This is a genomic window from Roseibium sp., from assembly GCF_965232425.1.
Lineage (GTDB): Bacteria > Pseudomonadota > Alphaproteobacteria > Rhizobiales > Stappiaceae > Roseibium.
Window position 1 is genome coordinate 5,796,462 of sequence record NZ_OZ246971.1, and the last position, 57,671, is coordinate 5,854,132.

Here is a 57,671-nt window from a genome sequence, read left to right on the forward strand (position 1 = left end):
CATCCACATGGTTGCCGTTGAGGTAAAACCCGCCGATCGCATTGAAAGAGAACGTGTGCCCGGCTTCAACGGACTGCAGCAGCTTTTCCAGACCTGCCTTTTCGTTCTGCTCGGTGCCCTCGCCCTTGATCTGCGCCATGCCCAACGAATGGAGCGCATAGGCGTCCCCGCGTTCGGCAGCCTTGCTGTAGAGCTCGACCGCCCTCTCGCGATTGCGGTCCCGGCCGGCGCCGAGATAGTACATGCGGCCGAGAACCTGGCCCGCGCGGACATGGCCCATCTGGTAGGCCTGCTGGAAGTAGTCGGCAGCCTTGGCAAGGTCGCCCGCGGCAAAGGCACCGCGGCCGCGCTGGAACACGAAACGCCCGATCTCCGGATACGCCGTCATGGCCTCGGCACACGCCTTGTCCACCGCCGCCGAGTCGATATCGTTGGCCAGGCGCCCCTCAGTGACCGCCTGAAGATCGAATGGCTGCGTCGCCAATTGATCGCACTGGGTCACGCGTGGCTGCACGATTTGGGTCAACGTTTCGCCGGCACTTCCGGCTTCGGCCGGCAATTCGAGCGTGAACCGTCGTGCCTGTGTTTCCGAACCGATTTGCGGACGCACGGTCAAGGTGGACAGACCGGACATTGGAAACCGGTCTCCGGGGCGCAAAAGCCGCCCGTCGGAAGACAGCTGCAGGTCACTGTCGAGCGAAACCACTTTCAGCCAATCATCCGTCGCCGGCAAACCTTCGTCCGGCGCATCGGCATAGACCTGCACCGGGCCGACACCGATGTCGGCCTCGACCGCAGAGCCCTTGGATGTCTGCGAAAGCCAGGCAACCAGTTGTTCAAGGCGTTCCTTGCGCTCGCGTTCCCTTGCTCCATCGTCCGGAGCCGGCGCCGATTGAACAACCGTGATGGAGGCAATCGCCGAGGCCGAGCCCCCCCAATCATCCTTGACCTGGTAACCGATAAGTTCGACATCGCCGGCTCCCGACCCGTCGGGCAGGAACTCGAGACTCGCCAGTTCCGTTGCATCCAGTGTATCACCCTCGCCCACGGTCCTGCCGTCCGGCAGCCGAAGCGTGCCCTTTTCCGGAGACAGGGTCAGCGTCGCAACGATCGCGCCGCCTTCCGGCTGCACGGGTTCGGGTATGGAGAGCGGGCTCGCGTCGCTGGTGAGTGGAACACTGACCCGGTGATGCGCGGTGACGATGGGCTCCGGCTTCGGCGGCACGAAGTAGAAATTCGTCACAAGTGTCGAATCTTCGTACGGAATTTGCTGGCCGCCGGTCTTGCGCACGACTTCATCGCGGACCTTGGTCATCAGGTCCTTGATCTCAAGAGACGGATCCAGCGCATTTGTGACGACGGAAGACGTGAACGGGCTCATGGGCCCCTCTCCGTCATAGGCAACCTGTCCGGGCCGCGTCGCATAGGAAATGAAACTGCCGAGCTTGTTCGGGATTCTGCGCAGACCGCGGGTCTTGCCAAGGGCGTATTCCTCTTCGCCCCAGAACAGACTTCCGATTTCGAACGGATTGTCGCGGCACGCGTCGAGCATGACGATCTGCAGGCTGGACGCTGCCTTCATGTAGTCCAGAAGGTGCGAGACCTTGAGGCTTTCGAACTCCAGATCGTACTGGGACGCCAGCTTGGCATCGACCGGCAGCAGGAAATTCGAGTCGCCGACCTGAAGCGCGTGACCGGAATAATAGAAAAGCGCGGTGTCGCCGTCGTTGAGTTCGCGCAGGAACCTCCGGACGACCTTTTCCAGTTCCTTCTTGCTGAGGTTGGTACCGACGGTCACGTCAAAATCCGCTTCGCGCAGAACCCGCGTAATTTCCTTCGTGTCGTTCAGCGGATTCACGAGCGGTTCGACGAACTCGTAGTCCTGGTTTCCAATCACCAGCGCAACCCGTCGCCCGGGATCGTCAGCCGTCGATGCCAATGCCGGCGTAACAACCGCCAGCACGCCGAAGGTGAGGCCGATTGCGCCGCCCCGCATGGCACGGCGAAAGCTTGTGACCGGGCCCGTCACACTCTCCTTTGCAGACCGCTTCAAAGCCGGCAGGTTTTTCCGTTTAAGCATATCGTCCTCAGCGCTATGTCAGGCAGCGTAACATCGCAGATATTTTGAAATCAGGCTGTGACGAAGCTCACAGCTTTGCCGATCCGCCCCAAGGATCAGACTAGTCGTAAATTACCTTGAGTAAAGTGATGCACACTTGCACAGGCTAGGCAAGCGCGCGATCGGTTTAAACACCCGACTTTTTGATTTTCAACGCTCAATATCCGTTGATAAATGCGAGGGCAATTGCTGTATTTGCGGCATGCGATCCTGCCGATTCATGACCCGACGGGCACAAATTACATGACCACAGACCTCAAAATCCGGCACCTGAGCGAAGCCGAAATCCGAATTCCACTCGATTGGGCGATGCAGGAGGGCTGGAACCCGGGAATCGAGGACGGTCCGGCTTTTTATGCAGCGGACCCGCAGGGATTTCTGGGTGGAGAGATCGGCGGAGAACTGATCACGGTCATCTCGGCAGTGCGCTATGGCGACGCCTTCGGTTTCATCGGCTTTTATATCTGCAGGCGCGAACACAGAACGCGGGGCTACGGACACCAGATCTGGGCAGAGGCGATGTCCCATCTCGGATCAAGGCTCATGGGGCTCGATGCGGTGAACGAACAGACCGCCAGTTACGCCGAGCATGGCTTCAAATCCGTTTACCGGAACATCCGTCACACAGGGATTTCCCTTTGCGATGTCCCCATGGACCCGCGCATTGCACCGCTCGGACACGGCGTTTTTCCGGCGGTCAACCTGTATGACCAGCGCTTCTTCCCGGCAGAACGCGAAACCTTTCTGAAACAGTGGGCCGCGCCCATGCTCGAAACGCGAAAGGGGTTCGCGTTCATTGAAGACGGCGACGTCAAGGGATACGGCGTTCTGCGGGCATGTCATGAAGGGTTCAAGATCGGGCCCCTATTCGCCGACACGCCGGAGATTGCCGATACGCTTTTCCGGACGCTTGCCGGACAGGTCAAAGGGCAATTCGTCGTCCTGGACACACCGGAGCCGAATACCGCCGCCCTTCTGCTGGCCGAAAGATATGAGCTGTCACCGGAATTCGAGACCTACCGCATGTATCGCGGCCCCGTGCCTGACCTTCCGCTTGACCAGACCTACGGCATCACCAGCTTCGAACTCGGCTGATTTCCTGCGCGTGCCGCTCAGTGCTCGGTGCTTTGATACGCGAGCATGGCGCCTGCCAGGTCTTCGAGCGCAGCGCCCACGGACTTGAACATGGTGATTTCGTCGTCCGATTGCCGGCCGGCGTGATTTCCGCGGCACAGATCGTAAAGGTCCGCGCGGATATCGCCTTTCGAAATCAGCCCGGACTGGAGCGGCTGGACGATATCCCCGCCTTCGACCAGACACCCGTCACGCGTATCCACGAAGATTTCCGCGCGCTTTATGAGGTCGTCATCGCTCTCCCGCATGGTGGGCTTGAAAGCCCCGACAAGATCGACATGGGCTCCGGGCTTCAGAAGATCCCCTTTGATCAGCGGCTCGCTGGACAGGGTTGCGGCGCTGATGATGTCGGCCGAGCCGAGCACATCACGCAGACTGGCCGCTGCCTCTATCGCGATCGGAAACTGCGCCTGCATTTCACCGGCAAACTGCGCTGTCTTTTCCCTTGACCGTCCCCAGATCGTGACATGTTCGATAGACCGGATGGCCATGTGCGCGGCAATCAGGTTCGGTGCGAGACGGCCGGTCCCGAGTACGAGCAGATGCCGCGCGTCAGACCGTGCCAGATAGCGTGCGGCCAGTGCAGAGGCCGCCGCAGTCCGGCGCGCAGTCAGTTCACCGCCATCGATCATTGCCAGCATCTCGCCGGTTCTGGCGTCGGACAGCAAATACTGTCCATGCACCGCAGGCAGGTTCCGCTCCGCGTTCCCCGGAACGACATTCACGACCTTTACGCCGGCATACCCGCCCGGCACCCAGGCAGGCATTAGGAGCATCGTTCCGGCCGGTTCGCCCGGAATTTCAAAGTCATGATGATGCCGCGTCGGCATAACGCAACCCGAGCGGAACATTTCTGCCAGGGCATCTATCAGGTCGGGAAACGGCAGGGCATCACGGGTCTGGTCTTCGGAAAGCAGCAGCATGCAGGTTCATTCACATTACGGTAATCAGGGCTAGGGTCAGGACCCATTCATCCATGCCAATTCATTCACATGAATGGATCCTGAACCGAGACCAAATCACAGAAGACGTTCGGGACCAAGCTATCTCCCGAAAAGAATTACGATTTTGCCTGCAAATTCATGACAAATCGAAGATCATCATCACATAGGCGGCAAAAAGCGTCAGATGCACCGCTCCTTGCAGGTAACTGGTCGTGCGGGTTCCAAACGTGATCAGACTGACGACCAGGGTCAGCGCGAGGAGAACAATCTCCGCATAGTCCAGTCCGAGTTCGATCCTGTGCCCGGTCACCCAGCTTACGACCAGAACTGCGGGAACCGTCAGACCGATGGTCGATACAGCGGCGCCAAGGCAGATGTTGACGGCGCGCTGCAACTTGTTTTCAAGAGCCGCGCGGAAGCCGCTCATTCCTTCCGGCATCAGGACGAGCGCTGCAACGATGAAGCCGCTCAGCGCCAGCGGCGCGCCAATGCCGGCGATGCCGAATTCGACGTAAAGAGCGAGCTTCTTGGAAAGAAGGATGATCGGCACGAGGGCCCCGAGGAGCCCGGCCACGTGAAACGGTATCGACCTGACGACCGCGCCGTGTTGCGCACCGCCCTCCTCGCCTGCGTCCGGCTGCCGGAAAATATCACTGTGGGTCACGGTCTGCATGGCCAGAAAGACGCCATAGAGCAAGACGGACATCACGACTTCGAAGCTCGCCTGCAAGGGAGAGAGTTCTCCACCCGGCGCGGAATGGGTGACGCGCGGCAAGACGAGCGCAAAAACCGCAAGGGGAACAAGAACGGCGAGAAACGCATTCGCGCCCTGAAGGTTGTAAGTCTGGTTCTTGTGTTTCAACCCGCCGGCCAGCAGGCACAGACCGATCAGGCCGTTCAGAACGATCATGATCACGGAGAACATCGTGTCGCGTGCCATGGTCGGCGCGGCCTCGCCCGAAACCATGATCGCGACGATGAGCGCGACCTCGATCCCGACGACGGCAAGCGTCAGGATCAGCGTTCCGAACGGCTCTCCGAGAATGGTCGCAAGGCATTCTGCGTGTCTGACGACCGAGAAGGCGCACCACATCACGGTCAGAAAGATGACCGCAAGCAAGGCGAGAGACGGCCCGACACCGATGGCTGACGGGTTCAGAAGATCTCCGGCAGCGACAAAAGCCGCAAAAACGAGAAAACCGGCCAGACTGGGGAATTCGGATCTGAAAATGGACACTGAAACCACCGTTCCGTTTCAGGAAACTGCGTGATTCCTATTTAGCCGTTCCAGGGTTCAAATGACCACATCGAAAAACATCGGGCACAAAAAAAGGCCGGCGCAGCGCGCCGGCCAGGCATTTTCAAAGCATTGTTCCGTCAGATCGCGAGATACTCCTGACGCAGTTCTTCGTTGTCGAGAACTTCCTGAGCCGTGCCATCGAACACGACCTCGCCCATATCGAGAATGACGGCGCGGTCGGCCAGATGCAGCGCGGCGATTGCGTTCTGTTCCACGATGATCGTGGTGATGCCGAGTTCCTTGACGCCTTCAAGGATGCGCTCGATTTCCTGAACGATCACCGGAGCGAGGCCTTCATAGGGTTCGTCCAATAGCAGAAGCTTGATGTCGCGGGCCAGGATGCGCGCCACGGCGAGCATCTGCTGTTCGCCGCCTGACATCGTCACCGCCTCCTGGGCGCGGCGCTCTGCCAGCCGCGGGAAGTGGTCGTAAATCCGCTCGATCGACCAGCCTTTGGGCTCGGCGATCTGTGAGAGCTCCAGGTTTTCCTGAACCGTCAGGCCTTGAATGATTCGGCGGTCTTCCGGCACGAGGCCGACGCCGACACGGGCGGCCTGATAGCTCTGCATGTCATGAAGCGGTTGGTGATCGAGCCAGATTTCTCCATGGGTCAGGTTGGGATCATCCATGCGCGCGATCGTGCGAAGCGTCGATGTCTTGCCGGCGCCGTTCCGCCCGAGCAACGCCAGGATTTCACCCTCGCGCACATCGAAACTGATCCCCTGAACGATGTAACTCTCGCCGTAGTAGGAATGCAGGTCCCAGGCCGAGAAATAGGCCGGTGCCGTTCCGCGTGCCTTCTGAGGCTTGACCGCAGGTGCCGTTTTGCCTGCGAACTGATCTTCGAGAATGCTCACAGGTGTGCTCCTCCGAGATAGGCTTCCTGAACGCGCGGGTCGCCCTTGATGTCTTCCGGCTTGCCCTCGGCAATAATCGCGCCCTGGGCAAGGACGGTTACCTTGTCGGCAAGCGAGAACACGACATGCATGTCGTGCTCGATGACCACCTTGGTGATGCCGCGATCGCCGATCCGCTTCAAGAGATCGATCGTGTTGTTGGTGTCGGCCCTGGACATGCCGGCTGTCGGCTCGTCCAGGAGCAGCAGCTTCGGGTCCTGCGACAGGCACATGGCCAGTTCCAGGCGACGTTTGTCACCGCGTGACAGGCTGTCGGCAACCATGTCCTTCTTCTCGACAAGACCAACGTCTTCCAGCATGTGGAGCGCCTTGTCGCGGATTTCGGCGTCCTTGCCGACATCTGCAAATGCATGCAACTTGAATTCACCGTCGCGTTTTGCCAGCGCAGGGATCATGATGTTTTCCATGAGCGTGAGATCTCCGAAGATCTCAGGTGTCTGGAAGACGCGTGAAATGCCGACCTGATTGATCTCGAAGGGCTTCATTCCGGTCAGCGAGATATCGCCGAACATGACGCTTCCCGTATCCGGTACGAGCCGTCCGATCAGACAGTTGAGGAAGGTCGACTTCCCGGCTCCGTTCGGGCCGATGATCGCCTGAACGGTGCCTTCCTCGACGGAGAAGTTGACGTTATTCAGGGCTCTCAGTCCGCCGAACGATTTGTTCACGCCCTCGACACGCAAGATTTCCATGTCATTTCACCTTATTCAGCTGGTGCGGCCTTGGGACGCGCAGTGGAATTCTCGTCCTTGGACGATTTGCGTTTGAAGAGCCTTCCGATCCTCTCCACGCCTTCCATGATGCCGCCCGGCAGGAAGATCACGATCAGCATGAACATGATACCGAGCGTCAGGTGCCAGCCCTTGCCGATGAAGGGATGAATGACGAAGACGAGGAAATCGGCCAGACCCTGCGGAAGCGCGGCGAACCAGTCGTAGAGGATGTTGTCGTTGATCTTGGAGAAGATATTCTCGCAGTACTTGATGAAACCGGCACCGAGCACCGGACCGATCAGGGTCCCTGCCCCGCCGAGGATCGTCATGAGGACAACCTCGCCGGACGCTGTCCACTGCATGCGTTCAGCACCTGCCAGCGGATCCATCGCGACCATCAGTCCACCGGCCAGGCCGGCATACATTCCGGAGATGACGAACGCTGCGAGCGTGTAGGGCCTGCTGTTCAGACCGGTGAAGTTCATGCGCTGCTGGTTGGATTTGACCGCACGAAGCATCATGCCGAAGGGTGACCTGAAGATCCGGATTGCAACATAGAATGCGATCATCATCACCACCGCGCACAGGTAGTACCCGGCGTTGAAGGTGAACAGCCATCCTCCCATGCTCAGCTCGAAACTCTCGCGCATCGGAATGCCGAAGAAGTTCGCAGCCGGTATGGCACCGTTTTCGGAGCTGACGCCGAGAATGCGCGGATCGTCCAGCGCCAGCTGCAGGCCCGTTTCGCCGTTGGTGATCGGTGTCAGCACCGAATAGGCAAGCGAAAACGACATCTGCGCAAAGGCCAGGGTCAGGATCGAGAAGTAGATCCCGGACCGGCGCAGTGAGATGTAGCCGACGAGCAGGGAAAACAGTCCGGCGAACACGACAGACATGAAGATCGCCGGAATGACGTTCATTGTCAGCAGCTTCATCATCCAGACACCGGCATAGGAACCGACACCCAGGAAGGCGGCGTGGCCGAAACTCAGATAGCCGGTCAGGCCGAACAGGATGTTGAAGCCGATCGCGAAGATTCCGAAAATCAGGAACCGTTGCATCAGGTCGGGATAGCCGGCGTTGAACTGTGCCAGCTCTGAACCTTCCGGAAACGGGTTGAGCAGGAACGGTGCAAACGCCACGAGCAGCAAGACCAGGAAGAAGAGCGATGTATCTTTTTTGTTGAGTCCAAACATGACTTAGCTCTCCATAACGCCCTTGCGGCCCATCAGACCCCGCGGACGGGTCAGGAGGATCACGATTGCAACGAGATAGATGATGATCTGGTTGATGCCGGGCAGCAACGCGACGACCTGCGCCATGGAGGCGAAACTCTCAAGAACACCAAGCAGGAACCCGGCCAGAACGGCGCCTGGAAGCGAGCCCATCCCACCGACAACGACCACGACGAAGCTCAGGACGAGGAAGTCCATTCCCATGTGGTAGTTCGGTGAATTGATCGGTGCGTACATGACACCGGCCAGCCCGGCGACCACGGCGGCAAGCGCGAACATCACGGTGAAGCGCTTGTCGATGTTGATCCCGAGCAACCCGACCGTCTGCCGGTCTGCCATCCCCGCTCGAACCACCATTCCGAAGGTCGTGAACTGCAAGAAGGCAAAGACTGCGCCGATGATGACCGCGGCAAACAGGAAGTAGACGATACGCCAGTAGGGATAGATGATGACATTCGGGTCCATGCCGAGCATCGCACCGAAATCGAGGCTGCCTGCGAACACGTCGGGCGCCGGGGTCGGGATCGGGTTGGCACCGAAGAAATACTTGATGATCTCCTGGAGCACGATGGCCAGTCCGAAGGTCACCAGGATCTGGTCCGCATGCGGACGCTTGTAGAAATACTTGATCAGGCCGCGCTCCATGAAGAGCCCGACAAGTGCCATGATCGGTATCGAAAACAGGATCGCGAGCGGCACCGACCAGTCAATAATCGCCGCCCCGGTCTCCGGTCCGAACCACGCCTCCACGTAGGGCGTTTCGACCTTCAGGGGATTGCCGAGAAAGTCTTTCTGGGTTTCATCGATCGTCACGAACGACAAGGAGAGCAGACGGCTCAGCGTGACCGCGCAGAACGCCCCGATCATGAACAGTGCGCCGTGGGCGAAGTTCACCACGCCGAGCGTTCCGAAAATGAGGGTAAGGCCCAAAGCAATCAGCGCGTAGGCTGACCCCTTGTCGAGACCGTTCAGAATTTGAAGAAGTATCGCGTCCATCGCTATCAACTCGGATCATCAGCGCGAGTCAAAATCCCCAACCACGCACTATTTCTAATAAAAGGGACAGGGCGACGCGCGCCCCGTCCCTCCGTTTTCATGGGTTTTATGCGCCCGGGTTACAGGTTCCCAGCGCACCACCCGCGAACTGCGGATGATCCGGCGGATAGGTAACCTGAGCAGCCGGCGTCACTTCGACGATTTCGAGAAGGTCGAATGCGGAGCTCGGGTTTTCCTTACCCTTCACGACAAGGACGTCCTTGAAGCACTGATGGTCTTCAGCCCTGTAGAGCGTCTTGCCGTTGCCCAGACCGTCGAACTCGAAGCCTTCGAGGGCTTCAACGACACCGCATGGGTTGAAGGTACCTGCACGCTCACATGCATCTGCATAGAGGAGAGCCTGGACGTAGGTCGTGTGGGCCGCCTGGCTCGGCGGGAAGCCGTATTTCTGGCCGAAGGACTGAACGAATGCCTTGGAGCCTTCGTCCTGCAGCGACCAGTGCCAGTTTGTGGACCCGAAGATGCCCTTAACGTTTTCACCGGCACCCTTTGCCATCAGACGCGAGTACAGCGGAACGATGATCTCGAAGTTCTTGCCGTTCACCTGCTTGTCGCGCAGGCCGAACTGAACGGCGTTGGTGAGCGAGTTCACCATGTTGCCGCCGTAGTGGTTCAGGACGAGCACGTCCGCATCGGACTGCAGAACCGGCGTGATGTAAGCCGAGAAGTCCGTTGCAGCCAGAGGCGTCTTGACGGTTTCGACCGTTTCCCAACCCAGAGCTTCCGTGGATTCACGAACAGCCTGTTCGGTGGTGTAACCCCAGTTGTAGTCCGCGGTCAGGTGATAGGCCTTGCGGTCATCGCCATAGGCGTTCTTCAGAACCGGAGCCAGTGCGGCACCGGACATGTAGGAGTTGAAGAAGTGACGGAAGCCGTTGGCTTTCTTGTCTTTACCGGTGGTGTCGTTGGAGTGGGTCAGACCGGCCATGAAGATGACGCCTGCTTCCTGGCAGAGCGCCTGCACGGCAACAGCCACACCGGAGGACGAACCGCCGGTGATCATGATGGCGCCGTCTTTTTCGATCATGGATTTCGCCGACGCGCGCGCCGCATCCGATTTGGTCTGCGTGTCACCCGTGACGTACTCGACCTTCTTGCCAAGGATACCATTGCCCTTGAGCGCCTTGGACGAGAACGTGTTGAGCATGCCGCCGTCGCCTTCGCCGTTCAGGTGCTCGACCGCGAGCTGATATGCACGCAGTTCGTCAGCACCCTCATCGGCGTACGGGCCGGTTTGCGGCACGTTGAAACCCAGTGTCACCGTCGCGCCGGTCGGCTCATTCAGGTAGCCGGCAGACCATGCGCGGCTCGTGAAGATCGTTGGCATCGCCAAGGCACTGCCGCCGAGGGCACCAGCGCGCAAGATAGAACGACGATTTAGGGGTTTACGTATTAAACTCATACTTTCCTCCCAGAAAGGATCGGCGCGTCCCCTTCGGACGCACCTGCAGTAGCTGTACAGCCGCCAGCAGTTCTGGAGTGTTCCCCGACCGGAAAACCGGTTCCTCAACGTCAAAACCGCAAGCTGGAGCGACTGTAGAAAAAGTCATTACAAATCAGCAATACGACTATCGGATCGTGCCCGCTCAACACTTTATTAGACTTTCGAAGTATTCACGCAGACAACAGGAGAAAAACGTCTTCGTTTTTCGCAATGCGAAGGCCTTTTTTCTCATTATTTCAAGCGAGTTAATCAATTTTATGCTGCAATGCAAAAATACTGCTGGGTACTGCCCATTTTTTAACCTCCGATCAAGCACTTAGACCAAAGTTGCACGCAGACACCTCCAATAGGTTGTGGCCAACAAAATTGACGCGCTCACCGGCCCCGCAGTAATGTCCCGAACACACGCCTGCCGCCCAAATTTTCATCAGGATTTCGCTCCATGCCATTTATCGAGTCGCTCGAGGAACTGCACGCCCACTACGGTGTTGCGGGTGAGGCCTCGACCATAAAGGAGATCGGTTTTCTCAGCGGCCACTACCGCAGCATCGTGGAAGCATCGTCCTTCTGTGCACTGACGACCTGCGGACCGGAAGGCCTGGACTGTTCGCCGCGCGGAGATGCCGGGAACGTCGTCCGCGTCGCAGACGAGAAAACGCTGCTGATGCCCGATCGCCGCGGCAACAACCGCATCGATTCGCTTCGCAACATCGTCCGGGATCCGCGTGTTTCGCTGATGTTCATGATCCCCGGCTGGAACAATGTTCTCAGGATCAACGGCAAGGCCAGGATTTCGGTTGATCCGGATCTGCTGGCAACCTTCGAGATGGAAGGTCATCAGCCGCGATCGGTGATCGAAATCACCATCGAGGCGGTCTATTTTCAATGCGCACGCGCCATCATGCGCGCCGGTCTCTGGAAGGCCGCAGACCACAGAGATCCCTCCTCCTTGCCTTCGCCGGGCATGATCATGCAGGAGATCAAGCAAGGCTTCGACGGTGAAGCCTATGATGCGGAATGGCCGGGCCGCGCAGCCAAAAGCATGTGGTGATGCATGACAGGAGGTCTCGCGCGGCTGGATCTTACAATTGCCACGACCTTCGCCCGGACCGCGCGCTTTAACCCACAGGCGCTCTTTTCCGAATGCCCCTTGGCTGAGATGCCCTTCCTCTCCATATGACCGGCTAAAGCCACTTCTTCACACAGAGGACCGTCATGACCACCAATCCGGTGCTTACCGAATGGACCACCCCTTTCGAACTCCCCCCCTTCGACAAGATCGAGCCCGGTCACTTCGAAGAAGCCTTCGACACTGCCATGGCGGAAGCGCGCCGGGAAAGCGACGCGATTGCCGGTCAGGACGCCACGCCGAGTTTCGAAAATACGATTGCTGCGCTGGAAAAATCGGGCGAACAGCTGACAAGGGTCGCGCGCACGTTTTACAATCTCACCAGCGCGCATACCAATGAAACGCTTCAGAAAGTGGAGCGGGATGTTGCACCGAAGCTTGCCAAACACTCCTCGGACATGCTGCTCAACGAGCAACTCTACGATCGCGTTGCCGCGCTTTGGGAGACACGCGACTCGCTCGGTCTGTCGGAAGAAAACGCAAAGGTGCTCGAGCGGTATCACAAGATGTTCCAACGCGCCGGTGCCGGGCTGGACGGCCCGGGCAAGGTTCGTATGGCAGAGATATCCCAGAGGCTCGCAACCCTCGGAACCCGGTTTTCCCAGAATATCCTGAAAGACGAATCGGACTATCAACTCGTCCTGGAAACAGCCGAGGACCGCGCAGGCCTGCCCGATTTCCTGCTGACCGCCGCTGCTGAAGCGGCGCGCGAGCGCGGCCTGGAAGGCAAACACGTGATCACGCTCTCAAGATCGAGCATCGAGCCGTTTCTTCAGTTCTCGACCAACCGCCGCCTGCGGGAGGAGGCATTCGGCGCCTGGAGCTCACGCGGTGAACTGGCAGGCGACACGAACAATGAGGACATCATCGCCGAGACCCTTGCGCTGCGCGCCGAGAAGGCACGGCTGCTCGGCTTCGACAACTTCGCCCAGTACAAGCTCGATGACACGATGGCGAAAACGCCGGCAAATGTGCGCGAGCTTTTGACCAAGGTCTGGGAACCGGCGGTTGCGCAAGCGCGCGAAGAGCAGGAAAAGCTGGCGGCAATGGCGGCGAACGTGGGCGAGAACCATGCGATCGAAGCCTGGGACTGGCGTTTTTATGCGGAGAAGGTCCGCAAGGCGGAACATGATCTCGACGAGGCCGAACTCAAGCCTTACCTGCAGCTGGAAAACATGATCGAGGCGGCGTTCGATACCGCCACCCGCCTGTTCGGCGTGACTTTCAGGGAGCTGGACGGGATGCCCGTCTATCACCCGGATGTGCGCGTTTACGAGGTTCTCGGGCAGGACGGCAAACATGTCGGGCTCTTCCTCGGCGACTATTTCGCGCGGTCGTCCAAACGATCCGGTGCCTGGATGACCGCCTTCCGCTCGCAGCACAAGCTGGACGGCGACGTCACGCCGATCATTGTCAACGTGATGAATTTCTCGAAAGGGGCGCCGGGCGAGGCAACCCTGCTCACCTTTGATGATGCACGCACCCTCTTTCACGAATTCGGGCACGGTCTGCACGGACTGCTTTCCAACGTGACGTATCCGATGATCTCGGGAACCAGCGTGGCCCGGGACTTCGTCGAATTGCCTTCACAGCTCTATGAACACTGGCTGTCCGAGCCGGACGTGCTGTCGAGATTTGCGACGCACTACAAGACCGGCGAGACGATGCCGCCGGCGCTGCTGGAAAAACTCCTTGCCGCCGCCAACTTCAATCAGGGTTTTGCGACCGTGGAATACACGGCGTCCGCGCTGATGGATCTGGAACTGCACTTGCTGGAAGAGCCCGGCGATCTCGACATCAGGTCCTTTGAACAAACGGAACTCGCCAAGATCGGAATGCCCGACGCCATCACGATGCGCCACCGCATTCCCCACTTCCAGCATGTCTTCTCCGGAGACGGCTACTCTGCGGGCTACTACAGCTACATGTGGTCCGAGGTCATGGACGCGGACGCCTTCGGTGCGTTCGAGGAAGCAGGCGACATCTTCCACCCGGAAACGGCCGAACGGCTGCGCGCCCACATCTACTCCGCCGGCGGCCTGCCAGACCCCGAGGAAACCTATCGGGCATTCCGCGGACGTCCTCCCAAAATCGACGCCCTCTTGAAAAAACGCGGATTTGCAGCCTGAATGTCGTCCGGTCGGAGCACCACCGGCCTGGTTGAACATTTCAGGGATCTCACATGATTAAACCGATGGCGCCGCCACCAGAACCGACTGCAGGCCTGTTGAAGGTCTGCCTCGCATTCAGCGGTCTCGCGGGCGCCCTCGGCGTTGTCACACTTGCAATGGCTGCGCACGCGGACAATCCGGGCTCGCTCGGTACCGCGGCGCGAATGCTGCTGTTCCACGCTCCGGTCTTTCTCGGGATCGGCCTGCTCGCGCAATCGCGCAAGGTGCTGCTGTTGCCGGTCACGGCGATCTTTCTGTTTTGCGGACTTTGCCTGTTCTGCGGCGACCTGTTCAGCCGCTCATTCCTGGGCAGCAGCCTGTTTCCGATGGCGGCACCGATCGGCGGCATGTTCCTGATCGTCGGATGGCTCTCCCTTGCGCTCGGCGCGCTCAGGGTCGTTCCGCGTCAATCCTGACGCCGCGGGTCAGCCTTTCAGTCTCTCCGCATGCCAGGCCACGTGATCGCGCGCAAAACTCGCAACGAAGTAGTACGAGTGATCGTAGCCCTTCTGGAGCCGGTAGCAGTGCGCGGTTCCGGTCTCGATGAGCGCGTTCGCCAGCGCTGCCGGCTTCAGCAGTTCCAGAAACTGATCGTCGGCGCCCTGGTCGACAAGCACATCACCGACCCAGCCCTTGTTCACGAGCAGCCGTGACGCGTCATGACCGCTCCAGAGGCTTTCATCCTCTCCCAGATATGCGCCGAGCTGTTTGCGTCCCCAATCGGACGCAGACGGATTGGAGATCGGGGCAAAGGCGGAGAGAGACTGGTATTGCCCCGGGTATTTCATCGCCAGGGTCAGCGCGCCGTGCCCGCCCATGGAATGTCCGGTGATGCCCTGGTGAACGGTTACCGGGAAATTCTCGGTGACGAGATCCCGCAACTCACCGGCGATATAGGTCTCCATCTGGAAATGGGGCGACCAGGGGTCCTGGGTGGCGTTGACGTAAAATCCGGCTCCCTGGCCGAGATCGTAGGCTTCGTCGTTGGCAACCCCCTCGCCCCGCGGACTGGTATCGGGAAAGATGATCGCAATGCCGAACTCGGCTGCATGCGCCTGAAGTCCGGCCTTGGTCATCGCGTTTTCATGGGTGCAGGTGAGCCCCGACAGGTACCAGAGGCACGGGACAGGGCCTTCCTGGGCCTGCGGCGGCAGGTAAACCGCAAACGTCATTTCACATCCGCAGGCCTCCGAATCGTGGGAGTAGACCCCCTGTACGCCGGCGAAAGCCTTGTTTTCCGAAATGGTTTTCATGATTTCCTGCCTGTTGGAAGACAGAGAGCCGCTTCGAAACCGAAACAGCTCTCTCGCCTGAACACTTTGTGACTGCGGCGGTCCGTTGTCCTGCACTTGTCATCGACAGGCCGACGCGGGACCGAAAACCGGAATGCGCCCGGTCCGTTTCCTAGTAAAGAACGACGGAGCGGATGGATTCGCCCGCATGCATGAGATCGAAGCCCTTGTTGATGTCCTCGAGCGGCATGGTGTGGGTGATCATCGGATCGATCTCGATCTTGCCGTCCATGTACCAGTCGACGATCTTCGGCACGTCCGTGCGCCCGCGCGCGCCGCCGAAGGCCGTGCCGCGCCAGGACCGGCCCGTCACCAGCTGGAACGGACGCGTGGCAATCTCGGCCCCGGCCGGGGCCACGCCGATGATGATGCTCTCGCCCCAGCCCTTGTGCGCCGATTCAAGCGCTGCCCGCATGACACTCACATTGCCCGTCGCATCGAAGGTGTAGTCCGCACCGCCCTTGGTCAGATCGACCAGATACGGAACGAGATCTCCCTCCACTTCGCTCGGGTTGACGAAATCCGTCATGCCGAAACGCGTTGCCATCTCCACCTTGGCCGGGTTCAGGTCCACACCGACAATCTGGTCCGCGCCGGCAAGGCGCAGACCCTGGATCACGTTCAGGCCGATGCCGCCGAGGCCGAAGACGATGGCGCGCGAGCCTTCCTCCACCTTGGCCGTGTTGATCACCGCACCGATGCCGGTGGTCACGCCGCAGCCGATGTAGCAAACCTTGTCAAAGGGCGCGTCGGGCCGGATCTTGGCCAGCGCGATCTCCGGCACAACCGTGTAGTTGGCGAAGGTCGAGGTGCCCATGTAGTGCAGGATCGGATCGCCATCGAGCGTGGTGAAGCGGGACGAGCCGTCCGGCATCAGCCCCTGCCCCTGGGTGGAGCGGATCGCCTGGCACAAATTGGTCTTCGGGTTGAGGCAGTATTCGCAGTTGCGGCACTCGGGCGTATAGAGCGGAATGACATGGTCGCCCGGTTTCAGCGTGGTGACCCCCGGCCCCACTTCCACAACGACACCGGCGCCTTCGTGACCCAGGATCGCCGGAAACAGACCTTCCGGATCAGCGCCGGACAGCGTGAACTCGTCGGTGTGGCAAATGCCCGTGGCCTTCACCTCCACAAGCACCTCGAAGGCACGCGGACCCTCCAGATTGACCGTGGTCACCTCAAGCGGTTTTCCGGCCCCCACGGCCACAGCTGCACGAACTTCCATCGAAAGACCTCCCTGAAATAGCTTGGCAACGAGAGTTACCGCCCCCGGTCTGAAATGCAAGAACCGAAACGACGTCAGGTGTCCGGAAAGCGAAAAACAGAACGGAATCAACACAGAAAACGAACTTGTTCCGACCCTGTAAGTTGTTCCGTTCCAAGGGGTTTCGTCTGCACTGCTTCCAATGGACGCGGGCAATGCGACACCTATGTCGTATTCTGACAAGCAGGCGACTGAAACCTTATACGCACATGAGGGTTCAATCGTAATTATGCGCGGCAATGGACGGCTCTCGACCGCATCGGTATGGTCGCCGCCTGAAAATTCAATCAAGCCGCGCCGGCGTCACGACATTCGATCCGTGAAACCGGCGCGTAAACGTGCGGAGCCGCTGCTTCATGAAGCGATATTCCTTCCTGGAACTGGCTAAAAACGCCTTTTCCGCGCACCAGAACTGGGGACGCCAGTGGCGTTCCCCCGAGCCGAAGTCCGAATACGACGTCGTGATTGTCGGCGCGGGCGGACATGGTCTCGCAACGGCCTTTTACCTCGCCAAGGAACACGGCGTGCGCAACGTGGCCGTTGTCGAAAAGGGCTGGCTGGGCGGCGGCAACACGGGCCGCAACACCACCATCGTCAGGTCCAACTATCTCTGGGAAGAAAGCGCGGCGCTCTACAATCACGCAATCGGCCTGTGGCAAGGCCTGTCGCAGGAACTCAATTACAACGTCATGTATTCCGCACGCGGCGTGATGATGCTCGCGCATACGGTCCACGATGTTCAGGTCGCGCAGCGCCACATTCACGCCAACAGGCTCGCGGGCGTCCAGAACGAGTGGCTGTCGCCCGAGCAGGCCAAAGAATACTGCCCGCCCCTCAATATCTCGAAGGACATCCGCTACCCCGTCATGGGCGCGGCTCTTCAGCGCGTCGGCGGGACGGCGAGACACGACGCGGTTGCCTGGGGCTATGCGCGCGGCGCGGACGACATGGGTGTCGATATCATCCAGAACTGCGCCGTCTCCGGCATTCGCCGCGGTGCCGACGGGTCCGTTGAAGGCGTTGAAACCTCGAAAGGCTTCATCAAGGCAAAGAAGGTCGGCGTTGTCGCGGCCGGGCACACATCGACCATCATGGACATGGCCGGCGTTCGCATGCCGCTGGAGTCCTACCCTCTTCAGGCGCTCGTCTCCGAACCGGTCAAGCCGGCCTTCCCGTGTGTCGTGATGTCCAACACGATCCACGCCTACATTTCGCAATCCGACAAGGGCGAACTGGTCATTGGCGCGGGCACCGACCAGTTCATCTCCTACTCGCAAACCGGCGGCATTCACATCTCCAATCATACGATCGACGCGATCTGCGAACTTTTCCCGCATTTCCGGCGCATGCGGATGCTGCGGAACTGGGGCGGCATCGTCGACGTGACACCCGACCGGTCGCCGATCCTTTCCAAGACACCCGTACAGGGCCTTTACGTCAATTGCGGCTGGGGCACCGGCGGCTTCAAGGCAACACCGGGGTCCGGGCACGTCTTTGCGCACACGATTGCCAGGGACGAGCCGCACCGGATCAACGCACCATTCACGATCGACCGGTTCCGCACCGGTCGTCTCATCGACGAAGCGGCCGCGGCCGCCGTGGCTCACTGAGGGGAGATTTCATCAGATGTTGCTGGTTTATTGCCCCTATTGCGGTGTCGAGCGTCCGGAAACGGAATTTTCCTGCCGCGGCGAGGCCCATATCGCGCGTCCTGCCGATCCATCGGAAACGAGCGACGAAGATTGGGTGAACTTCCTCTATATGAGAAGCAACACCAAAGGCGTCTACGCTGAGCGTTGGCGCCATATCCACGGGTGCGGGCGTTTCTTCAACGCGGTTCGCCACACGGTCTCAGACGAATTTCTCAGTTTCTACAAGGCGGGCGAACCGATGCCGGACCTTGAAGAACTTGCCAAGGAGGCCGGCAAATGAGCCAGCCATTCCGTACCGAAAAAGGCGGCCGGATCGACCGGGCCGAACAGATCAGTTTCACCTTCGACGGGGAACAGATGCAGGGCCACAAGGGCGACACGCTTGCCTCCGCCCTGCTTGCAAACGGCGTCCACCTTGTCGGCCGGTCCTTCAAGTATCACCGTCCGCGCGGGATCGTGACCGCAGGTTCGGAAGAACCGAATGCCCTGGTCGGTATCTTCCGGCACGGTGACCAGACACCGAACCTGCGCGCGACGCAGGTCGAGCTTTACCAGGGCCTCGAAGCCATCTCGCAGAACCGGTTTCCCTCGCTCGGTTTCGACGTCGGCGCGATCAACGACCGTCTGTCGATGTTCTTTCCGGCGGGTTTCTACTACAAGACCTTCATGTGGCCGAAGTCCTTCTGGGACCGAGTGTACGAACCCGTCATCCGGGCTGCAGCCGGTCTCGGCAAACCGCCGAAGAACCCGGATCAGGACTTCTATGGAAACCAGTATGCCCACTGCGATGTGCTGATTGCCGGCGCAGGGCCCGCCGGGCTTGCAGCCGCGCTGGCCGCGGCAGAAACCGGTTCCAGCGTCATTCTGTGCGATGAACAGGCGGAATTCGGCGGTTCCCTGCTGACGGAAACAAACGCCACCATCGACGGCCAGGCACCGGCCGACTGGGTTGGCGAGACGATCGGCAAACTCGCTTCGATGGACAATGTCAGACTGCTGTCGAGAACCACAGCATTCGGCTATTTCGCGCACAACTATGTCGCGCTTGCCGAACGGGTAACGGAGCACGTCGCAAACCCGGATCCGAAATTGCCGCGGGAGCGGCTGTGGCAGGTCCGGGCCAAGGAAGTCGTCATCGCTTCCGGCGCAATTGAACGGCCGATGGTGTTTCCCGAGAACGACCGCCCCGGCATTCTGCTGGCCGAAGCCGGCCGCACCTATCTGAACCGGTACGGCGTCAAGGTCGGCCACAAGGTTGTGATCGCGACGGCATGTGACACCGCCTGGCAGGTGGCCTTCGATCTTGCGGACCACGGCGTTGAAATCGCCGCGATCGCCGATCTGCGCGAGACCCCGCCCGAAAGCCTGATTTCGATCGCGAAGGCGCGGAACATCCGTGTCGAAGCAGGATGCGTGATCACCGGCACACTCGGCCGCAAACGCGTCAAGTCGGTGCTTCTCGGCAAACTGATGACATCCGGTCAGGTCGCCTCGGGCGGCCAGGTCGAGTGCGACGCGCTGCTCATGTCGGGCGGCTGGACGCCCACGGTCAGTCTCTATTCCCAGTCCCGCGGCAAGGTGGTCTGGGATGCCGACAAGGGGGCCTATGTTCCCGGACAATCCGTCCAGAAAGAGCGTTCCATCGGCGGCGCGAAAGGCCTTTACGGCCTGCAGGCAACGCTCGAGGACGGCTATGCAGCCGGTGAAGAAGCCGCCAAGGCTGCGACCGGCAAATCGGCCAAGGTGTCCCATGCCACCGCCAGCGGCGGAGAGCCGGGTGAAGGCGGAACGCTCGGCGCCCTGCCCCACGATCGCAACGCGTCCAAGGTCAAGGCATTCGTTGATTACCAGAACGACGTCACCGCCAAGGACGTCAAGCTGGCGGTGCGCGAGGGCATGCATTCCATCGAGCACATCAAGCGCTACACAACGACCGGCATGGCAACCGACCAGGGCCGTCTTTCCAACATGAACGCCCTGCAGATCGCGTCCGGCGCGCTGGAGCGTCCGATGACGGATGTGGGACTGACCACGTTCCGCCTGCCCTACACGCCGACTACTTTCGGCCTCTTCGCGGGCGTTGCCCGTGGCGACTTTTTCGACCCGGTTCGCAAGACCCCGTCGCATGACTGGGTTGTCGACAATGGCGGTGTCTTTGAAGATGTCGGACAATGGAAGCGAACCTGGTACTTCCCGAAGCCGGGCGAGGACATGCATGCCGCCGTCGCACGTGAGTGCAAGACGGTGCGCGACAGCGTCGGCCTGTTCGATGCGTCGACCCTCGGAAAGATCGAGGTCGTCGGACCGGATGCGGCGGAATTCCTGGAGCGTATGTACACCAATCCCTGGAAGAAGCTCGCGCCCGGACGCTGCCGCTACGGCCTTCTGCTCAATGATGCCGGCTTCATCACCGATGACGGAGTCATCGGGCGCCTTGCAGATGACCGCTTTCACGTGACCACCACGACAGGCGGCGCGCCAAGCGTATTCGCGACCATGGAGGACTATCTTCAGACCGAATGGCCCGATCTCGACGTGTGGATCACCTCGACGACGGAACAATACGCGGTTGCCGCCGTCCAGGGCCCGAAGGCGCGCGATGTCATCGCCCCGTTCATCGAAGGTGTCGACCTTTCCAACGAGGCGTTTCCGCACATGAGCGTACGGGAGGCCACGTTCTGCGGCGTTCCCTGCCGCCTCTTCAGGATTTCCTTCACCGGGGAACTCGGCTTTGAAATCAACGTGCCGCGCCGGCATGGCAAGATGATGTGGGAGACGCTCGCCAAGGAAATCGAAAAGCATGCCGGCACCACGTATGGAACCGAAACCATGCACGTCCTGCGCGCGGAGAAAGGCTACATCATTGTCGGTCAGGACACGGACGGAACCGTGACCCCGCAGGATGCCGGCATGACCTGGGCCATCGGCAAGAAGAAACTCGACTTTGTCGGCAAGCGCGGGCTGGAACGTCCGGATCTCGTGGCGGAAAACCGCAAACAATTCGTCGGGCTGCTCACGAAGGACCCGAAGGTGAAACTCGAGGAAGGTGCGCAGATAACCACCGCCGAAAACCCGGCGACGGGTACGCAGGCAGAAGGTCACGTCACCTCGTCCTATTTCAGCCCTGCGCTTGACCGGACGATTGCCCTGGCCGTCGTCAAGAACGGTCATGCCCTTGAGGGCAAGACGCTTTATGTTCCGATGCCGGACGGCAGCATCCCGGTCGAGGTAACCGGTCCAGTGTTCTATGACAAGGAAGGAGCGCGGATCAATGTCTGAAGTTCTGGCCAATGATCTGATCACCCCCGACGCCGGGGCGGACCCGCTGCTGAGCCTTGGCGATGTTTCGATCCTCAAGGCGGCACCGGTGACACGGCTTTCACTGCGCGTGCGGCCTACGTCTCTTGATGATGCAGGCAACGCCTTCGGTGCCGTATTGCCCGCCAAACCGATGTCCTGCGGACTTGGAGACAAGCGCGCCGCGCTCTGGATGGGGCCGGACGAGTGGACCCTGCTGGCTCCCGAAGACGACCTGGGCTCTGTCTTCGAGGCGATCGAGACCGGGCTCAAGGACCAGCCGCATGCGCTCGTGGACATTTCGGAGCGGTCCGAAGCGATTATCGTGAGCGGTGAAAAAGCGGTCTGGTTGCTCAACACGGGCATCTTCATCGACTTTTCACTCGATGCCTTTCCCGTCGGCACGGTTTCACGCACGATCTTCCACAAGTCGCCGGTGATGGTCTGGCGCACCGGTCCGGAGACGTTCGTCGTGGAAGCCTGGGTTTCCTTCATGGACTACGTTTCAGGACTGCTGGTGCAGTCCGCCGGGGAGCTGGAAGCGGCCTAACGCGCGCCGGCGGATGAGTGCACGCCCCTGTGGCAAGCGCCACGGGGGCTTTTTCTTTGGGACTGCCCAACTGTGCGCGAATTTCAAGAGGCGTATGCGCACGTTCATCGGTTTCTCGAAGCGTTGACTTGCAAACCGCCGCGAAATCCCGCAACTCTCTCCCATATGCTGAAAATCGGTTCCTACAACATACAAAAGGCGATCGGCGTCGATGCCCGTCGCCGCCCGGAACGGACCCTCAAGGTCATCCGTGAACTCGATTGCGATGTCTTGGCGCTGCAGGAAGCCGACAAACGCTTCGGCCCGCGCGAAAGCACGCTGGACAGGGTCACGATCCTCTCGGAAACCGGTTACCGTCCCGTCCCCTTTTCGGAGAACGGCAAGAGCCTGGGATGGCACGGCAACGCGATCCTGATCCGTGACTCGATCGGGATCGTCGATTTCAGAAAGCTGGAACTGCCGACACTGGAACCGCGCGGCGCCGTCGCCGTGGATCTCGACATCGGCGGCGAAAAGATACGCGTGGCCGCGATGCATCTCAGCCTGCTCGGGCATTTCCGCAAGAAGCAGATCAGCTCGCTGATGCACCAACTGCATGAAAATCTCGACTACCTGCCGACCGTGCTGATTGGCGACCTGAACGAATGGCGCGACACGGCGCGCAGCCTGAAGCTCCTGGAAGAACGCTACGAAGTCACGACACCGGGCAAGAGTTTTCCGAGCCCGCTTCCCGTCGGCAGCCTCGACAGGATCATCACCAGTCCGGAATTCACCGTGCAAAAGGCCGGCGTTCACAAATCCCGGACCGCGCGCGTGGCGTCCGACCATCTGCCGGTCTGGGCGCACCTTTCGCTCGAAGCTTCCGGTCACCTGTCCGTCAGCGCGAAAGAGTCTTCGGAAGAGATTTCCTAGGCGATTTCAGCCCGGTGGCGGAGAAGAAAGCGCTTCAGGCTGCTTTCGTTGGCCCGGTCCACGGCTTCGGAAAAGGGCAGCCACAGGCATTGCCTCTGCCCCAGTTCCGGAAACTTGCTCAGTTGCTTTTCAAACTGCAGCTTGAAGACCAACACCCTTGTCCGCACTTTCGAGCCATCCGACCGTCCCTTGTACGAACTGAAGGTCCCGAGTGCGCACGGATCTGCCTGCCCGACGACACCCGCTTCCTCGTAGGCCTCCGTCGCGGCGGTCTCGTGGTCCTGTCTGTCAGGCTCCGGCCACCCCTTGGGCAGGATCAATCGACCCGTATCCCGTGTCGAAACCAGAAGGATCTCGGTCTCGGTCTCGCCCGGACGCATGCACAGGGCAGCGATCTGCAATCGGGCCGGCTTGTAGAACAAACCCAATAGCCCCCGCAGCCACGACTTTTCCCCCTTTGCAAACGATCTGGACAGACTCACTTTCACACCTTCCTTCAATGGAGGTGTGTACTTAGTGGCATTCGCTCAATTTGTCTAGACAAAAGCGCACTTTGTGCATCAGGCTTGTTACTTAAACACAATTTACCTTAAGGCATCTTCGCTTATCGATACCGCCTCGGCGCTCCAGGCTCCCGGCCACACTTCAGCCTTGCCGCATTTCAGGTCACCCAGTTCCTTCATCGGCACACCACAGGTCAGGAATGGTTCTTCGGAATTACTCCCGTCTGTCGCCGCAATTTCGGCTGCAATACCCGTAAAACCAAGGGTTTCTTCACATGGAACATAAAGAGCGGCCCCCGAAACGCTGGAGTCGTTTTGTGTCGTGCCCTTTGAAACCCCAACAACGCCGCACACGGCGACAGCACACATCAGTTCGACCGCCCGTGCCTTGGCGCACCCGTAGACCCGGTGATAACCGGACAGTTTTTCCGTCATCGACGGCACCAGAATCAGATCCGGTCCCGCCTTGGCGAGCAGGCAACTGAGGGCCGGCATCTCGATATCCAGACAAATGAGGATCGCCATTTTGAGGCCATCAAGCTCGAAAACAGCAAGCCGGTTCCCCGGCGTCAGGTTCCAGGTATCGGGATCCTGCTCAAAAGGTGTCAGGCAAAGCTTGTCCTGCCTGATCTGGCGACCATCCGCGGTCAGCAGAAACGCGGTATTGGTAATGCCGCCATCTGTTTTCACCGGCATCGTTCCGGCCAGAAGGGAAATTCCGTGTTGCTGCGGCAAAGGTGCCAGCAGGTTCAACAGGTCTTTGCCCACATCGGCGAGAAACGCCATTTCGCGATCGGGCGGCAGTCCTGCCGGTTTGAAAGCCAGACAGCATTCGATGAAGTATTCCGGGAGCATGAGCAGCTTCGCGCCTGCGTCCGCTGCTTTCCGCATCTCGTCCTGGATGGCACGCGCCAATGCGTCGACCGAGGCCGGTGCGCGGCCGAGGTTAAAGGACCAGAGTGCAATAGGATAATCGGTCATGCCGCAGGTATCTCCAACAGTTCAGCTGTCAGACATAAAAGCGGCAGCGCCTTGATTTCAAGTGCGAATGGGGGTCCGGATCAATCCAGGAAAAAACCGACAAAAACAGCGAAAAGCACGAGGAACCCGGTTCCAGCGACTGTTCCCTTCGGTTGCGACGGCAAGGATTTCAGTTTCGCAGACCGGCGCACTTCTCGGATGCCCTTCAGCGCGTTGTCGGTGCGTTTGTCAATTTCCGCAAAATATGGCGAAAGCTCATTCTGAGCGCGCATATCTTTCCCTCACGATTCCTTCGTGAAGAAAGCTTACGCAGCGAGCCTTAGAGTTTGGTTAATGGCCTCTTACCGGGCGCGCTTACAGGCGGCTCTTTCGCGGATCGGCAACATCGAGGATGCGCATTTGTACCTTTGGAGTACCTTGCCAAGTATCGATCGAGAGCGTCCCGACCAGATGGAGGTTACGTCCCCTGCCTTCCAGCAGCATGCGCCCGTGAGGTTTGTCATCCGCCTTGAAGCAGATGGCCTTCAAGGAGGCACCGTCGCCAGCGGCGATGGTCGCCCGAACATGCCCCTTTCCGACAACATCGGCAAATGAGATGCGATGCGCGGGAAATGCAAAGACCGGCTCGGAATGGCCTGCCCCAAAAGGTCCGGCCTTTTCAAGCAGCTCCACCAGATCCAGGGTAGCACCGGTCGCTGTCAGCGCAGCATCAACCCGGATTTCTCTTTTACTTGTAGCATCTTCAACGTCATTCTTTAGAGTTTGATTAAAGAACTCCTCAAGGTCACCGGCTTTTTCCCGCTGTACGGTCAGACCGGCAGCCATGGCGTGACCTCCGCCCTTCTCGAGCAGCCCGATTTCGACAGCCTTGCGCACGGCAGCGCCGAGGTCGACACCATGAACGGACCTGCCGGAGCCTGTCCCCTTGCCCGAGGCATCGTAGGCAATGGCGAAGGCCGGCCGCCGATGCGCCTCCTTCAAGCGCGAGGCAATCAGCCCCACGATGCCCGGATGCCAATCTTCGGACCCGGTGAGCAGAACGGCCGGGTCGCGCGTGTCGATGGCCGCAAGTGCCTCAGCGCCCGCTTCTTCCAGCATATGCGCTTCCATCGCCTGGCGTTCGTTGTTCAACTGATCGAGCCGCTCGGCGATTGCGCGGGCCTCGTGGCTGTCCTGCGTGGTGAGCAGGCGCGCTCCGAGAGCGGCGTCTCCGATCCGGCCTCCGGCGTTGATTCTCGGGCCTACCAGAAAACCCAGGTGGTACGGAACAGGCTTGCCGTTCACCCGGGCCACATCGGCCAGTGCAGTGAGACCCGGGTTCTGGCGCTTGTGCATGACCGCCAGACCCCGGGTGACATAGGCGCGGTTCAGCTCCCTGAGCGGAACCACGTCACAGACGGTTCCAAGAGCGACAAGATCGAGCAGTGACATCAGATCCGGTTGTCGGCCGCTCTCGAACACGCCGCGCCTTCTGAGTTCTCTGTTCAGACCGACGAGGAAGAGAAACGTGACGCCGACCGCTGCCAGATGTCCCTGGCCAGACAGGTCGTCCTGCCGGTTCGGATTGACCAGCGCCACGACGTCGGGAAGCGTTTCTCCAACCTGGTGGTGGTCGATGACAACTACATCCAGGTTCAGGGACCGGGCCGTTTCGAACGCTTCGGACGAGGTGCTGCCGCAGTCCAGCGTAACCAGCAATTCCGCTCCGCTGGCATGCAGATGTTCGATTGCCGGACCGTTGGGACCATATCCTTCGACGATGCGATCCGGGATATGGATGATCGGATCCAGCCCCAGCCAGTTGAGATATTTGGCAAAAACCGCGGAGGAAGTCGCACCGTCAACGTCATAGTCGCCGAAGATCGCAATCTTCTTCCCCGCCTGAACGGCATCCGCGATCCTTTCGACCGCAGCGTCCATGTCCTGCAGACTGGATGGATCAGGCATCAGGGACTTGAGGGTCGGATCGAGAAAGTCGGCCGCCTTTTCCTGCGTGACGCCGCGCGCTGCGAGAACGCGCGCCAGCACATCCGGAATGCCCTCCATCTGTGCGATCGCCATGGCCGTGCGTGCCTCGGACGCGCTCAGGCGCTCGCGCCAGGCGTTGTCGTTTGCCGATCTGGCGACCCCGAGTACGAGCCGCCCGTCTTCCTCATCGGAGTTTTTGATCATTCAAAGCAAGACCGGATCCTGAACCTCGACAGACTTTCGGCACGGCCCTCAATCCAGGTGGAATTTCTCCAGATCATGGTGCTGCGCCTTGATGTAGCGAACCGTTCCTGTCGAGGACCGCATCACAACGGTGTGGGTGGTGATATGCTCACGTCCAAACCGGACGCCTTGCAGGAAATTGCCATCGGTCACGCCCGTGGCTGCAAAGAGAACATCCGGTCCCGCCATTTCCTCCAGCGTGTATTTCTTCTTGATGTCCTCGATCCCCATGCGATGGGCCCGATCGACCTGTTCGTCGCGCGTGATGACCAGCCGGGCCTGCATCTGTCCGCCGATGCAGCGCAGGGCGGCAGCTGCCAGCACCCCTTCGGGAGCTCCGCCGATACCGGCATAGATGTCGATGCCGGTTTCGTCCGGGTCGGTCGTGTGAATGACGCCGGCAACGTCGCCGTCGCCGATTAGCCGGATCGCAGCGCCCGTGGCGCGGATGTCCTCGATCAGGCGCGCGTGCCGGGGACGGTCAAGAACGCAGGCCGTCACTTCCGAAACGGCAACGCCCTTTTCCTTTGCGACGGCTGCAATGTTGTCGGCAACCGGAGCATCGAGATCAATCAGACCGGCGGGGTAGCCCGGCCCGATGGCAATCTTGTCCATGTAGCTGTCCGGTGCATTCAGGAGGTCGCCTGCCGGGGCCAACGCGATAACGGCCAGGGAATTCGGCAGGTTCTTTGCGCAGATGGTGGTGCCTTCCAGCGGATCGAGAGCAATGTCGACCTGGGGCCCCTGCTTGGTGCCGACATTCTCGCCGATATAGAGCATGGGTGCTTCGTCGCGCTCCCCCTCGCCGATGACGACCGTCCCGTCGATCGGCAAGCGGTTCAGCTCGCGCCGCATGGCGTCGACCGCAGCCTGATCGGCAGCCATCTCATCCCCGTGTCCCCGCAGACGCGCTGCGGACACAGCCGCCCTCTCGCTCACGCGTGCCAGTTCAAGGGTCAGAATCCGGTCCAGTCCACTCGACGGCTGATTTTCTGTATCGGACATCAACTTCTCCAGTCTTTCCCCCGCAGCAAGCGGCAGGCACCTTGCTATCAGTTCAGCTTTTCAATGCGTATCATTTGCGGAGGCTCGGCGACGACGCCCTTGGACATGATCACGTCCAGGGCCTCCTTGATCGCGACCTCGGTCGTCTCATAAGTGATCAGTATGACAGGTTGAGGCAACTCGGCGTCGAATGACGCCGGCGGTTCTTCCGCCGATTGCCGTTTCTGCACAATCGATTCCAGCGAAATACCGGCATCGCCCATGCAGCGCGCGATCTCCGCGAAAGCACCGGGGCGATCGAACACGGACAGACGGATGTAATAGCCGCCCTCGTGCAGCCGCATGCGCGCCCGCTGATAGTCTTTTAGGTCCTCCGCCGGCATTCCGAGGGCATGGGTCGCATCCCCCCGGGCAATATCGGAGATGTCTGCGACGACAGAAGACGCGGTCGCGTTTCCGCCGGCTCCCGGTCCGACGAGCACGATCTCACCGACATAGTCACCATCGACCGCAACCGCGTTCAGGACGCCGTCAATCCGTGCGATCGCAGAAGATTTCGGCACCATTGTCGGATGAACGCGCTGCTCGATTCCTGTATCGGTGCGTTGCGCCACACCCAACAGCTTGATGCGGAAGCCGAGTTCATCGGCCGCCTGGATGTCCGCCGTGGTAATGGACGTGATGCCCTCCATGAAAATCGTATCGCTGGAAATCTTCGTGCCGAATGCGAGGCTGGTCAGGATCGCCAGCTTATGGGCGGTGTCATTGCCTTCGATGTCAAAGGTCGGATCCGCTTCCGCGTAGCCGAGACGCTGCGCGTCGGCGAGACAGTCCTCGAAACTGATCCCTTCCGCTTCCATGCGCGTGAGTATGTAATTGCAGGTGCCGTTCAGGATGCCGTAGACGCGACTGATATCGTTGCCCGTCATGGATTCGCGCAGCGTCTTGACGATCGGAATTCCGCCGGCAACCGCCGCCTCGTAATTCAGGACGGCATTGTTCGCATCGGCGATCTCCGCCAGTTCTACGCCGTGGCGCGCCAGCAGGGCCTTGTTCGCGGTCACGACATGGACACCACGTTCCAGCGCAGCGCGAACGCTGTCTTCGGCCGCGCCGGCTTCGCCGCCAATCAGCTCCACATAAATGTCTATGTCCGCGGATCGTGCCATCTCGACCGGATCGCTGAACCACGCGCAGGCGGACACATCAATGCCACGGTCCCTGGAGCGGTCGCGGGCGCTCACGGCAGTCACCTTGACGGCTGTCCCGGTTTTCCGGGCGATCTGCTCACCGTGTTTGTCCAGTAGTTGCACAACCGACGTGCCGACGGTGCCAAGACCAGCGACGCCAATTTTCAATGCTTCAGCCATTCAGATTATTGTCCAGTTCAATTCAGCCAGAAGTCTCGAGCGGGATGACGTTGTGCAGCTTTTGGTCCGCAGTTTCAAGAAAGCGGCGAATATTTCTCGCGGCCTGCCGAAGCCGCTGTTCGTTCTCGACCAGTCCGATGCGCACATAATCATCGCCATGTTCCCCGAAGCCCAGGCCGGGCGCGACGGCCACGTCAGCGCGTTCCAGCAGCAACTTGGAGAATTCGAGGCTGCCAAGAGCCCGGAACTTCTCGGGGATCGGTGCCCAGGCGAACATGCTTGCTTCCGGAGCCGGCACGTCCCAGCCGGCCCGCCCGAAGCTGTCCACCACGACATCGCGGCGCTTCTTGTACACCTGCCGGGTCTCGGCAATGCATTCCTCAGGACCGTTGAGCGCAGCCGTCGCTGCGACCTGGATCGGGGTAAAGGCGCCATAGTCGAGATAAGATTTCACGCGCGAGAGCGCCGATACCAGGCGTTCATTGCCGACAGCAAAGCCCATTCTCCAGCCCGGCATCGAAAACGTCTTGGAAAGCGAGGTGAACTCCACGGTCACGTCCATGGCGCCGGGCACCTGGAGAACGGACGGCGGGGGCGTCGCCCCGAAATAGATTTCCGAATAGGCAAGATCGGACAGGATGAAGATGTCATGCTTGCGCGCAAACGCGACGACGTCCTTGTAGAAGTCGAGATCGGCGCAATAGGCGGTGGGATTTGCCGGATAGCACAGGATGATTGCGATCGGCTTGGGAACCGAGTGAATGACAGCGCGTTCCAGCGCGTCGAAAAAGGCCGGGCCCGGTTCGGCGGGGACGTTGCGGATGGATGCGCCGGCCATGAGAAACCCGAAGGTGTGGATCGGGTAACTGGGGTTCGGGCTCAGAATCACGTCTCCCGGAGCGGAGATCGCCTGCGCCATGTTCGCAAAGCCTTCCTTGGAGCCGAGCGTGGCGATCACCTGCGTGTCGGGATCAAGCTTCACACCGAAGCGGCGGCCATAATAGGCAGCCTGTGCCTTTCGCAGGCCCTGGATGCCTTTCGACGCCGAGTACCTGTGCGTTCTGGGATCCTGGACCACCTCGGTCAACTTTTCGACAATGTGCGGCGGAGTCGGTAGGTCCGGATTTCCCATGCCAAGGTCGATGATGTCAGCACCCGCAGCGCGCGCTTTTGCCTTCAGACGGTTGACCTGTTCAAAGACATACGGCGGCAGCCGCTTGATCTTATGGAATTCCTCCATGGCGCTGATCCTTGCGAGTTGACGTAGTGGCGGCACGCAGACACGTCCATGCCTGCGCGGCGGGGCTCTTTTAGCAGCCCCGACGCGTTTTCGCATCCGTCTTTGCGAAACTAGCCACCTAATTTTGGCCGGTTTTCCGAAAAGAAATTTTCAGGACCACCGGGACGCTCCGAATTAAACCGATTAAGGCGGCAACGCGTTTTCAGCCAGCAAGCTTTGCCCGCTCAAGAGCCGCCTGGAATTACTGCGACGTTGCGAGCGATTCCAGATATTCCGCTGTCTCTTCGCGATCGGCCGGGTTGATCAAACCGCTTGAGACACCCGCGCTCACCGGGCGGTCGTAGCCCTTTGGTTTCGGCACATTCCCGTCGAGTTGCGATTTGTCGCGTTTCAGAGCGACGATGAGCGGCGTTCCCGGCCCGACGCCGCAGGCGGTCAGGGTTAAGCAGAGTACTATCGCGCTGCAGATCGTGCGCTTGCCGGTCAAACTCACCGTGTTCCTCCCGAAGCGGTGCTTTCAAGACCTCGGCGGCCTCGGCATAAACGCTATCAGGAATTTTGCCTTCGTGCGGAAAGTTTCCGGTCTTTTCCAGAAGTATGAAGGTGTTTTCCTTCAAACTTTCGCGCGTCCGGGCGCCCGGCCTCCCCCTGAGAACCGATGCCGCATACCGACTGTCTGAGTTTCAATACGGATCGACTGCGCGCGCGCCTTATGCCATATAGGAACAACAGGCAGAATACTGGCGGGAACCCAACCAGATATCGCGATTTGAAGCCCAATACCCTCCGCCTAGCCTGGCAGGAGGGACAAAGAAAACACCGGAGGATACCATACCGATGTCTGACGACCGCCCGCATCCGATGTTGCACTACATTATCAACAACCCGGAAGCGTTTGCCCAGAACCTGGCGAAGACCCTGGAACAGGCGGGAAAAGCACTGGCTGCCTATATCGAGCCGCGCGAACAAGGCAAGATCAAGCACGAATCGACAGACGAGTTGACGGGTGTGGTCAAGACGCTGGCCCAGGTTGGTGAATACTGGGCGTCCGATCCGCAGCGCGCGCTGGAGGCACAGTCAAGGCTCTGGAGCGGTTACATCGAATTGTGGAATTCGTCCCTGAAACGGATGATGGGCGAACAGGCGGAACCGGCTGTCGAAACACCGGCCAAGGACCGGCGCTTCGCGGATCCCGAGTGGCAGGAAAATCAGTATTTCGACTTCATCAAGCAACTCTATCTCATCACCAGCAAGTGGGCCGAAGAAATGGTCCACGACGCCCAGGGGCTCGACGAACACACCCGTCACAAGGCGGAGTTCTACGTCACCCAGATCGCCAACGCGGTATCGCCGTCGAACTTCGTCCTGACCAATCCGGAACTGCTTCGCCTCACGATGGAAAGCAATGGCGAGAACCTCGTGAAAGGCATGCAGCATCTGGCGGAGGACCTGAAGACCGGCCAGGGCGAACTCAAGATCAGGCAGACGGACCCGTCCAAATTCAAGCTTGGCGACAATCTCGGCAACACGCCGGGCAAGGTGATTGCCCAGAACGATGTGTGCCAGGTGATCCAGTACACCCCGACGACCGGCGAGGTCCTGAAGCGGCCTTTGATGATCGTGCCGCCCTGGATCAACAAGTTCTACATTCTCGATCTGAATCCCGAGAAATCCTTCATCAAGTGGGCCGTCGATCAGGGACATACCGTCTTTGTCATCTCCTGGGTGAACCCCGACGAACGGCAAGCCCAGAAGAGCTTCGAGCACTACATGAAGGAAGGCATTCTCGACACTCTGGACGTCATCAAGCGTGCGACTCGCCAGGAAGAGGTCAACGCGATCGGCTACTGCGTCGGCGGGACGCTGCTGGCTGTCACGCTTGCCTACATGGCAAAGGTCGGCGATGAACGCATCAAGACCTCAACCTTCTTCACCACGCAGGTCGACTTCACCTTTGCGGGCGACCTCAAGGTCTTCGTGGACGAGGAGCAGATCTCGGTCCTGGAAAAACGGATGGAAGAACAGGGCTATCTGGACGGTTCGAAAATGTCGTCGGCATTCAACATGCTGCGCTCGAACGACCTGATCTGGTCCTACGTGGTCAACAACTACCTGAAGGGCAAGGACCCCTTCCCTTTCGACCTTCTCTACTGGAATTCCGACTCAACGCGCATGCCGGCAGCGAACCACTCATTCTACCTGCGCAACTGCTACCTGGACAACAAGCTTTCAAAGGGCGAGATGGAAGTCGCCGGCGAGATGCTGGATCTTTCCAAGGTCACCATTCCGATCTTCAACCTCGCCACGCGTGAGGATCACATCGCGCCGCCCAAATCCGTCTTCCTCGGGTCCGGCTGCTTCGGCGGTCCTGTCGACTATGTTCTTGCCGGGTCCGGGCACATCGCGGGCGTGGTCAACCCGCCGGCGAAGAAGAAATACCAGTTCTGGACCGGCGGCGAGGCAAAGGGGACGCTGGAAAACTGGCTCAAGAATGCCAAGGAGCATCCGGGTTCCTGGTGGCCCTACTGGGATCAATGGATCCGTTCAAACGACGGGGCGACGGTCAAGGCGCGCAAACCGGGCGCCAACAGGGTCAAGATACTAGAGGATGCCCCTGGTTCCTACGTCATGCAGAAGGTCTAGGGTACGTGTCAGCGTGATTGCGCACTGATCGGCATCAGGGTCATTCCCAGGAGCGCTGCAAATTTCTCCGGCGACATGGGTCTGCCAAAGTGGAAGCCCTGCACGGTTTCGCATTTGCAGCTGGCCAGGAATGCCTGCTGCTTCGCGGTTTCGACGCCTTCGGCCACCACGTTCAGTCCCAATTCCCGGCCCAGGGAAATGATCGCGCGCGCAATGCTCCGGTCATTCTCGTCTGTTTCCAGGTCGCGGATGAAACTCTGATCGATCTTAAGGCGCGTGAGCGGAAAGTTCTTCAGGGCAATCAGGCTGGAAAATCCCGTTCCGAAATCGTCGATCGCCAGTTTCAGGCCGATCCTCCGGAAATCGTCCATGAGCTTGACCGCCTGATCGGCGTTCTTCATCAAAAGATTTTCCGTGACTTCCAGTTCGAGATGTTGTGCCGCAAGCCCGGTTTGCGCGAGCGCATCGCAGACATCTCCTGTCAGGGCGGCATCGCGGAACTGCCGGGGAGAGACATTCACGCCAATGGTGATGGTCGGCAGGCCCTGAAGTTGCCATTCCCTGTTCTGGCGGCAGGCCTCGAACAGAACCCAACGCCCGAGCGGCACGATCAGGCCGCTGTCCTCAGCCAGCGGCACGAAATCTTCGGGCATCAGCCTGCCGAGAAACGGATGCCGCCACCGCACCAGTGCTTCGGCACCCACGATCCGGCCACTGAACAGATCATATTGCGGCTGATATTCGAGGTGGAATTCGTCGTTTTCGATCCCACGGCGCATTTCCTCAAGCAAAGTCAGCCGGTTGAAGGATTTCTTCGGCCTTGAGTGTTCGAAAAGCTTGAAACCATCGCGCCCCTGAGACTTTGCCTCGAACATCGCCTTGTCGGCATTCTTCAGGAGCTGCTCTGCATCTTCGGCGTCTGACGGGCAGCTTGCCGCGCCGATACTGCAGGTCACGTGAAACGACAGGTCACCGATGGATATCGTCCGGGTGATTTCATTTCTGAGTTTCGTCATCAGGTCGACAAGCGCCAGCTTCTGCGCGTGTTGCCCCTCGACGATCAGAACGAATTCGTCTCCACCGAAACGCACCGATTCATGCTGACCGCCGTGCACGGACAGGATGCGCTCGGCAATGATCATGAGGACCTGATCACCGATCGCATGGCCAAAGCTGTCATTGACGAGTTTGAAGTCGTCGAGATCGACGAAGAGAACCGCAACCGGTTCACCGGACCGTAGGCTGTCGGACACCTTTTCAGCCAGCTTGGCCTTGAAATCGTGCCGATTGGGAAGCCCCGTGAGAACGTCATGATTTGCGAGGTAGCGTATCTCGGTTTCTGCACGCTCCCGTTCCACGGCGATGGACGCCAAACGGGCGGCCTCAACAGCGAGTTTGTGCTCATGTTCGCTCGGCCCGCGCACTTCGTTCGAGTAGAGCCCGAAAGTTCCCAGAACGCACGCGTCCTTGCCGAAGAAAGGCACGGACCAACAGGCGCGCATGTCGAACTCTCTGATGAGGTCCCGGAACTCGCTCCACAGTTCATGTTCCAGCATATTGTCCACGAACACGCTTTCGCGCCGGTAGACCGCGGTTCCGCAGGATCCGACCTTCGGGCCGACAGGGGTTCCCTTGCACAACTCGACATAGCCTTCGGGCAAATTCGGAGCGACGGCGGGAACCAGGTACTCGCCATCTTCGCTGACCAGCATGATGGATCCCATGACGCCATCCATCTGGCTTTCCATGGTCAGCACGAGGGTTTCGAGCACTTCGTGCAGGGGTTTGGAGGTCGCAATCTCCTGAAGGACCTTGTTCTGACCCTCTTGCAGGAGTTGCGCCTTCTTGCGCTCCGTGATGTCACGTGAAATCCCGACAATGCCGACGACCTCGCCTTCGGCGTTCAGGACCGGGTATTTCGATGTCGACAGCCAGCGCCGCGAACCGTTCTTCGGAAGGGCCACTTCCTCGTAGTCGATCCGCGCTTCCTTGGAAGCCATGATCTCCGCTTCGGTATTCTTGTACCCGCGACCGGTCTCCAATGGGTGCAGCTCGAGATCCGTCTTGCCGATCACCTGGGACGGGTCCTCAAGTCCGAGATCGAGCGCAACCTGGCGGTTGGCCATGACAAACCTGTGATGCCGGTCCTTGGCGAAAATGTAGTCCGAAACGTTGTTGACGAGCGTCTGCACCCAGTCATCACTCAGGTGCAGCTGATCACCTTTTTCCAGATGATCGAGCCCGTTGATGCGGTCAAGTTCCTCCGCGAGGGTCTTTCCACTCGTCAATTGAACGTGTTGATTACCGGCAAGCATTGTCTCTTTTTTCATCCGGTTGTTTCACCCGGCTGGTTTATCGGGTAGTTCGATATTTTATGTATTTTGCACCTAATAAACAATAAATAGGCAGCAACTTTTAGAAGAGAACGGCGACTTACGCTAAGAGATGCGTGTTGCCTCAGCTACGTTATCAAGGGTTCTTCCGAACAACCGACTTGCCGATACCGTCCCAGTCCCGACACCTTTCACATGCGCGGAACTGCGGCACTTTCGGCGCATTGGCCAACCGAGATTGCCAAGTGTCCGGGACTGAGGGTATGGTTGCGCTTCGATTGTAAACGCAGCGTTAACCATGCAGACACCCGAACGAAACCAGTTCCAGCAGGTACAGCCGGCACATCACGGGGGACACCCCGCAAATTCGGTTCTCGGGACCCTGCGAATAACAGGCGGAAGCAAGCCGGCGGGAGCACGTGCCACCTACGCCAAGCTGCTGACGCCGGCGCTTGTCTGCCTTGCGATCTGGTCACACATCTGGGTTGGCACGGCTGCCGCCATTGCCCTCACGATCCTGGCCGTCGCAGGACTGGTTTTTCTTCAGGGCAAAGCGGCCGCGCCTTCGACAAAACCCACCTGGGCAAACGCGGTCGGATTTGGAGAACGGATCTGGCTGAACCGCCTCCACACGCCGATACCGGACAAATTAAGCGCCCGCATCACCACGCTTTTCCTGGTCTATTGGCTCGGGGCCGTGATCGCCTATACGGGCGGGATCACGGCATCCCTTCTCTTGACCGGCACCGGTCTTCTCGTTGCCTATTCGGCGCAACTCGTGTGTTTCCAGAAACAGGTCCTGCTCTTTAAGCAGATGAAGGACAGGTCACCGCTCTACCGGTTCTGGTCGTCGGCACCGGACAATGACAACACCGAAAAGATCGCCTGACTTCCAGTTTGCACTTTGCGCGCGGCCAAGCCGGCCGCAGGTCCACCCGGAGGTTTCCGCCGGATCATGATCCCGCGCTCTTTCGCCGTTCAGCCAACAGACCGATATAGGTCAGTGCCACACTGGCACCGGCAATCGATGTGATATCGGCATGATCATAGGCCGGGGCGACTTCGACGACATCTCCTCCGACAAAGTCGATTTCACGCAGCCCCCGCAGGATGCAGAGCGCTTCGCGTGATGTCAGTCCGCCCGAAACCGGTGTACCGGTTCCAGGTGCGAAGGCGGGATCAAGACAGTCAATATCGAAGGTCATATATGCAGGTGTGGAACCAACGCGTCTTTTGACGAGGTCGATAACGCCAGATACCCCGAGTTCTTCCAGTTCGTGACCGAATATGATGTCCAGCCCGCAGGTTTCGGGGGCATGCGTGCGGATGCCGATCTGAATCGACTTGTGCGGATCGATCAGGCCTTCCCGGACCGCACGCCCAGTGAATGTCCCATGATCAATCCGGTCGCCCTCGTCGGGCCAGGTATCCTGGTGAGCGTCGAACTGAACCAGCGCAAGCGGGCCGTGTTTGGCGGCATGCGCGCGCAACAGCGGATAGGTGACGAAATGATCGCCGCCGATCGAAAACAGGTGTGTGTCCGTTGCCAGAATATCGGCGGCCTGGGCTTCAATGTGGCCCGGCACATCAGCGTTGCGGCCATAGTCGAATACGCAGTCACCGTAGTCGACACAGGCGATCTCTTCGAACGGATCCATGTGAAAGGGATATTGCGGATCGCCGTCGAAAATGGCCGAGGCCCTGCGCACGCCCTGGGGGCCGAAGCGCGCACCTGGCCGGTTGGACACCGATGCATCGAAGGGAATGCCCCAGACCGCGAGATCGACGCCGTCGAGATCCCGGCTGTATCGCCGCCGCATGAAGGACAGCGCTCCGGCATAGGTCGATTCATGCGACCCGCCCTTCAGCGACTTTCCAAGAAAGGCATTGTCGGTCGGACGCGGCAAATCTGCTGACATTTCATCTTCCTCTGCGCAGCCCATGGTGAGGTTTCAAGGCAGCTTCACGTTTTACAGAGGGTCTTTAACAGACGACGTCAGATCGTGCCAATCGAAACAATCCGAGAAAGACGCGAACCTGCACGCGCGCGGGTTGATCAGGCGCACACGGCCGTTTTTCAACAGACTGATGGAGACCATTGTTCCCCGGCGCGCGCGAGACTATTACTGGGTTTCTTCCCGCTTCCTGCAGACCGACCAAGGACATTACGCTGTGGCAGACCAGACAAGAACACTCCTGCGCGGCAGACTTCTGACCTTCAACGCCTGCCCGGGCGGAGCGGATGACACGGACACCTATACCTACCTGGAAGACGGCGCCCTGCTTCTGTCCGGAGGCACGATCGAGGCGTGTGGCGACTTTTCAAAGATTTCCAGAGAGGTGCCGGACGGGGTGACGGTCATCGATCACCGTCCGCACCTGATCCTTCCAGGCTTCATCGATACGCATATTCACTTTCCCCAGGCACAGGTGATCGCCTCCTGGGCGGATCAACTGCTCGACTGGCTGAACGACTACACGTTTCCGGCCGAACAGAAATTCGCCGACAAGGTGCATGCGGACCGGATCGCGGCCCATTTCTTCGACGCCCTGGTCGCACACGGCACCACCACGGCGGTTGCCTATTGTTCCAGTCATCCGAACTCGGTCGACGCCTATTTCGAAGAAGCAGAACGCCGGGGCATGATGATGCTCGGCGGCAAGACTATGATGGACCGCAACGCGCCACCCGCTCTGTGCGACACGGCGCAAAGTTCCTACGATGACAGCAAGCGGCTGCTCGCCAAGTGGCACGACAAAGGCCGGGCGAAATATGTCATCACACCCCGCTTTGCGATCACCTCGACACCGGAGCAGCTTGAGGCTGCCGGAAGCCTGCTCAGGGAACATCCCGAGTGCCACCTTCAGACCCATATCAATGAGAACCAGAACGAAATCGCGTTCACGCGGGAACTTTATCCGGATGCGGCACACTATCTCGGGGTCTATGAAAGCTTCGATCTCCTGGGTCCGAGGACGCTGCTCGGACACTGTATTCACATGACGGGACACGAGCTTCACGTCATGCGCGAGACAGGGTCCGTCGCCGTTTTCTGCCCGACGTCCAATCTCTTCCTGGGCAGCGGCCTCTTCGACAAGTCAGGCCTTGAAAGCGCGGGCATACGTACCGCGATCGCGACGGATGTCGGCGGCGGAACGAATTACTCCATGCTGCGCACACTCGATGAAGGCTACAAGATCCTGCAGCTCCAGCGGCAGCGCATGCATCCGCTCACCAGCTTCTACTGGATCACGCTGGGGAACGCACAGGCCCTGTCGCTTGCCGACAGGATCGGGACGCTCAATCCTGGCACGGATGCCGATCTGGTGGTGCTCGACGCTGGTGCAACGCCCGCAAAGGCGCTGCGCATGGAAACCGTCACGACCCTTTCTGAGGAACTGTTCCTCCTGCAAACGCTCGGCGACGATCGCTGCGTGGTGGAAACCTATGTTGCGGGCGCACCGCAGAAACGCCTGCCACCCACCGGCGAGCGCTGATCCGCTCAGGCTTCCGCTTTCCCCGAGGAGCCGAAGAGCGTGGCAGCGGCGCCTCCGATCGCAAACGCGGCGAACACGCCTGCAGCCCCAAAGAAGACGGGTTGAAACCCGGAGGCCTCCAGCCAGGTCGTCAGGATCAGCGGCGAGATAACCTGTCCCGCGAACATGGCCGTGGTCACCAGTCCCGACGCGCTGCCTCTGCGATCGCCCGGCGCGACCTTCAGGGCCAGCACGAAAAACCCCGGCTGCACCAGGGAATATCCTGCACCGATCAATCCTGCACCAGACAGCACCAACACCCAGACCGGGTAGGAGACGATGACCGCGTACCCCGCTGCCATTGCCGCGAAACCGGCCGCAAGCACCACCGTGAGACCGAACCTGTCACTCAAAGGCTTGAACAACAGCGCGGTCGCCCCGCCGGCGAGCATCAGGACACCGAGCGTTGCGGCGGTTCCCGAAGCAGGGTCAAATCCGATGCCCATCAGGTAGAACGGTATCTGGCTTGGCATCAGAAAGAACAGCATCACGGTGCTCATCGTCAGTGCGCAGATGGCCGCAATCGCGCAGAGCCACGTTCCCTTCCCGCGGCTCTCTCGGGTGCGCGCATCACCACGTGCCACGCGTGCCGCCTTGCGTTCCTGACGGCGTATGCCCGACAGAAACGGCAACAGGAGAACGGGCAACAGGTAAACCAGAAACGGAAGCCGCGGAGACAGCCCTGCCAGGAAGCCGGCAAGAGAAATGAAGATCAGGCCGCTGAAGTTGATCGCAACGGTCTGCCATCCGAGGAACGCGTTGCGCCGCGAACCTTCGAACAAATCGCCAACAAGCGCGACCTGAGCGGTCATCGTCAAAGCGACGGCCGCCCCGAGCGCCAACCGGCTTATCAGGATGGACTGAAGATCCGGCAGGTAAGCACCGGCGCTTCCCGCCAGGACGAACAGGACAACGCCGGCGACCAGGAGCCGTGCCTTTCCGATCCGGTCGGCGAGCAGGCCGGCCATCGGTGCGACGCATATGACCGTCAGCGATGGTGCGGCCACCAGGAAGCGCGTCAGATGTCCGGCAAGCGGATCCTGCGCAAAACTCGCCTCCAGAGCCGGCAGGGCCGGACTGATCGTGGCATTCGCCATGATCTTCAGGGTTGCCGTCAGCAGAAGGCCAATGGCGGCGGCATCCAGCCAGAACGGACGCGCGGATGTTCGATGACGGTGAAGCATGGGTTTTCCTTGCATTTCGGACAGGGTTTCGCCACGCTACCAATTCAAGTCGACTTGAGGTCAAGAGATGAAATTGCTGGATATTTCCGAAGTGTCAGCCCATACCGGCATTGCCGCCTCGGCCATTCGCCATTACGAGGAAAAAGGCCTGCTGACGTCGGTGGGCCGGCGGGGCCTGAGACGCCTCTTCGGTCCGGACGTGCTCGACCGGCTGGCGCTCATCACACTCGGCAAGAGTGCCGGGTTTTCACTCGATGAGATCAAGGACATGTTCGGGCCCGACGGCCGCCCTGATATCTCGCGCGAAAAACTGACCGCTAGGGCTGACGCACTTGACGATCAGATACGGCGTCTCGGGAGCCTCAGGGACATGATCCGTCACGTCGCCGTGTGTTCAGCGCCGTCGCACATGGAGTGCCCGCGCTTCAGAAAGCTGTTGCGCGTTGGAAGCAGATCACGAAAGAAAAGCTCGGCCTTTCGCCAGGAACGGAAGTTGATTGACTGAAGCGGGACCGGTGCCAAAATAATCTGCAAGTCGTGACTTCCGTATTAATGCGAATTGCCTGCAACAATTCCGCCTTGTTTACTGTTCTGAATACGAAACAAGCCGGAATCTTTCACCATGGAACTGCTGCAGAGTGATATTCAGCCGGACCCGGTCCCTTTTTTTGTTACGGGCCCGGGCGCAAGCGATATTCTTTTTGTTGCCGTGGCAATCGTCCTGGTTCTGATCCTGCTCGGCTTCGGAGCGCTTTACTTCACGATACAGGCCCTCCCCGATCGCCTGGCGTCCGGTGCCGGCAAGGCGCAGCTGCAGATTGTCGGGATTCTCGGGCTGCTGTCGCTGTTCCTCATGAACAACGCCCTTTGGGTCGCTGCGCTTCTGCTCGCTGCCATCCCGGTTTCAAGGATCGTTGTTCCGGTCAAGGTCCATTCCCTGAGGCGCCGCCCTGCAAAGACCGGAACCAGGACACCTGACTGATGCTCGAACTTCTTTTCAGTGCTCTGGTCACGATCCTGCCGGACTATCTTTATCGCCGGTACAAACAGGGCAAGCGCCTTGGACACGAGATCAACCTCTTTTCGGTCTGGTACGAGCTGCGCTGGGGCATTACCGGCTGCGCGGTGCTGGCCATTTCACTCCTGACCGTCATCTTCTATTTTCATCCGACAACCAACAATGTGACGTCGCTGTTTCGCACCGTGTCCATTTTGAGCGACAGGCCGGGACGCGTTGAGGAGGTCTACGTCTCAGACAACCAGTTTGTCCGGGCGGGCGAGCCGATCTTCCGTCTGGACACGCAGCGGCAAAGAGCCGCCGCCGAAACCGCAAGACGGCGCATTCTGGAAGTGGACGCCGCCATTGCGGTCGCCAGGTCCGAGATTGCGGCCGCAGACGGTGCCATCGTTGCAACGCAAAGCCAGTTGAAGCAGGCCGAGGACGACCTGCGCCGCCGTGAGGATCTCACCGACCGCAACCAGACAATCGTCAGCGAACAGGAACTCGAACGCCTTCGTTTGACCGTCATCGGGTTGACCGGAACACTTGCGGCGGCCGAAGCCCAACGGGACGTCGTTGTCGGACGCCTCGAAACACTGCTGCCCGCGCAACGCGACAGCGCGGAAGCCGCCTTGCGGCAGGCAGAGACGGAAATCGAAAAGTCGACCGTGTTTGCAGGCACGGATGGCACCGTGCGGCAGTTCAAGCTGAAGCCGGGCGATCTTGTCAATCCGATCCTGCGTCCCGCCGGAATCCTTGTGCCCGACGGATCCGGTCTCGGACGCTTCCAGGCCGGGTTCGGACAGATCTCGGCACAGGTGCTTCATCCCGGAACCATCGTGGAAATCACCTGCGCGTCAAAACCACTGACCGTCATCCCGATGAAGGTCGTCGAGGTTCAGCAGGCGATCGCCAGCGGGCAGCTGCGCCCGACCGACCAGTTGATCGACATTCAGGACCGTGCCCGTCCCGGCACCATCCTGACCGTGATCGAACCTCTCTATGAAGGTCATGCGGATTATGTTCCCCCGGGAAGCCGATGCATTGGCGTCGCCTATTCGAGCCACGAAAAGGCCATCGCGGCCGGAGAGATCACGGGCTTCTCGGCCTTCATCTCGCGCATTGTCGACGGCATGGGCATCGCGAACGCGATCGTCATTCGTGCGCAGGCCCTGCTGCTGCCCGTCAAGGTACTGGTGTTCTCCTGATGGACCGGTATTCTCCTGCATCGCGCCTGAACCCTGTACATTTAAGTTTAAGTTGACCTGGTCCGCCTGTTTGTCAATTTATTTGCATGTCTTGGTTGAGTCGTTCTTTCGGTCGCAAGAAACCACCACAAATCTATCTCGGCGACGTCCAGATGCGTTTGAACTGGAACCTTTTGAACGTATTTTTCGACGATCTGGACTACACTTCGGAACCGCAGCCGAGCCCCCAGGTCCTGCGCGAGCACTTTTCCAGTTTTCTAGGGCTGCAAAAACATGACCCCTCAGTTGCTTCTGCTCCTGGCGACCGATTGTTTCACTTGGCCATTGTCGACCTGCATCACGGATTCTTCGATACCCTCCGCGACGCAGACTTCTGGATGCCCCTGTTTTTGCGACCATCCGTGACTGTTCAAGGCTACCTGCTCGATATCGACACCGGTGATCTGCTCGCCGAGGAAAAGTGGACACAAAAGCCCGGTTGGGTGCGCTATCGCAACCCGCGCATTCTTGCCCCAAGTCTCCTGTCCGGAGCCGATGCTGCCGGTGCTGATCTGGACCCGCCGATGTGCGAAACGGCCGCGGTAAAAGTGCTCATGCGCCTGAAACAACAGGCGGATGGCAAGACCTGACGCCCCCGGCTCACCTACCTTCTGGAAAAGAACAGGATCACCTGACGCGCCTGGCGCTGGAAGACGCCGGGACCCTTGGGTTGCTCCGGGTGTTTCTCCACGTCCCTGACCACCTGCCGCACCAGGACGAGCGCCAGGAGCCCGAAGACGATGCCGCCCGCGGCCTGCCCGATCAGCACGCCGGGTGCGCCGAGATAGGCGCCTCCGAGCCAGACAAACGGAATGGTGCCGAGCGTATGGCGGCCCCAGTTCATCCAGGTGGAGTAGAACGGGCGACCGAGATTGTTGAAAAAGGCATTCGAGACAAACAGGATGCCGTTGAAGAAGAACACCAGCGCAAGCGGACCGCAAAAGAGATAGATCAGCGTGAGCGCCATGCCGTCCGCGTCGAACAGCCGTGCGATCGGTTCGCGCAGCATATAGAGCGCCAACGCCGCGACACCCACGACAAGAGCGGTGAACAGCAGGGCATCGCGCAAGGTTTCTCGGACACGGTCGAAGCGCCCTGCTCCGTAATTCTGACCGGCTATCGGACCCACCGCGCCGGACAGCGCGAAAATGGTCGCAAAAGCCAGCGGTGTCATGCGCCCGATGACGGCCATTCCGGCAACGGCGTCCTCTCCAAACTCCGCCATGGAGCGCGTCACCCAGGCCTGACCGACAGGCGTTGCCAGCTGGGTCAGGATGGCCGGGAAGGCAATCGCGGATACCGGCGGCAGGTCCCTGAACAGCTGCAACGGCCGCGGCAGACTGAGGCCGCCGTGATACCGTATGATCGGTGCGAGCGCATAGGCCGCGATCGCGACGCGCGAGATTGCGCTGGCAAGGGCCGCTCCGGTCAGTTCAAGGTCCAAGCCGAAGATCAGGATCGGATCGAGAACGGCATTGACGATACCGCCGACGATGGTCGACATCATCGCCCGCCGTGCATCGCCATGCGCGCGCAGAATGGCCCCGCCCGCCATTCCCAGCAGCAAGATGGGCAGGGTCGGCACGATGATGGCCAGGTACAGAACGGCCAGGTCGTGCGTGATGCCGCGCGCGCCGATCAGGGTGACGAGTTCGTCAAGCGCGAGCCAGACACCGAGCGCAAACGCGGCCGCGAACAGGAAGCCGGCGGTCAGGGCGTTCGATGCCCGCTGGCGCGCCCGTTCCCTGTCCCCTGCGCCGAGCGCCTGCGCGACAAGCGCCCCGGCCGCAATCGCGACGCCGATATTGAAGGAGGTCGTGAAGAACAGGATAGCGCCTGCATATCCGATCGCTGCCGCCAGTTCGTCCTTGCCGAGCATGGAAATGAAGATCATGTCGACGAAATCAACGGCAAAGATCGCCATCAGGCCGATCGAGGACGTCAGAGACATCACCGTGACGTGTCGAAACAGGTTGCCTTCAAGAAATCGCGCCTGGGACATCTGGCCTGGTCAAGTCGGCTCACGGGACCTGCCGGGTCCGGTGGCGAATGCGGAAAAACGTTCGAAGACAGTTCGAGGGTGCGGACTTATAAATGAAGCCGTACCCTAGCTGAAAAACCGGCCTTGCAGAAGTCTTGTCTGCGCCCGCGAAGCAAAGCTCTACAAACAGACGCCTTGCGGCTGCCCGGCGATCTATGGTCCATACTCTAGACGCGGTCCGGGATCGAATACCCCGTATACCGATTGGATTTCGCAAAGGCGTCATAGATGATTTGCGTCTGTCTTTCCGACACGGGGCAAATCTCTCGAAACCCGGATTTCGCCTTTGTCGTCAGCTCGACTTCGAAACCAAGCATATCTGCGACAGACCTCAGCTCTTCGGCCAGGGTCTCGTACTTCAGAATCCGGTGCACCAGCAATCCGCCATGCCTGTCGGTGTATTTTCCGACATCGACGGGAAACTTCCCCCGATCCACGTAGTCATCCCAAGTGAGGCCCTGGTTGCCCCTGTTGTGGAGAGGACTGTTGATCAACATGCTGTAGTGGCTCATGCACTTGTCTACCGGTTCACGCTCGACACAAAAGACAAAGTACTTCCGGAAAGCCCTGCGCCCGACGATCTTCCTGATTTCGCGTGCGCTCATGTGGTTGGAGCAGGTCCGTGCGAACAGGCCGAATTTCCTGTAAGCGAAATTTTGCGGCGTGTGGCCGGCGACCGCCGGCACGATCGGTGTCGCAATATCGTCCGCGCCGAGGACCTTGTTGAGGTCAACCTCGATGGATGTTCCGGCCGTTTTGACCGTCTTGACGAAAATGAACTTGTGTCTGTGACTGACAATCACGGCATCCTCGCAGCTTACGAACAAAAAATGCAGCGATTTCGGAGAAGCAGTCCAAGTTTGCGCGCACGAGTTTAAAGGTCTGTTGCTGGATCCATCTAATTACTTCATGCGCAGCCGACAACACAGTAGATGATATAATTCAATATAATATTCTTATTTAGCCATCCAAACCTTAAATTCATACTGATATTTACTTAATATTTCTCCCGTTAGGTTAGTTCATGAGCGAAAACACTATGGTCCGGTTTAACCCGAAATGGGTCTCGTGAGACGGTCTTCCGTCAACAAGACTGGATTCCGGCCGCGGCGCAGCGGAAGGCCGGAATCCAGTAACCACTTGTTTCTTCGTCTTTTCCAATCTCGGGCCAATGGGAATACGGATCGCGGTCACACTCATTCATATTGAACGATTACAGAGAGGAAATCCTCCTCGCTCGTGACGACAGTGTGGTGACCTTTGCCGTGCTTGTCCTCCATATGCCAAACATCTCCCGGGCCAATGTCCCTGTACTCGCCGTCACTGGCGGTCACGCGCACTGTACCAGATAGGCAAATCAGTTTTTGGACGACAGGGGTTGGATGAATTGGCTCATTCCAACCAGACTTCAGCCTCAAAAACATGGTTTGCTTCACGACCTCAGGCGCAGAAATCTCTATTGCCTTTGCAGGTGGCGCAAAGGTCTGTTCTTGCAATTCAACCTCAATATCTTCCCAGTGGCTCTCACCTTGAGGGTCGCAATAGAGTTTTTGGAATTTCAATTGTTTTGCCTTTCGTAGAGACCAAGTCGCATAATCCACCAATTGATTGCAGACCTTGGGGTAATTCGCAGAGACCTGCAAGTTGGCCTCGAATCCATCGATCTACCTGACGGACCAGGATGTCGTCTCTTGGGGCAATGCAAACAATGAAGCCAGGCACCCAGGCGTGATCTGCCCGGACGATGCGGCCCCTACACCATCTGCGACAAGGCGCATTTGCGCGCATCCTGCGCCCAGGTCCCACAGGTGATCTCGTAAGGCCGTCGGGCTTGCGCGCGCAACTGAAAAACGTGCGGCCTGCGCACGTGCTTGGCCCAAAAGCAATGCGGCGCTCCCATATCCTGGAAGCGCCGCATGAATCTTGCAATGTCGTTCGAGCGATTAACGCTTGGAGAACTGGAACGAACGACGTGCCTTGCGCTTGCCGAACTTCTTACGCTCGACAACACGGCTGTCGCGAGTGAGGAAGCCGTTTTTCTTCAGGACACCGCGCAGCTCCGGCTCGTAGTGGGTCAGCGCCTTGGAGAGGCCGTGACGCACGGCACCGGCCTGGCCGGACAGACCGCCACCGGTGACGGTTGCGATAACATCGTACTGGCCATCACGGTCGGTCAGCATGATCGGCTGACGCAGGATCATCTGCAGAACCGGACGGGCGAAGTACTCGGTGAAGTCCTTGCCGTTGACGGAAATCTTGCCGGTGCCGGGCTTGATCCAGACGCGTGCAATCGCGTCTTTCCGCTTGCCGGTTGCGTATGCACGGCCCTGTGCGTCCAGCTTCTGGACATGGACCGGAGCTTCGGGAGCAGCGGTGTCGACCGCGCCGCCCAGTTCTTCCAGGGATTGCAGCTCAGCCATTGTTAAGCCCTCCTGCCGTCATTCTTTGCGTTGAGGCCTTTTACGTCGACCAGTTCGGGCGACTGAGCTTCATGCGGGTGGTTCGGACCAGCGTAGACCTTGAGGTTCTTGAGCTGCTTGTTGGACAGAGGGCCGCCCGGCATCATGCGCTGCACGGCTTTTTCCAGGACACGCTCGGGGAAACGGCCTTCCAGGATACCGCGCGCGGTGCGCTCCTTGATGCCGCCCGGGTGACCGGTGTGCCAGTAGTATTTCTTGTTGTCGTACTTACGGCCGGTGAGCACGACCTTGTCGGCGTTGATGACGACGATGTTGTCACCAGTGTCGACATGCGGCGTGTAGGTCGGCAGATGCTTGCCGCGCAGGTGGTTGGCGATGAAAGCGGCGAGACGGCCGACAACCATGCCTTCTGCGTCGATCAAGATCCACTTTTTCTCGACCTCAGCCGGCTTGGCAGAGAAGGTCTTCATGTGTTTGATCCAACTTGGTCGGTTAAGGAAAGGGCCCGCGCAGCTTCCAAATGAGCCGGCAAACGGACCCTGAATTCATTCGAGGCAGCTTATACGCCGGCACAAGAGGGGCGTCAAGACTCATTATTTCTATGCTGCCTTTATTTTCCTATATCTTTCAACGCTTTACGAAAACGGTATTATAGTACCACACTAAACTTGACTGCTTTGGTCATTGCCGGCCTCGCCTGAAAGCTCGGCAAAGCTCATCCGCGCGGCGGCACGGAATAAGTGGCCGTTGCATGGGCAACAAGGTCTTCGTCCCCTGCCCCGGCAATCCCGCATTCGACCACGGCAAGCCGCTTGCCCAGTTTCAGAAGACGGCAGGTCCCGAGCAGATCGCCCGGCTGGGGCTTGCGCAGGAAGTTGATGTTGAAGTTTGTCGTGACCGCGAGGGCCACCGGACCGATATGCGCCAGGATGACGACATAGGCAGCAAGATCGGCAAGCGCCATCATCGAGGGGCCTGAAACCGTGCCGCCCGGTCTCAAATGAAGGTCGGTCGCCGCAAGGCGCATCACCGCCTCGCCTTCCGAAACGCTCTCAATGGAATAGGCGCGTCCACCGGCATGGATCTGCGGAAACTCCCTGTCGAGAAACGCTGCAATCTGTTCAGCTGTCATGACCGGCTGCATGAAAGTCTCCTATGCCTCTCATTTCATGCCGGTATTCCGGCCTTCTTTTACGTAAACGTCAAACAAGGAGAATTGCAAGTGCCGCTTTCCGTGAATATGTCACTCGGCGGGGTGAGCACCGGACTTGCGCCGCTTTTCAATGGCATAGTTACCTCGATCCCAAAGCCATGCCGCAAACCTGCGAAGGCCGATGCCGGTGCGCATTTCGAATTCCTCGAAATGAAAGCGCGATGCGCGCATTCCCTTCAAGACAAGACCGCTCTTCAACGCCTTGCGCATGGCAACGGGGCCGCAGAAAAAGACATGGGCCCGTGCGAGTTCACCGCCAAGGTCCGTCGCGATACGTTCAGGCGTCAGCCGGACGCCTTCGGCCGAGTTGACGATGATCACTTCGAGGTTGGAAACCGCTTCCGCTATTTTGTCAAGCTCGACCGCGTAGGGAATGTCGTCTCGTTCGCGAACGCAATAATAAAGCTTTACCTGGCCCGTTTCCCGCTGCTTCAGGTGCTCGGCAAAGGCGAGGAACGGGGTTATGCCGATCCCGGCACCGACCCAGACCTGCGGATCTCTTCCGGACGGCATCGTAAAGTGGCCGAAAGGTCCGGAGACGGTTGCGTCCATGCCCTGTTCGACTCTGTCGCGAAAGAGGCGGGTGTAGTCGCCGAGATCCTTGATCGAAAACCGCAGAACCCGATCCTGGCGCGGTGCGCCACTCAGCGTGAAGGGATGCTCTTCGGAGAGCCCACTTCCTGAAACCGAGAGAAAGGCGAATTGCCCCGGTTTGTGTTTCAGGCCCCGTCCACTGGGCGTCAACTCGACTTCCGTCAATCCACCCAGATGCTTTACCGAGGAAACCGTGTAGCCGTGCCCACGCGGCGCCATGGGCCTCAGCACGGACATCCAAGTATAGCTGATAAGCCCGAGTAGACAGAATGCGGAAATGTAAAGCCCGAGCGGTTCGGCATTGGAGAAAGGTTTCTCGATGAAGAAGAAATGGAAGGCGCCCAGCGCGAAAAAGATCCCGATCAACCGGTGGCTCCACTTCCACAAGTGATAGGGAATGAAGGTGATCACGGATGCAAGCACCAGAATGAGAAGCCCGTAAAGGCTGATCTCACCGATGTCCTCGGCAATACCGGCAAGCGGACCGCCGCGCAGCCCGTTCATTTCCGCATCGATTATGTCGTGAAGGCCAATGGCGACCATGGCGATGACGCCGAGCCACTTGTGCAGCACATAAATCCTGTCGAGAGGACCGAATATCGTTTCCAGGCCCGGCGTCCGGGTGGCAATGAACTGGTTGAGCCCCATCAGCACCAGAGCCGCAGACCCGAGATATTGACTGAATAGCGCGATCGGATCGCGGGACGTAGCCAACGGCACATACCAAACAACGGGAACGAGGCATGCGGCGGCAATCAGTATTAGACCGAAGTTTCTCAAACAGATCTCCACTAGGTTTTACCGCGGGACGCGCTGGCAGGAGTGGCACAGCGACGGCGTAACAGGAGATCGTTCAAATTCAATAAAACTTCCTTGGTGCAGGTTGCACTACCGCGTTCCTAGTAGAAAATCATCCCGCGCCGAGACTGATGGCTATTGATGTTTGAATGGAGACCCGGATGCGAAATATCTGTTTCGCCAGTGCCCTGTTTTCCGCTGTTTTCCTGTTGGCGGTTCACGGTTCGAGTGTTGACGCGTGCGCCGACGACTGGACCTACATGGACGACCGCTCGAGCCCGCAGAAATTGGTTGAGAGCTACTATTTCGCGATCAGCAACCGCTATTACGCGCAGGCTTACGGCTATTTCAAACCGGATTCAGCGCCCGGCGATTTCGAAGCGTGGTCCTCAGGATATGCCAAAACCAAATCGGTCACCGTCAAGTTCGGATCGACCGCACCCGATCCCGGAGCCGGTCAAATCTACTGGGCCCTGCCCGTGGTGATCGAGGCCATGCAGACAGACGGCAAGACCCTCGTCTATTCCGGCTGTTACAAGATCCACATGAGCAACCCCGGCATGCAGACCGATCCGCCCTACAAGCCGATGGCAATCGATTCGGCGAGCCTCAAGGAAACAAACGCGTCCTTCAAGGATGCAAAGCCCGGCAGCTGCTGACCTTGCTAGGCTCTGCGCCGACCGCGCCGGCGTCCGCTCGATGCCGATCCTTCGCTCTCCGCCCGGGCTGCATCCGCGGCCTTGTTGGGCGGCGAGACGAGCGGGCCGATGTCACTCAGGATTTCATCCAGTGTCGGGCGTTCGCTGGTCGAATGGCTGTCGAGCGCTGCCCGCATCGCGGCAAGATGCAAGGGTGAGGTTCCGCAGCAGCCGCCAATGATCCGGGCACCGGCATCCAGCGCCTTGTGCGTGTAACGCGCCATCAGGTCGGGCGTGCCGGTATAGACAACTTCGTCGCCCTGGATCTGCGGGATACCGCAATTGGCCTTGGCAACGACAATCGCGTCCGGATAGGCGTCGGTGATTTCCATGATGGCCGCCAGAAGATCGGACGCGCCGACACCGCAGTTGGAGCCAATGGCAACCGGCGTGCATGCAAACTCGGTTTGCAGATCGCCCAAACCCTTGGGCGGCAGCCCCATCATGGTTTTGCCTGCCGTATCGAAACTCGCCGTGATCACCAGCGGCAGGTCGAAGTCCTTTGCAGCCTCGGCAACGGCCTTCATTTCCTCCACGGCGGACATGGTTTCGGCCCAGAGCGCGTCAGCCCCGCCTTCAACCAGCCCTTCCATCTGCTCACGAAAGGCTGCAACGGCGTCTTCGAAACTCAGTGCACCAAGCGGCTGGAAGAGTTCCCCGGTCGGACCGATCGACCCGGCCACCAGAACCTCACGCTCCACGGTCGCGGCGACTTCGCGTGCCAACTGAACGCCAGCCGCGTTGAGTTCCCTCACCCTGCCCTCTGCCTGATGGAGCTTCAGCCTGTGGCGATTGCAGCCGAAGGTGTTGGTCAGAATGATATCGGCCCCAGCATCCACGAAGGACTGGTGCAAGGCGCGGATCTTGTCGGGCTCGTCCGTGTTCCAAAGTTCCGGTGCATCGCCGGAGACCAGGCCCATATCAAACAGGTTGGTGCCCGTTGCACCGTCGGCAAGGAGCGCGCCCTTGCGCGACAGCAGGTCTTCAAGTTTCGACATGCGGAGGTCTTTCAAGTCAAAATTAGGCGGTGTGGCCACCCCAAGGAAATACAGATGCCTGCAATAGCAGAACCCGCGCAGAAGTCCACGCGGGTTTTGCGGATTACGTAAATGCAGGGCCATGCGCGTTCCAGAACGCCCAGCGCTCCATGCAAACGCCGCGGATCAGCTGCGCGGCTTGAGGTTCTCCGGATCGTAGAGCGGCGCATAGCCGACGCCGGCGACCTCGACCGGGTACGTCTCCGACATGTATTCCACGTTGAGCTTGCGGCCGACCTCACAGTAGTCCTGCGGAAGATACGCCAGCGCGATGTTCTTGCCGATGGTCGGCCCGAAGGCGACGGACGTCGTGTAGGAAATCCGGCCCAGACTGTCGACCAGCGTTTTTCCCGTATCCTGGTCCATGACCGGCATGGCGCCGACCGGGTAACGCCTGACGCCAGTGCTGTCGGTGTTTTCCGTCATCACCAGGGTGCAGAGCATGGCCGGTTGCTTGTCGCGGGCCCGATATTCCAGGTGCTTCGCCTTGCCCCGGAAGTCGGCTTCCTTGACCTTCGGACGCGCCAGATCGGCCTCGTAGAGATTGTACTGGGTCAGCAGGTCCGCGTTCTGCAGCCTGAGGCTCTTTTCCATGCGCCGGGAGTTGGCATAGGTCTCCACGCCAACGGCCATGACCCCGAGGTCCCTGAGTGCGTCCCAGACGGCAAGGCCGTCCTCGTATTTCATGTGCAGTTCCCACCCCTGCTCGCCGACATAGGACAGGCGCAGGGCGGAGACGGGCTTGCCGGCGATCTCGATCTGCCGGATCGCGGCGAACGGGAAGTTCTCCACATCCAGCGCGGCAGGGTCGGCAACGACCTTCTTCAGATTGTCGCGGGCGTTCGGTCCCCAGATGCCGATTGTCGTGAACTCTTCGCTGACATCGGTCACCGTCACATCAAAGCCTTTATCTGCGGCGATGCGCTTGACGTAGTGATAGTCGCGCGGTCCGGCGTCGGCACCGTCAACGATGCGGCACCGGTCGGCCATGCGGAACACCGTCAGGTCGGCGCGGACGTTGCCTTCGTCGTCGAGGAAGTGGGTGTAGATGCCCTTGCCGATGTTGGTGTCACCACCGATCCTGGCTGCACAGAGCCACTCCAGCAGCGCGACGTGATCCGGACCGGAGACGTCGAACATGTAAAAGTGCGACAGGTTGATGATGCCGCAGTCTTCGCTCATGGCCAGTTGCTCGGCATTCGAGACGCGCCAGAAGTGGCGGTTGTCCCACTCGGCCTCGCGCACCGGGACGCGGTTGCCGTATTTTTCCAGCAGATGCTCGTTGGCCGCATAGCCGTGCGCCCGCTCCCAGCCGCCGAGTTCCATGAAGTGGCCGCCGAGTTCGACTTCCCGCTCGTAGAAGGGTGACCGTTTGACACCGCGTCCCGTCGCATAGGGCTCACGGGGATGGATCGCCGGGAAATAGATCTTCTGCGCAGCCTCATAGCAGCGCCCGGCAATGAAGTCCTCGGTCATCTGGTGTGCGTAGAACCGGGAGTAGTCGATCGGCGCGTGGTCGATTTCCGTACGCCCGTCCGTGATCCAGTCGGCGATCAGCTTGCCGTATCCCGGTCCGTCCTTGACCCAGATCGCCACGCAGTACCACAGGCCGCGGACCTTCTGGCTTTCGCCGCAGGACGGACCGCCGGCTGCAGAAACCTGCAGCAGGCCGTTATAGGAATGGCCTTCGTTATAGCCGAGTTCACCGAGGATCGGGGTGAGCTCCATGGCGCGTTCGAGCGGCTCGATGACCTGTTCCATCTCAAGATCACGCTGGGACGGCGACAGGCGCGCCTGGTCCTTTTCCAGCAGATCACGCGGGTGGCACATGCGCGGGTTCTCGGTTTCGTAGTACCCCCATTCGATCTGTCCACCTTCGGCGGTCTTGGGATCGCCGGTATCGCGCATGTAGGCGGAATTGCCCTGATCGCGCAGCAGCGGATAGCCGATGTCTTTTCCGGTTCCCTCGAACTCGTTATAGGGGCCGAAGAAGGTGAGCGGGTGATCGACCGGCATGACAGGCAGATCCTCACCCACCATTGCCGCAATCTGCCGCCCCCAGAGCCCGGCACAGACAATGACATGATCCGCCATGATCGTGCCGCGATGGGTGACGACGCCCTTGATGCGGCCGTCTTCAACGATCAGCGACTGCGCAGGCGTATTCGCGAAGGCCTTGAGCTTGCCGGTCTGCTCGGCCATGTCGACAAGCCTGCCCGCCACCGTCTGCGAGCGCGGCACGACAAGGCCGGCATCGGGATCGAACATGCCGCCCTGCACCTGGTCTTCCTCGATCAGCGGAAACAACTCCTTAATCTCGGCGGGCTCGACAAGGCGCACATTGGTGCCGAATGCCTTGCCGGACGTGACCTTGCGCTTGATCTCTTCCATCCAGGTGTCGTCGCCTGTGCGCGCGACCTCGAGACCGCCGACACGTGCGTAGTGACCCATCTTGTCGAAGAACTCGATGGAGTACTGCGTCGTCCAGACGGACAGGTAATCGTGGCTGGTCGTGTAGCAAAAATCGGAGGCGTGCGCCGTCGAGCCGATGTCGGTCGGAATGCCGGATTTGTCTATGCCGACGACGTCGGTCCAGCCACGCTCCAGCAGGTGATGCGCCACCGAGGCACCGACGATGCCCCCCAACCCGACGATGACGATTTGTGCCCTGTCAGGAAATGCCGACATGTTTCATTCCTCTTCATTACGCGGAAACGGCCTGCGACTTCGCCGCCTCATTGCCTTTGGTGTGCACGACCTGCACATCGATCCTTGCGGCGCAGTATCGCGACAGAACGGAAGTGCGAATAGCGTGAATGCGTCATGGCGACATTATGACCACGACACGGTGTTGCCAAATAGGGAGTGCGGCAGCCGCACCGAACCGAAACGGCATGGATGCCATGGTCAAGCCATGGCATGACGACAGTCAGGGGAAAGCAACGCCCAACCGACATCCCGGGAGCAGCGCAGTGGAGCTCCGGGGCCTACTAGCTTACAGAGAAGCGATTGTTTGACAGAGCGGGATCTGCCTGATCCCGCCCAACCTTCTCGTTGTGACGCTACGTGGATTGGGTCCCGGATCAAGTCCGGGATGACACCCGCTGAAGAGAGCATACCCGTCCCCTCGCCTTCCGGGGTGCAGCGCGAGCGGGAAGACGCCAAGCCTGGCCCAGAACATCTGCGTCATTGCCGGACTTGATCCGGCCAGCCAAGCCGTGACGCTTCTGTAGACATGAGCTTTGCAAGGCGGCTACGGAGCGGCATGGATGCCATGGTCAAGCCATGGTATGTCGACGGAGAAAGGCTGTCTGGTGCACCGATCGCCTCAGGACGCCTTCAGCCCTATTTCCAATGCCGAGAGCTGATCCGGGATCCCGTCCGCGCGGCAACGCGTGCGTGAACAAGGCTCCGGAGCGGGGGGATGCGACATTCATCGGCAACGTGGCAGCCCGGCAGCGACCACATGGAAGACAGCCGCTGAGCCGGATTTCAGCGCGCCAAGCGACGGTTTTCCGCAATGGTGCTACACTGCCCGCCTCCCGGCACCGGCAGGCAAGATCGATCAAGTCAGGGACATGACGCATTTATGGCAAAGTGCGACGCATCTGGAGCCGGGTTGCACTTGCGCCTGAGAAAGACTACGCACAACTCAAAACACCACCCTTGGAGCTGAATGATGTCAGACGCCGCCCCGTCGGGCCGCAGAGGCCGATCCGCCCGCCGCGAGCGCAGGCAAGCTGGTCCGGCCGGCCAGGCTGTCCCCTATATATCCCGCAAACTCCCGATCTACGATGTCCTCAGTGAAGAAGGCGTTTTGAAGATCGAGGCGAATGCGGATCGCATTCTCGCGGAAATCGGACTGGAATTCCGCGAAGACCCGGAAGTGCTCCGGATCTGGAAGGACGCCGGTGCGGATGTCGACGGCGAGCGTGTGCGGTTTCCGAAGGACATGCTGCGCGAAATCCTGAAGACCGCGCCGAGGCAGTTCACCCAGCATGCGCGCAACCCGGCCCGCAACGTGGAGATTGGCGGCAACAATCTCGTGTTCGCACCCGTCTACGGCCCACCCTTCGTGACCGACCTGGATCAGGGACGCCGCTACGGCACGATCGAGGATTTCAGGAACTTCGTGAAACTGGCCTACATGTCGCCCTGGATGCACCATTCGGGCGGCACGGTCTGCGAACCGGTCGATCTGCCGGTGAACAAGCGCCATTTCGACATGGTCTATTCGCACATCAAGTATTCCGACAAGCCGTTCATGGGGTCAGTCACGGCACCGGAACGCGCGGAAGATTCGGTCGCGATGGCGCAGATCACCTTCGGCAAGGAGTTCGTCGATCAGAACTGCGTCATGATCCAGCTTATCAACGCGAACTCGCCGCTTGTGTTCGACGCGACCATGCTCGGTGCGCTGAAGGTCTATGCGAAGAACAACCAGGCCTGCATCGTGTCGCCGTTCATCCTGGCAGGCGCAATGAGCCCGGTCACCGTTGCCGGGACGCTGTCGCAGGTGCTGGCGGAGGCAATGGCGGGATGCGCGCTGACGCAGCTCATCCGCCCCGGTGCGCCTGTGGTGTTCGGCGCCTTTGTCAGCTCCATCTCCATGCAGTCGGGCGCGCCGACCTTCGGCAGCCCGGAAGGCTCGCTGCTTTTGAACGGAGCCGCCAAGCTGGCGCGCAGGCTCAACCTGCCCTTCCGTTCGGGTGGCTCGTTCACCGCCTCCAAGCTGCCGGACGGCCAGTCGGCGCAGGAATCGGCGCAGACGATCCTTGCAACGCTTCAGTCGGGCGTGAACTTCGCCCTGCACTCCGCCGGATGGCTCGAAGGCGGATTGTGTTCGTCCTACGAGAAGTTCGTCATGGATGCCGATCAGCTCGGCATGATGCACGTGCTGGCAAAAGGCATCGAGGTCGACGACGAGACCCTGGCAATGGACGCCCTGCAGGAAGTCGGCCCGGGCGGGCACTTCCTCGGTGCAGCCCACACGCAGCGGAATTTCGAGAGCGCGTTCTACCGTTCCTCGATCGCCGACAACAATTCCTATGAGCAGTGGCTTGCCGATGGCGAACTCGATGCCGCGCGCAGGGCCAACGGCAAGTGGAAGGAAATGCTCAGGTCCTATACCGGTCCCGAACTCGATCCGGCGATCGACGATGCGCTGATCAGCTTCATGGCCGAACGCAAGGCGTCCTTCCCGGACAGCAATGTGTGAACCGGCAACCGGTGTCCCGGCCCGTGCCGGGACACAAGCCAAAGCAGCGGCGCATAGAGGTGCCTCGGCAAATTTACCTGTTTTTCCTTCTTGAGACTTTTTCGCTAAAACGTCCTGACCGGTTTCAAACCGATTCACCCAGAGCATCCGTCTCACCCGGGCACGAGGACTTCAATGGCACCCCAGAACGCAGGCCTTGGGCCGATCAGGCAGCTGTCCGCCGATCTCATCAAGTGGCAGAACGACGAAGCCCTGCCGATCTGGCTCGCAGAGGGCGCCGACCTTTCCCGCGGGGAATGTTTCGAGGCCATCGACCTTGTTGACCGCAAGGCAACGGATGCGCCGCGCCGCGCGCGTATTGTCCCCCGGCAGATCTATTCCTTTCTGGAAGGGGCAAGGCTGGGATGGAACGGACCGGCGGAAGAGATCGCCGCCGGTCTTTTCGACTGGTTCACGCGCACCTACCTGACGAAATCCGGCTACATCGCCGCCGCAGCCAACCTGAACAACGAGATCGTGGACGATACGTTCGATCTTTACAATCAGGCCTTTGCACTGTTCGGTTTCGCGAACATCGCGGCGTCCGTTCCGAGCCGGAAGGCACTTGCGGAAGAGCACGCCGCCAATCTGCTGAATTTCCTTCTGGAGACCTACAGGCACAGCGAGGCGGGTTTCCGGGAAGCCAATCCGGACAAACGTCCGCTCTGTTCCAATCCGCACATGCACCTGTTCGAAGCCTGCCTTGCCTGGGAAGCCGTTTCCGATGATCCGGTCTGGGCCGAGCTTGCGGACGAGATTGCCGACCTGGCGATGAACAGTTTCATTGATCCGGTCAGCGGCGGTCTGCGGGAATTCTTCGATCTGGACTGGTCCCCGATGCCCGGCGACAAGGGCCGCATCATGGAACCCGGCCACCAGTTCGAATGGGCGTGGCTGCTGTGCAGATGGGGACGTTCGCGGGAGGATGCCGGTGCCCTGGTTGCCGCAAGGCGGCTCTATGACATTGCCTGGACATACGGCATTGACGAAAACCGCGGCGTCACCTTCATGGCGCTCAACGACGATTTCACGGTTCAGAACCCGGTTGCGCGCCTGTGGGGACAGACCGAATGGATCAAGGCGGCGGTTGCCCTGGCCGAAATCTCGAGCGGACCGGAAAGAGACGCGTACCTGGCGGACATTCCCGCAACGGTCGCGGCACTCCGGGTCTATCTTGAGAAGGCACCGGCAGGGCTTTACCTCGACAAACTGGCTCCCGACGGCAGCTTT

At 59.8% G+C, this 57,671-nt stretch carries 48 protein-coding genes (2 of these 48 cut by a window edge); 19 read left to right on the top strand and 29 right to left on the bottom strand.

What is annotated here, in order from left to right:
* A protein-coding gene (locus tag ACO08A_RS26500; RefSeq protein ID WP_422038835.1) for a caspase family protein crosses the window boundary here: on the bottom strand, window positions 1-2,080 show its 5' portion. 635 nt of this gene lie to the left of the window's left edge; 2,080 of the gene's 2,715 nt are visible here — the first part of the coding sequence; it begins with the start codon at window positions 2,078-2,080; its stop codon lies off the left edge, out of view.
* Between the two features lie 282 nt (window positions 2,081-2,362).
* Between ACO08A_RS26500 and ACO08A_RS26505 the strand changes: the two genes are divergently transcribed.
* Window positions 2,363-3,214, top strand: a complete 852-nt coding sequence (locus ACO08A_RS26505; protein ID WP_422038836.1) for a GNAT family N-acetyltransferase — start codon at window positions 2,363-2,365, stop codon at window positions 3,212-3,214.
* Between the two features lie 17 nt (window positions 3,215-3,231).
* Here the strand turns inward: ACO08A_RS26505 and ACO08A_RS26510 are convergent, their stop codons facing one another.
* The 7 genes from ACO08A_RS26510 to ACO08A_RS26540 all read right to left on the bottom strand — a co-directional run bounded on the left by ACO08A_RS26510 (window position 3,232) and on the right by ACO08A_RS26540 (window position 10,820).
* Window positions 3,232-4,176 (bottom strand): ornithine cyclodeaminase family protein, encoded by a 945-nt coding sequence (locus ACO08A_RS26510; RefSeq protein ID WP_422038837.1) that lies wholly within the window; start codon window positions 4,174-4,176, stop codon window positions 3,232-3,234.
* Window positions 4,177-4,333: 157 nt separating this feature from the next.
* Window positions 4,334-5,434 carry a calcium:proton antiporter gene (locus ACO08A_RS26515; protein ID WP_422038838.1) on the bottom strand — a complete coding sequence of 367 codons (1,101 nt, stop codon included), beginning with the start codon at window positions 5,432-5,434 and terminating at the stop codon, window positions 4,334-4,336.
* 140 nt (window positions 5,435-5,574) lie between these two features.
* The gene (locus ACO08A_RS26520; protein ID WP_306146129.1) at window positions 5,575-6,354 is read right to left on the bottom strand and encodes an ABC transporter ATP-binding protein; all 780 of its coding nucleotides are present in this window, start codon (window positions 6,352-6,354) and stop codon (window positions 5,575-5,577) included.
* The gene (locus ACO08A_RS26525; RefSeq protein ID WP_421982808.1) at window positions 6,351-7,106 is read right to left on the bottom strand and encodes an ABC transporter ATP-binding protein; all 756 of its coding nucleotides are present in this window, start codon (window positions 7,104-7,106) and stop codon (window positions 6,351-6,353) included. The genes ACO08A_RS26520 and ACO08A_RS26525 overlap by 4 nt, the downstream gene beginning before the upstream one ends.
* An 11-nt stretch (window positions 7,107-7,117) precedes the next feature.
* A complete protein-coding gene (locus ACO08A_RS26530) occupies window positions 7,118-8,323 on the bottom strand; it encodes a branched-chain amino acid ABC transporter permease (protein ID WP_422038839.1) in 1,206 nt (401 codons plus the stop codon).
* Between the two features lie 3 nt (window positions 8,324-8,326).
* A complete protein-coding gene (locus tag ACO08A_RS26535; RefSeq protein WP_422038840.1) occupies window positions 8,327-9,358 on the bottom strand; it encodes a branched-chain amino acid ABC transporter permease in 1,032 nt (343 codons plus the stop codon).
* 106 nt (window positions 9,359-9,464) lie between these two features.
* Window positions 9,465-10,820 (bottom strand): substrate-binding protein, encoded by a 1,356-nt coding sequence (locus ACO08A_RS26540; RefSeq protein WP_422038841.1) that lies wholly within the window; start codon window positions 10,818-10,820, stop codon window positions 9,465-9,467.
* A gap of 484 nt (window positions 10,821-11,304) precedes the next feature.
* On the opposite strand from ACO08A_RS26540, the gene ACO08A_RS26545 reads away from it, so the two are divergent.
* From ACO08A_RS26545 to ACO08A_RS26555, 3 genes are all read left to right on the top strand, one after another.
* Window positions 11,305-11,913: a pyridoxamine 5'-phosphate oxidase family protein gene (locus ACO08A_RS26545; RefSeq protein ID WP_422038842.1), complete on the top strand. Its 609-nt coding sequence runs from the start codon at window positions 11,305-11,307 to the stop codon at window positions 11,911-11,913.
* A gap of 164 nt (window positions 11,914-12,077) precedes the next feature.
* Window positions 12,078-14,120, top strand: a complete 2,043-nt coding sequence (locus ACO08A_RS26550; protein ID WP_422038843.1) for a M3 family metallopeptidase — start codon at window positions 12,078-12,080, stop codon at window positions 14,118-14,120.
* A 53-nt stretch (window positions 14,121-14,173) separates the two neighbouring features.
* Window positions 14,174-14,578, top strand: a complete 405-nt coding sequence (locus ACO08A_RS26555) for a DUF423 domain-containing protein (protein WP_422038844.1) — start codon at window positions 14,174-14,176, stop codon at window positions 14,576-14,578.
* A 9-nt stretch (window positions 14,579-14,587) separates the two neighbouring features.
* Here the strand turns inward: ACO08A_RS26555 and fghA are convergent, their stop codons facing one another.
* Both fghA and ACO08A_RS26565 read right to left on the bottom strand, forming a co-directional pair.
* Entirely contained in the window at window positions 14,588-15,415 is an 828-nt protein-coding gene (gene fghA, locus ACO08A_RS26560) for an S-formylglutathione hydrolase (RefSeq protein ID WP_422038845.1), read from the bottom strand.
* A 151-nt stretch (window positions 15,416-15,566) separates the two neighbouring features.
* Window positions 15,567-16,679 carry an S-(hydroxymethyl)glutathione dehydrogenase/class III alcohol dehydrogenase gene (locus ACO08A_RS26565; protein ID WP_422038847.1) on the bottom strand — a complete coding sequence of 371 codons (1,113 nt, stop codon included), beginning with the start codon at window positions 16,677-16,679 and terminating at the stop codon, window positions 15,567-15,569.
* 395 nt (window positions 16,680-17,074) lie between these two features.
* On the opposite strand from ACO08A_RS26565, the gene ACO08A_RS26570 reads away from it, so the two are divergent.
* From ACO08A_RS26570 to ACO08A_RS26590, 5 genes are all read left to right on the top strand, one after another.
* Entirely contained in the window at window positions 17,075-18,328 is a 1,254-nt protein-coding gene (locus ACO08A_RS26570) for a sarcosine oxidase subunit beta family protein (RefSeq protein WP_422038848.1), read from the top strand.
* Between the two features lie 16 nt (window positions 18,329-18,344).
* Entirely contained in the window at window positions 18,345-18,650 is a 306-nt protein-coding gene (locus ACO08A_RS26575; RefSeq protein ID WP_422038849.1) for a sarcosine oxidase subunit delta, read from the top strand.
* The gene (locus ACO08A_RS26580) at window positions 18,647-21,649 is read left to right on the top strand and encodes a sarcosine oxidase subunit alpha family protein (RefSeq protein ID WP_422038850.1); all 3,003 of its coding nucleotides are present in this window, start codon (window positions 18,647-18,649) and stop codon (window positions 21,647-21,649) included. The genes ACO08A_RS26575 and ACO08A_RS26580 overlap by 4 nt, the downstream gene beginning before the upstream one ends.
* Window positions 21,642-22,217, top strand: a complete 576-nt coding sequence (locus ACO08A_RS26585; RefSeq protein WP_422038852.1) for a sarcosine oxidase subunit gamma — start codon at window positions 21,642-21,644, stop codon at window positions 22,215-22,217. The genes ACO08A_RS26580 and ACO08A_RS26585 overlap by 8 nt, the downstream gene beginning before the upstream one ends.
* 165 nt (window positions 22,218-22,382) lie before the next feature.
* A complete protein-coding gene (locus ACO08A_RS26590) occupies window positions 22,383-23,129 on the top strand; it encodes an endonuclease/exonuclease/phosphatase family protein (RefSeq protein ID WP_422038853.1) in 747 nt (248 codons plus the stop codon).
* Here ACO08A_RS26590 and ACO08A_RS26595 read toward each other — a convergent pair.
* The 7 genes from ACO08A_RS26595 to ACO08A_RS26625 form a co-directional block, all read right to left on the bottom strand.
* Window positions 23,126-23,611, bottom strand: a complete 486-nt coding sequence (locus ACO08A_RS26595) for an NUDIX hydrolase (RefSeq protein WP_422038854.1) — start codon at window positions 23,609-23,611, stop codon at window positions 23,126-23,128. The genes ACO08A_RS26590 and ACO08A_RS26595 overlap by 4 nt on opposite strands.
* Before the next feature lie 102 nt (window positions 23,612-23,713).
* Entirely contained in the window at window positions 23,714-24,613 is a 900-nt protein-coding gene (locus ACO08A_RS26600) for a nitrilase-related carbon-nitrogen hydrolase (protein WP_422038855.1), read from the bottom strand.
* A 354-nt stretch (window positions 24,614-24,967) separates the two neighbouring features.
* Window positions 24,968-26,785, bottom strand: coding sequence for a single-stranded-DNA-specific exonuclease RecJ (recJ, locus tag ACO08A_RS26605; protein ID WP_422038856.1), 1,818 nt, complete (start codon window positions 26,783-26,785; stop codon window positions 24,968-24,970).
* A 48-nt stretch (window positions 26,786-26,833) separates the two neighbouring features.
* Window positions 26,834-27,829 carry a class II fructose-bisphosphatase gene (gene glpX / locus ACO08A_RS26610; RefSeq protein WP_422038857.1) on the bottom strand — a complete coding sequence of 332 codons (996 nt, stop codon included), beginning with the start codon at window positions 27,827-27,829 and terminating at the stop codon, window positions 26,834-26,836.
* A gap of 47 nt (window positions 27,830-27,876) precedes the next feature.
* Window positions 27,877-29,199, bottom strand: a complete 1,323-nt coding sequence (locus tag ACO08A_RS26615) for a homoserine dehydrogenase (protein ID WP_422038858.1) — start codon at window positions 29,197-29,199, stop codon at window positions 27,877-27,879.
* A 22-nt stretch (window positions 29,200-29,221) separates the two neighbouring features.
* Complete coding sequence (locus ACO08A_RS26620) at window positions 29,222-30,439, bottom strand: LL-diaminopimelate aminotransferase (RefSeq protein ID WP_422038859.1); 1,218 nt, start codon at window positions 30,437-30,439, stop codon at window positions 29,222-29,224.
* A 241-nt stretch (window positions 30,440-30,680) separates the two neighbouring features.
* Window positions 30,681-30,932 carry a hypothetical protein gene (locus ACO08A_RS26625; protein WP_422038860.1) on the bottom strand — a complete coding sequence of 84 codons (252 nt, stop codon included), beginning with the start codon at window positions 30,930-30,932 and terminating at the stop codon, window positions 30,681-30,683.
* Between the two features lie 344 nt (window positions 30,933-31,276).
* Between ACO08A_RS26625 and ACO08A_RS26630 the strand changes: the two genes are divergently transcribed.
* Window positions 31,277-33,082 (top strand): PHA/PHB synthase family protein, encoded by a 1,806-nt coding sequence (locus ACO08A_RS26630; RefSeq protein WP_422038861.1) that lies wholly within the window; start codon window positions 31,277-31,279, stop codon window positions 33,080-33,082.
* 8 nt (window positions 33,083-33,090) lie between these two features.
* On the opposite strand, the gene ACO08A_RS26635 is transcribed toward ACO08A_RS26630, so the two are convergent.
* Window positions 33,091-35,412 carry a sensor domain-containing protein gene (locus tag ACO08A_RS26635; protein WP_422038862.1) on the bottom strand — a complete coding sequence of 774 codons (2,322 nt, stop codon included), beginning with the start codon at window positions 35,410-35,412 and terminating at the stop codon, window positions 33,091-33,093.
* 301 nt (window positions 35,413-35,713) lie between these two features.
* On the opposite strand from ACO08A_RS26635, the gene ACO08A_RS26640 reads away from it, so the two are divergent.
* Entirely contained in the window at window positions 35,714-36,304 is a 591-nt protein-coding gene (locus ACO08A_RS26640; RefSeq protein ID WP_422038863.1) for a DUF6653 family protein, read from the top strand.
* Between the two features lie 64 nt (window positions 36,305-36,368).
* Here ACO08A_RS26640 and speB read toward each other — a convergent pair whose 3' ends face one another.
* Entirely contained in the window at window positions 36,369-37,334 is a 966-nt protein-coding gene (gene speB, locus ACO08A_RS26645) for an agmatinase (RefSeq protein WP_422038864.1), read from the bottom strand.
* 253 nt (window positions 37,335-37,587) lie between these two features.
* Between speB and guaD the strand changes: the two genes are divergently transcribed.
* Window positions 37,588-38,913, top strand: a complete 1,326-nt coding sequence (guaD, locus tag ACO08A_RS26650) for a guanine deaminase (protein WP_422038866.1) — start codon at window positions 37,588-37,590, stop codon at window positions 38,911-38,913.
* Between the two features lie 5 nt (window positions 38,914-38,918).
* Here guaD and ACO08A_RS26655 read toward each other — a convergent pair whose 3' ends face one another.
* Window positions 38,919-40,136 carry an MFS transporter gene (locus ACO08A_RS26655; RefSeq protein ID WP_422038867.1) on the bottom strand — a complete coding sequence of 406 codons (1,218 nt, stop codon included), beginning with the start codon at window positions 40,134-40,136 and terminating at the stop codon, window positions 38,919-38,921.
* 67 nt (window positions 40,137-40,203) lie between these two features.
* On the opposite strand from ACO08A_RS26655, the gene ACO08A_RS26660 reads away from it, so the two are divergent.
* The 4 genes from ACO08A_RS26660 to ACO08A_RS26675 all read left to right on the top strand — a co-directional run bounded on the left by ACO08A_RS26660 (window position 40,204) and on the right by ACO08A_RS26675 (window position 42,973).
* Window positions 40,204-40,641 (top strand): helix-turn-helix domain-containing protein, encoded by a 438-nt coding sequence (locus ACO08A_RS26660; RefSeq protein WP_422038868.1) that lies wholly within the window; start codon window positions 40,204-40,206, stop codon window positions 40,639-40,641.
* A 117-nt stretch (window positions 40,642-40,758) separates the two neighbouring features.
* Window positions 40,759-41,118, top strand: a complete 360-nt coding sequence (locus tag ACO08A_RS26665) for a hypothetical protein (protein WP_422038869.1) — start codon at window positions 40,759-40,761, stop codon at window positions 41,116-41,118.
* Window positions 41,118-42,344, top strand: coding sequence for an HlyD family secretion protein (locus tag ACO08A_RS26670; RefSeq protein WP_422038870.1), 1,227 nt, complete (start codon window positions 41,118-41,120; stop codon window positions 42,342-42,344). Before ACO08A_RS26665 ends, ACO08A_RS26670 begins: the two co-directional genes overlap by 1 nt.
* 152 nt (window positions 42,345-42,496) lie before the next feature.
* On the top strand, window positions 42,497-42,973 hold the full coding sequence (locus tag ACO08A_RS26675) for a hypothetical protein (protein WP_422038871.1): 477 nt from the start codon (window positions 42,497-42,499) through the stop codon (window positions 42,971-42,973).
* A gap of 14 nt (window positions 42,974-42,987) precedes the next feature.
* On the opposite strand, the gene ACO08A_RS26680 is transcribed toward ACO08A_RS26675, so the two are convergent.
* From ACO08A_RS26680 to ACO08A_RS26710, 7 genes are all read right to left on the bottom strand, one after another.
* Window positions 42,988-44,385, bottom strand: a complete 1,398-nt coding sequence (locus ACO08A_RS26680) for an MATE family efflux transporter (RefSeq protein ID WP_422038872.1) — start codon at window positions 44,383-44,385, stop codon at window positions 42,988-42,990.
* A 206-nt stretch (window positions 44,386-44,591) separates the two neighbouring features.
* On the bottom strand, window positions 44,592-45,227 hold the full coding sequence (locus tag ACO08A_RS26685) for a hypothetical protein (RefSeq protein WP_422038873.1): 636 nt from the start codon (window positions 45,225-45,227) through the stop codon (window positions 44,592-44,594).
* Between the two features lie 393 nt (window positions 45,228-45,620).
* Window positions 45,621-46,067, bottom strand: coding sequence for a hypothetical protein (locus ACO08A_RS26690; RefSeq protein ID WP_422038874.1), 447 nt, complete (start codon window positions 46,065-46,067; stop codon window positions 45,621-45,623).
* Window positions 46,068-46,367: 300 nt separating this feature from the next.
* Window positions 46,368-46,844, bottom strand: coding sequence for a 30S ribosomal protein S9 (gene rpsI, locus ACO08A_RS26695; RefSeq protein ID WP_422038875.1), 477 nt, complete (start codon window positions 46,842-46,844; stop codon window positions 46,368-46,370).
* A 2-nt stretch (window positions 46,845-46,846) separates the two neighbouring features.
* Window positions 46,847-47,314: a 50S ribosomal protein L13 gene (gene rplM, locus ACO08A_RS26700; RefSeq protein ID WP_319387201.1), complete on the bottom strand. Its 468-nt coding sequence runs from the start codon at window positions 47,312-47,314 to the stop codon at window positions 46,847-46,849.
* Window positions 47,315-47,559: 245 nt separating this feature from the next.
* Window positions 47,560-47,988: a PaaI family thioesterase gene (locus ACO08A_RS26705; protein ID WP_421982774.1), complete on the bottom strand. Its 429-nt coding sequence runs from the start codon at window positions 47,986-47,988 to the stop codon at window positions 47,560-47,562.
* 99 nt (window positions 47,989-48,087) lie between these two features.
* The gene (locus ACO08A_RS26710) at window positions 48,088-49,365 is read right to left on the bottom strand and encodes a ferric reductase-like transmembrane domain-containing protein (RefSeq protein ID WP_422038876.1); all 1,278 of its coding nucleotides are present in this window, start codon (window positions 49,363-49,365) and stop codon (window positions 48,088-48,090) included.
* 245 nt (window positions 49,366-49,610) lie between these two features.
* Here ACO08A_RS26710 and ACO08A_RS26715 point away from each other — a divergent pair, with 245 nt between their 5' ends.
* Window positions 49,611-50,108 (top strand): hypothetical protein, encoded by a 498-nt coding sequence (locus ACO08A_RS26715; protein WP_422038877.1) that lies wholly within the window; start codon window positions 49,611-49,613, stop codon window positions 50,106-50,108.
* A 5-nt stretch (window positions 50,109-50,113) separates the two neighbouring features.
* On the opposite strand, the gene bmt is transcribed toward ACO08A_RS26715, so the two are convergent.
* Both bmt and ACO08A_RS26725 read right to left on the bottom strand, forming a co-directional pair.
* On the bottom strand, window positions 50,114-51,145 hold the full coding sequence (gene bmt, locus ACO08A_RS26720) for a betaine--homocysteine S-methyltransferase (RefSeq protein WP_422038878.1): 1,032 nt from the start codon (window positions 51,143-51,145) through the stop codon (window positions 50,114-50,116).
* 165 nt (window positions 51,146-51,310) lie between these two features.
* Complete coding sequence (locus ACO08A_RS26725) at window positions 51,311-53,872, bottom strand: GcvT family protein (protein WP_422038879.1); 2,562 nt, start codon at window positions 53,870-53,872, stop codon at window positions 51,311-51,313.
* A 991-nt stretch (window positions 53,873-54,863) separates the two neighbouring features.
* On the opposite strand from ACO08A_RS26725, the gene ACO08A_RS26730 reads away from it, so the two are divergent.
* Together ACO08A_RS26730 and ACO08A_RS26735 are read left to right on the top strand one after the other, a co-directional pair.
* Window positions 54,864-56,402, top strand: a complete 1,539-nt coding sequence (locus ACO08A_RS26730; protein WP_422038881.1) for a trimethylamine methyltransferase family protein — start codon at window positions 54,864-54,866, stop codon at window positions 56,400-56,402.
* Window positions 56,403-56,576: 174 nt separating this feature from the next.
* Window positions 56,577-57,671, top strand: partial view of an AGE family epimerase/isomerase gene (locus tag ACO08A_RS26735; protein WP_422038882.1) — the 5' portion only. The gene runs 84 nt beyond the window's last position; the window shows 1,095 of its 1,179 coding nt (coding positions 1-1,095); it begins with the start codon at window positions 56,577-56,579; the stop codon falls past the right edge of the window.

Coding starts and splice junctions, on each gene's coding strand:
- ACO08A_RS26505 (WP_422038836.1), top strand. CDS start 2,363: ATGACCACAGACCTCAAAATCCGGCACCTGAGCGAAGCCGAAATCCGA.
- ACO08A_RS26510 (WP_422038837.1), bottom strand. CDS start 4,176: ATGCTGCTGCTTTCCGAAGACCAGACCCGTGATGCCCTGCCGTTTCCC.
- ACO08A_RS26525 (WP_421982808.1), bottom strand. CDS start 7,106: ATGGAAATCTTGCGTGTCGAGGGCGTGAACAAATCGTTCGGCGGACTG.
- ACO08A_RS26530 (WP_422038839.1), bottom strand. CDS start 8,323: ATGTTTGGACTCAACAAAAAAGATACATCGCTCTTCTTCCTGGTCTTG.
- ACO08A_RS26535 (WP_422038840.1), bottom strand. CDS start 9,358: ATGGACGCGATACTTCTTCAAATTCTGAACGGTCTCGACAAGGGGTCA.
- ACO08A_RS26540 (WP_422038841.1), bottom strand. CDS start 10,820: ATGAGTTTAATACGTAAACCCCTAAATCGTCGTTCTATCTTGCGCGCT.
- ACO08A_RS26545 (WP_422038842.1), top strand. CDS start 11,305: ATGCCATTTATCGAGTCGCTCGAGGAACTGCACGCCCACTACGGTGTT.
- ACO08A_RS26550 (WP_422038843.1), top strand. CDS start 12,078: ATGACCACCAATCCGGTGCTTACCGAATGGACCACCCCTTTCGAACTC.
- ACO08A_RS26555 (WP_422038844.1), top strand. CDS start 14,174: ATGATTAAACCGATGGCGCCGCCACCAGAACCGACTGCAGGCCTGTTG.
- fghA (WP_422038845.1), bottom strand. CDS start 15,415: ATGAAAACCATTTCGGAAAACAAGGCTTTCGCCGGCGTACAGGGGGTC.
- ACO08A_RS26565 (WP_422038847.1), bottom strand. CDS start 16,679: ATGGAAGTTCGTGCAGCTGTGGCCGTGGGGGCCGGAAAACCGCTTGAG.
- ACO08A_RS26570 (WP_422038848.1), top strand. CDS start 17,075: ATGAAGCGATATTCCTTCCTGGAACTGGCTAAAAACGCCTTTTCCGCG.
- ACO08A_RS26575 (WP_422038849.1), top strand. CDS start 18,345: ATGTTGCTGGTTTATTGCCCCTATTGCGGTGTCGAGCGTCCGGAAACG.
- ACO08A_RS26580 (WP_422038850.1), top strand. CDS start 18,647: ATGAGCCAGCCATTCCGTACCGAAAAAGGCGGCCGGATCGACCGGGCC.
- ACO08A_RS26585 (WP_422038852.1), top strand. CDS start 21,642: ATGTCTGAAGTTCTGGCCAATGATCTGATCACCCCCGACGCCGGGGCG.
- ACO08A_RS26590 (WP_422038853.1), top strand. CDS start 22,383: ATGCTGAAAATCGGTTCCTACAACATACAAAAGGCGATCGGCGTCGAT.
- ACO08A_RS26600 (WP_422038855.1), bottom strand. CDS start 24,613: ATGACCGATTATCCTATTGCACTCTGGTCCTTTAACCTCGGCCGCGCA.
- recJ (WP_422038856.1), bottom strand. CDS start 26,785: ATGATCAAAAACTCCGATGAGGAAGACGGGCGGCTCGTACTCGGGGTC.
- glpX (WP_422038857.1), bottom strand. CDS start 27,829: ATGTCCGATACAGAAAATCAGCCGTCGAGTGGACTGGACCGGATTCTG.
- ACO08A_RS26615 (WP_422038858.1), bottom strand. CDS start 29,199: ATGGCTGAAGCATTGAAAATTGGCGTCGCTGGTCTTGGCACCGTCGGC.
- ACO08A_RS26620 (WP_422038859.1), bottom strand. CDS start 30,439: ATGGAGGAATTCCATAAGATCAAGCGGCTGCCGCCGTATGTCTTTGAA.
- ACO08A_RS26630 (WP_422038861.1), top strand. CDS start 31,277: ATGTCTGACGACCGCCCGCATCCGATGTTGCACTACATTATCAACAAC.
- ACO08A_RS26635 (WP_422038862.1), bottom strand. CDS start 35,412: ATGAAAAAAGAGACAATGCTTGCCGGTAATCAACACGTTCAATTGACG.
- ACO08A_RS26640 (WP_422038863.1), top strand. CDS start 35,714: ATGCAGACACCCGAACGAAACCAGTTCCAGCAGGTACAGCCGGCACAT.
- speB (WP_422038864.1), bottom strand. CDS start 37,334: ATGTCAGCAGATTTGCCGCGTCCGACCGACAATGCCTTTCTTGGAAAG.
- ACO08A_RS26655 (WP_422038867.1), bottom strand. CDS start 40,136: ATGCTTCACCGTCATCGAACATCCGCGCGTCCGTTCTGGCTGGATGCC.
- ACO08A_RS26660 (WP_422038868.1), top strand. CDS start 40,204: ATGAAATTGCTGGATATTTCCGAAGTGTCAGCCCATACCGGCATTGCC.
- ACO08A_RS26665 (WP_422038869.1), top strand. CDS start 40,759: ATGGAACTGCTGCAGAGTGATATTCAGCCGGACCCGGTCCCTTTTTTT.
- ACO08A_RS26670 (WP_422038870.1), top strand. CDS start 41,118: ATGCTCGAACTTCTTTTCAGTGCTCTGGTCACGATCCTGCCGGACTAT.
- ACO08A_RS26675 (WP_422038871.1), top strand. CDS start 42,497: ATGCGTTTGAACTGGAACCTTTTGAACGTATTTTTCGACGATCTGGAC.
- ACO08A_RS26680 (WP_422038872.1), bottom strand. CDS start 44,385: ATGTCCCAGGCGCGATTTCTTGAAGGCAACCTGTTTCGACACGTCACG.
- rpsI (WP_422038875.1), bottom strand. CDS start 46,844: ATGGCTGAGCTGCAATCCCTGGAAGAACTGGGCGGCGCGGTCGACACC.
- rplM (WP_319387201.1), bottom strand. CDS start 47,314: ATGAAGACCTTCTCTGCCAAGCCGGCTGAGGTCGAGAAAAAGTGGATC.
- ACO08A_RS26705 (WP_421982774.1), bottom strand. CDS start 47,988: ATGCAGCCGGTCATGACAGCTGAACAGATTGCAGCGTTTCTCGACAGG.
- ACO08A_RS26715 (WP_422038877.1), top strand. CDS start 49,611: ATGCGAAATATCTGTTTCGCCAGTGCCCTGTTTTCCGCTGTTTTCCTG.
- bmt (WP_422038878.1), bottom strand. CDS start 51,145: ATGTCGAAACTTGAAGACCTGCTGTCGCGCAAGGGCGCGCTCCTTGCC.
- ACO08A_RS26725 (WP_422038879.1), bottom strand. CDS start 53,872: ATGTCGGCATTTCCTGACAGGGCACAAATCGTCATCGTCGGGTTGGGG.
- ACO08A_RS26730 (WP_422038881.1), top strand. CDS start 54,864: ATGTCAGACGCCGCCCCGTCGGGCCGCAGAGGCCGATCCGCCCGCCGC.